The following is a 57455-nucleotide window of genomic DNA, read 5'->3' as shown; positions in this document are numbered from 1 at the left end:
CGGCTGGTGGTGGCCTGGGCTTAGCGCCCGCGAGCGCCACTTCGCACGGGTTAACGCCCTGTCAGGGCTGTGCCCCTTGACCGTAAGGCGCAACGGTGCCGTAATGAAATTGTCCGGGGTGCGGCTTTAGGCGCCGGGTTTCCAGCGACCGCGCCCTGGCAAAAGCATGGCGGAGGAATACCATGCAGGCGAGTGGAGGAGGACGAACGTGGACGTCTTGGAATCCGTGTCCAAGGGCATGAGGGTTGTTGATGTGTCGGGGGAAGATATCGGCACCGTTGAGCACATCGTTCCGCCCAACGCGAAGGCCGAGACGTTCGAAGAAGCCGCGACAGCCTCCCAACAGGATTTGCTCAACCTCGGACTCAGTGCCGTCTTCGGCAAGGAACCGAAAGTACCCGAGTTGATGGCGCGGCGGTTGTTCCATTCGGGCTACATCAAGATCGATGCCCGCCGCTTCTGGGCCGGCGACTCCTATGCGGCTGCAGATGCAATCAACCGGGTTGAAGGCGGCAAGGTGTATCTGAACCTGACACGGCACGAGCTTTCCGCCCAAGTGTGACCCACGGTCCCGGCGCAGGCAGCAGGCTGGTGGCGGCCTGGCTTAACGGCCCTTTTAATACCCTCACAGGCGCTTGTGTGAAATCACATTTGTGCCCGCTTTTTGCTGGGACTTCAGCCATTGAAGTGTGGTATGCGACACCGAATAGTTGATTGCATCCTCTTCGGGCATTCGCCCTTACCCCTCTGGAGAACCTGATGTCCCCAACGGTAGATACTGCCCCCGCATCAACAGCCAGGCTTGACCTCGCGAAAATGCGCAAAATTGCCCTCGCCAGCGTCATCGGCACCACCGTCGAGTGGTACGACCTCTTCGTTTTCGGCACGGCCTCGGCCCTCGTGTTCAACAAGATCTTCTTCCCCAGTTTCGATCCGATCGTTGGCACCATGCTCGCGTTCGGCACCTTCGCCTCCGCCTACATTGCCCGCATGGTGGGCGCCATCATCTTCGGCCACTTCGGCGACCGTCTGGGCCGCAAGTCCATGCTGCTGGTGTCCCTGCTGACCATGGGCGCCGCAACCTTCGCCATTGGCCTGTTGCCCGACTACAACAGCATCGGCATCATGGCCCCGCTGCTGCTCCTGTTGCTCCGCGTGATCCAGGGCCTGGCCCTGGGCGGCGAATGGGGCGGCGCCGTGCTCATGACCGTGGAGCACGCCCCTGCCAACCGCCGCGGCTTCTTTGGTTCACTGGTGCAGGTAGGCGTCCCTGCCGGCACGTTGATCGCCAACGTCGCCTTCCTGATCGTGGCCTCCACCGTCAGCACAGAGGCCCTGTACTCCTGGGGCTGGCGCATCCCGTTCCTGGCCTCCGTTCTCCTGGTCACGGTGGGCATCTACATCCGCCTGAACATCGAGGAAACCCCGTCCTTCCAGGCCGTCAAGACCGCCGGCGCCAAGGCAAAAATGCCCTTCGCCGCACTCATGGCCAAGTACTGGAAGCAGGTTGTCCTGGGCGGCATCGCCACCCTCTCCACGGGCAGCACTTTCACCCTGCTGGTGGCCTCCGGCGTCTCCTACGGCAAGAAGGAACTGGGCCACTCCGAGAGCCTCATGCTCTGGGTGGTGCTGGTCTCCTGCATCCTGGGACTGTTCCTCATCCCGTTCTTCGGCAGGCTCTCGGACAAGTTCGGCCGCAAGCCCATCATCTTCGCCGGCATTGCCGCCGAGGCGCTCCTGGCCTTCCCGATGTTCTGGCTCATGGACACCAAGTCCGTGGCACTGCTCTTCGTCGCCTACCTCGCCATGATGACGGCATTCTGCGCCAACTACGGCCCCATCGCGACCTTCCTGGCCGAGCTGTTCGGCTCCAAAGTCCGCTACTCGGGCCTGTCCGTGGCCTACATGCTCTCCGGCCTGCTGGGCAGCGCCGCCACCCCGTTCGTCACCACGTGGCTGCTGGGCATGACCCACCAGAGCTCCTCGATCGCCTGGTACATCATGGCCGCGGCAGGACTCTCGCTCGTAGCACTGTTCCTCCTGACCGAGACCCGATACGGCAACATCGACGCCGTCGACGTCGCCCCGGCGGCAGCGGCCGAAGCTGCCGAAGCGGCAGCCGGAAGCACCGCCCGGTGACGGCAACCGCCATTGAGCGCCTGGCCGGTATCCCCGGCCAGGCGCCCGCCGTCGGGCCCTTCTCCCCGGCGGTCATTGCCAACGGTTTCGTGTTCACTTCGGGACAGATCCCTGCGATCACCGGCCTGGACGACCAGCCGGACACGTTCGAAGGCCAGGTGCGCCAAACCATCGAGAACCTGCGCACCGTGCTGGAAGCGGCCGGGTCCAGCCTGCAGCACGTGGTCAAGGTCAACACCTACCTGACCAGCGAGGACCAGCTCGAGGAGTACAACCGCGTCTACGTGGAGTACTTCGGTGCGGCCAAACCAGCCCGCACCTCCGTGTGCGTGAGCCTGTGGGGCGTCTCGCTCGAGATCGAATGCGTGGCCGTGCTGGCCGGCGCGGCGGAGGACGCAGAGTGACTGCTGCCCTGCTTCCCGCGCTGCTCCCCCGCATGGCGGACGTCAGCTACCCCACCCTGGGGCACTTCCTGGAGGACGGCTTTGTTGACCCGGCCATCCAGTCGCTGCTGGGGGATGTCCCCGGCGGCGTGAAGGTGGCCGGCCCGGCCGTGACGGTCCGGATCGCGGACAACGACGCCATCGCCATGAACCACGCACTGCTGGCCCTCCGCCCCGGCGACGTGCTGGTGGTGGACATGTCCGGGGACCACCGGCATGCCCCGGTGGGGGCCGTCACGGCAGCCGCAGCGACGGCGCAGGGCGCGGCCGCCGTCGTAGTGGACGGCGTGGCCACGGACGTGCTGGAACTGCGTCAGACCGGCCTGCCCGTGTTTGCCCGCGGCACCTCCTGCCTCACCACCAAGCGCGTGCACGGCAACGGTTCCGCGGTCAACGTCCCCGTCCAGTGCGGCGGCGTGACCGTCAACCCGGGCGACCTGGTGCTGGGCGACGCCAACGGCCTGGTGGTGCTCTCCCCCGAGGCTGCGGAACAGGTTCTGGAGAAGGCGCTGGCCTCGGACGCCGCCGAACCGGCCCTGCTGGCACGGATCACGGCCGGCGAGCCCCTCGTTTCGATCCTCGCAATCTGACGTCACGGGCGTGGTTCGGCAAGGGATGGGGTAGAACTTAACCATGAGTGTTCGAACCCCCGACCCGTACCCCGGCTGGCTTTCCGACGAAGACCTCTTCGAAGCCCGCGGCCGCCTCCCCATGGTCTACGTGGAGGCGGTCCCCGTCCGACTGGATCCGCTGGGATTCGTCAACGAGGTGGGCACGCTGCTCCAGGGCGACGCCGACGGCAACATGGTGCGCTACCTGGTCTCCGGCCGCGTGCTCTACCGCGAGACCATCCGCGCCGCACTGCTGCGGCACATGGAAAAGGACCTCGGCCCCCTCGCGTTCCCGCTGCTTCCCGTCAGCCCGGTGCCGTTCACCGTGGCCGAATACTTCCCGGCACCCTCGCAGACCGGCTTCACGGACGACCGCCAGCACGCGGTGTCGCTGGTGTACGTCATCCCGGTGACCGGCGAATGCGAGCCCCGGCAGGACGCCCTGGAGCTGACGTGGATGACCCCCTCGGAGGTCCTCAGCGAGGATGTCCAGCAGGAGTTCGACGGCGGCCGGGGCAACCTCGTGCGGCAGGCGCTGGCGTATGCCGGCGTCGGCATGTAGCCGGGCCTCCAGCATTTAGGGCGTCCGGCTTTGTAGACTGAGGGGCGGACCGCAAGAGAACCAAAGGACTTCCGATGACTCACAGCCCAGCCGCCCAGCAGTACCGCGAAAAGCAGGCTGGGGACCTGCAGATCGGCGACCATGTGTTCCCGCCCGGTGACGGCCAGGCCGAGGAGGTCAGCCGCATCGAGACCATCCATGACGACTTCGGCGTGCCCGCGCTGCTGATGGTCACAACGGCCGACGGCGGCCTGCTGCGGATTGCTGTGGGGTCCAGTGTCCCGGTGGGCAGCGCCCCCGCCACCGACGCCCTCCCGCCTTTGGTTCCGTTTCCGGGCAGCGCTCCTGCAGATCCTGCCGACGGCTCCCCTGCGGGGTCCGCTGAGGGGTCCGCGGAGGGCTCCTCCGACGCCGAGACCCCCGACGGCGGGTCCCCGGACGGCGGTTCCCCGGCGGAAGCCGGCGGGGAAGCGGAAGCCGTTGCCGCCGTCGTCGTTCCTCCCCTGCCCGCGGGGCTGCCCGCGTTCCTTGCGCCCAGCGCCGCCGAGCTGGCGCTGATCCCGGAGCCGGCCGGCACCCCCGAATCCGTGGTGGCGGCTGCCGCGGCCGAGCACCTGGGCAACAACGGCGTGCAGGTCCTCAGTGAACGCCTGGTCAAGGGCATCAACACGAAGTCCGGTAGCTGCCTGCGGGATCTGAGCGATCTCGCCCACGATCTCTGCATCATCCTGCGCGATCCGGACCATGCCCTGGCAATCGCGGACCTGCTCAATGTGCTGCCCTTCGACGGCAACAACGATCGCTGGACGTCCATCGAGCGGGCGCTGGCGCTCTCCAGCTTCATCTGCCGGGAGGCCGGCCTGGACGAGCGGGCCGCGGTGTACGAGAAGCTGCTCCGCGCCCCGGAGTCCCAGGAAACGGATCCGTTCAAGGCCCGCATCAACGCCAAGGTCAGCCAGCGCAAGCTGAACGAACCCAATCTCTACGACAAAGAGATCTTCCGTTCCATCGACAACTCCAACCACGACGCCGAGCGTGAATGGCGCTACCTGCGCCTGGAATCCTTGCTGTTCCTGCGGGCACACGGCGGTTCGGAGACCATTGGCGTGGAGGAGCTCCAGCGGCGCATCGCCAACGAGCTTGAGGCCGTCCGGGCGTAGCGGCCTCCCTATGCCTTGCAACGGCTAAATTCAAGGCCTGTTGCGTCGGGCTGAACGGCGGTAGATTCGGGCACATGACGAACAATCTGAGCGTTGTGGTGAATGCCGACGCGCAGCAAGTTTGGACGATGCTGCGCGAACCGTCGCTGGTGGCCCAATGGCATGGCTGGGAAGCCGAGGACCTCCACGACGAAATCAACGAGATCTACTTCAACACCAACGTGGTTGAGGGGCCCGGGCATACCAGCCTGACGGTGAACGACGGTGACGTGTTCGATCTGAGCCCCGTCACCGGCGGAACCGAAGTCAAGGTGACCAGGGCCGCGCTGGACCACAATTCCGAGTGGGCCGCCTGGGACGAGGACATCACCCAGGGCTGGCTGACGTTCCTGCACCAGCTGCGTTTCGCGCTGGAACGGCACCCGCACGGCCACCGGCGCACACACTTCCTCTCGCTTCCGGGCACCGGGGAGTCTGCCATCCGGAAGCTGGGACTGGCGGACGTTCCCGCGCCCGGCGAGGAATACGCGCTTAAGCTTGCCACCGGCGAGGAGATCTCGGGCCGGGTCTGGTTCCGAAGCAACCACCAGGTAGGGCTCACGGTCCACAGCTACGCCGAGCACGGCGACGGGCTGTTGATCGTGGCGGAGCAGCTTCCCATCCCGGAAAAAAGGCCCGACGGCGGCGCCATGGTGATCGCTTCAACGTACGATTTGGGGGCGCACAGCCTGGATGCCATCCGCCAGCAGTGGGACGGCTGGCGGGCTGAGAACTACCCCACATCGGTGGCGGCGCACTGAGGATCCGCACCCCATAGCTGGCACACTGGAACCGTGCCAGCCGATTCCGCCATGCCCCAAGCCCAGCCCGACGCCCGCCCTGCGGGCTTTCCTGCCGTAGATGCCTCGCGCGCCGAGCTGGCCGGCCTTGCCGGGCGGCAGTCGGAGTTTTCCTTCCGGGTGGGGGCCCGGCTCAACGAGACGTGCGCGCCGTCGGGCCAACAGACAGACGCCAACGGCGGCGCTTTCCTGGGCCGCACCGGCACCATCACCACGCCGCACGGAACCGTCCAGACGCCCGCGTTCATCGCCGTCGGGACCAAGGCCACCGTCAAGGCCGTGCTGCCCGAATCCGTCGCCGAGCTGGGGGCGCAGGCAGTCTTGGCCAACGCCTACCACCTGTACCTGCAGCCCGGGCCGGAAATCCTCGACGCCGCCGGCGGGCTGGGTGCCTTCATGAACTGGAGCGGGCCCACCTTCACCGATTCCGGCGGATTCCAGGTGATGAGCCTGGGCTCGGGGTTCAAGAAGGTCATCGACATGAAGTCGGTGGACGCCTCCGGGCCGGACGACGCCGTGGCGCCGGGCAAGGAGCGGCTGGCGCATGTGGACGAGGACGGCGTCTGGTTCAAGAGCCATCTGAACGGGGACCGGCACCGCTTCTCGCCCGAGATCTCCATGCAGGTGCAGCACCAGATCGGCGCGGACATCATGTTCGCCTTCGACGAGCTGACCACCCTGCAGAACTCCCGCGCGTACCAGGAGGAATCGCTGGAACGCACGCGGCGGTGGGCCGAGCGGTGCATCGCGGAGCACGCGCTCTTGACTGAATCGCGGGTGGGAAAGCCTTATCAGGCGCTCTTTGGCGTGATCCAGGGCGCCCAGTACGAGGACCTGCGGCGCAAGGCGTGCAGCGACCTCGGTGCCATGCCGTTCGACGGATTCGGCATCGGCGGGGCGCTGGAGAAGGAGAACCTGGGCACCATCGTGCGCTGGTGCAACGAGGAGCTGCCCGAGGACAAGCCACGGCACCTGCTGGGCATCTCGGAGCCGGACGACATCTTCACGGCGATCGAAAACGGCGCCGACACCTTCGACTGTGTCTCCCCCACCCGGGTGGCCCGGAACTCCGCGTTCTACACGCCTTTTGGCAGGTTTAACCTGTCCGGTGCCCGCTACAAGGCGGACTTCGGCCCCCTGCAGGACGGCTGCGACTGCTACGCCTGCACCAACTATTCGCGGGCGTACATCCACCACCTGTACAAGGCTCATGAAATGGTCTCGGCTACGCTCATCTCCATCCACAACGAGCGCTTCGTGGTGAAGATGGTGGACGACGCCCGCCTGGCCATCGAGTCCGGCGACTTCTTCGAGTTCAAGGCCGAGACCCTGGGTCGGTACTACTCCTAGGCCCCTACGGCGTGACGGCCCCGTAGCTCGGTTCGCGCTTCTTGATCCAACCCACCACCAGCACGGTGACCGGAACGAACAGGAACTCGACGGCGGTCTTGTAGACGAAGCCCACCAGGACGTAGTTGGCGAACATGCCGAAGTCTGTGATGCCAATGACCGAGGCCGCGATGCTGCAGAAGATCAGGGTGTCCACGAATTCGCCCACCACGGATGAGCTCATCAGGCGTGCCCAGAGTGTCTTCTCGCCGGTGCGGGCCTTCATCTTCACAAGGATCCACGAGTTGATGGTCTGCCCGGCCAGGAACGCCAGCAGCGAGGCCAGGACGATCAGCGGAACCGGTCCCAGTGCCCCCTCAATGGCGGCCTGCTTGGTGGTGCCGTACTCGTCGTTGAAGCCGGGCAGCATGATGATGATCCAGTAGCAGAGCGAGGCGAACACCGAGAGCGCGAACGAGGTGATGATGGCCTTGCGTGCCACCTTGAAGCCGTACACCTCGCTCAGGACGTCGCCCAGGATGTAGGCCAGCGGGAAGAGGAAGAATCCGCCGTCGGTGATGATGGGCCCCAGCACAACACCCTTTGAGGCGCCGATGTTGGAGAGGATCAGCACCACGGCCATCACGGCCAGCATGATCCCGAAGTACGGCGAACCGATCGAGGCAAAGCGGGGAGCGGGCTTGCTCAGGGTACTGGAGCCGGTGGGCGAGGGCATGGGAATTCCGTCCTTAGTGGTTCGCGCAGGCGTCCGGAATTTGTCGCGTCGCCCCGCTGTATTAGCACTGGTTTGCGGTCCGGCCGGAGTGCGCCCGGAACCACCACCATTGTCCCATCCCCTGCTCCCGTTCACGGGGAAATGCCCCGCCCCCAAATATTTTGAACATGTTCAGAAAGCGTGTCATACTCGTTCTTGAACACGTTCAAAAAATCGAAGCAAGCAATCGAAACAAGGGAACCCATGGCTGCCAAGAGTGAACAGACCCGCCGGCTCGTGGCCGACGTCGCGCTCAAGATGTTCCGCGAGATCGGCTTCGAGAAGACCACCATGCGCGCCATCGCCCAGGAAGCCGGCGTCTCCGTGGGCAACGCCTACTACTACTTTGCGTCCAAGGACGAGCTCGTACAGGAGCTGTACCTGCAGGTCCAGGCAGAACACGCAGCCGCGGCGTCTGAGTCCCTGGCCGGCGCCAAGGACCTCTCCGCACGCCTCAAGGCCGTGCTGCACTCGGGCTTCGACGTCATGGCGGCGTACCACCAGTTCGGCGCCGACTTCATCGCCACGGCCATCCGCCCCACGTCGCCAGTCAACCCCTTCGGCGAGGACTCCACCGCCGCCCGGGAGGCATCGCTCGCGATCTTCCGCGACGCCGTCGAGGGCTCGGTGCCCGCCGCCCCCAAGAAGCTCCGCGGCGAACTCCCGGAACTGCTGTGGCTGGCGTACATGGGTATCGCGCTGTTCTGGGTCTACGACAAATCCGAGAGCCAGCGCCGCACGCGCAGCCTGATCGACGGCGTGGTGCCGCTCATCGCCCGCGGCCTGTCGCTGGCGAAGATGCCGGGCGTCGGCAGGGTGTTCGACGACATCCTGGCCCTGGTCCGGAGCGTCAGGGGCTGACGGTGGAGCCGCGGGAAGGGGGACGCATGGCAACCGTGGTGCTCGCCGGGGCGTCCGGGTTCATCGGCAGGTATTTTCAACACCGCTTTGCGGCAGAAGGCTGGGTGGTGAGGAGCGTCGGGCGGGCGGCCGGCAACGACGCTGTGTGGGACGACGACGGCGGCATCACCCGGGCGCTGGACGGCGCCGAACTGCTGGTGAACCTCGCCGGACGGTCCGTCGGCTGCCGCTACAACGCCCGGAACCGGGCCGAAATCCTGAGTTCCAGGGTGGAAAGCACGGCCGCCCTGGGCCGCGCGATCGCCCGCTGCGCCGCTCCCCCGCGGACGTGGATCAACGCCAGTACCGGCACCATCTACCGGCACGCCGAGGACCGGCCCCAGTCAGAGCTCGACGGCGAGATCGGCACCGGCTTCTCGGTGGGCGTCGCGCGCTCCTGGGAGGAGACGCTCAGGGCCGCGCATACGCCGGAAACCCGCAAGATCCCGCTTCGGATCGCCATCGTGCTGGGACCGGGAGGCGGCGTCATGCGGCCGTTCCGGAACCTGGCGCGGCTCGGCCTCGGCGGGCCGATGGGCCCGGGCACGCAGAAGTTCAGCTGGATCCACGTGGAAGACCTGTTCCGCACGGTCCTGTTCCTGCACGCCCGTGCGGACATTACCGGGCCTGTGAACGCCGCGGCGCCCTTCGCCGTGGACAACCGCGAGCTGATGGACCTCGTCCGCCGCAGCCAGGGCGTCCCGCTCGGATTGCCGTTGCCGCGGTGGCTCCTCGAAGTCGGCGCCGTCCTCATCCGGACCGAAACGGAACTCGTCCTGAAGAGCCGCTGGGTGGAGCCCCGCAAGCTCCTCGATGCCGGCTTCGCCTTCAAGCACCCGGCACTGGAGGGGGCACTCAACAACATCAGCAAGGGGGAAGAATGAGCAGCAACGTGGTGCCGGATGACGAAGAAGCAGGATGGGAAGACCTCCCCAAGCCCGCAGGGAAGAAGGAATGGCGCTATGGACCCAAGGACCGGGTCGTCCTGAGCGCACGCGCGCTCCTGCTCGGAGCAGCCGTGGCACATGTCGTTTTCGTCATCGCACTGTCCGCCACCACCGGCATGGCAGGGCAGTGGTTCCTGATCTTACTGGTCTATTCCGCTTTGCCAGTCTGGATCGTCGCCATCGCGGCGGCGATGGCGTTGGGGGCCGCGCTGCGCCGAGTTCGGAACCAGTGGATCCACGTTGCCGCGTTCTTCCTGGCCGCGGCGTTCATGTGCGTACCCTTCGGCGGATTCACGACTCCCTACGGAATCGCTTTTTCGTTGTCGGTAGCCCTTGCCGCCGGAATTGCCCGCCTCGCCGTCTGGAGGCTCGTACGCATCAACGACCCTCTCCCACCTTTGGCCTCCTGACCGCCAACACTCTCTCACTTTTGGCCCAAAATCCGGCAACGCTCCTGCACGTGGTGAGAGAGCGCTGCGCCAAAACGCTCCAAAAGTGAGAGAGCGTCGGGGACGACGACGGCGGGTGCCCGGCTCGCGTGAGCCGGGCACCCGCCGTCGTACATCGCCTGGAAGCGTTAGGCGCTGACGAGGTCCTTCTTGTCGTCGTCGCTGTCCCGGACGTCGCTGCCGCGGACGTTGGCGGGGCCGAAGGCGTTGCCCTGCTCGGCGTCCAGGTGCGTGGACTTCTTGTTCTTCAGGGCGAAGATGTAGACCAGCAGCGAGATGGCGATGCCCACCGTGATGTACGTGAACAGGACCTCCACCTGCCCGGCCTTCTGGAGCGCGGCACCCACCAGCGGCGTGGTGCCGCCGAAGAGCGAGTTGGCGATGGCGTAGCCCAGTCCGACGCCGAGGGCGCGGATGGAGGCGGGGAACAATTCGGCCTTCACCAAGGCGTTGATAGAGGTGTACCCGCCCACAATCAGCAGCCCGCCCATCATGAGCAGGAAGGCCATGAACGGGTCCTTGGTGCCGGCAAGGGTGGACAGCAGCGGCCAGGTGCACAGCACTCCGGTGATGCCGAACCAGAGCAGGAGCGGCTTGCGGCCCACGCGGTCCGAGATCATCCCGTAGACAGGCTGCAGCAGCATGAAGATGAACAGCGCCCAGAAGCTGATGACCGAGGTCTGCTCCTTGGGGATTCCGCTGGTGTTCTGCATGAAGGACAGCGTGAAGTTGGTGTACGTGTAGAAGGCCATGGTGCCGCCCAGGGTGACGCCGATGCAGATCAGCAGCGCCTTCCAGTGCTTGGTGAAGAGGAGCTTCAGGGTGCCCGGCTGGGCTTCGCCCGCCACGCGGACGTGGGCAGCCGCGGTCTGCTCTGCGGAGATGGTCTCCTCCATGGAGCGCCGGAGCCACAGGACCACAAGGGCTGCCACGCCGCCGATGGCGAACGGAATACGCCAGCCCCATTCACCCAGGGCTTCCTTGCCCAGCAGGTTTTCGAGGATCACCAGGGTCAGCAGTGCCAGCATCTGTCCGCCGATCAGCGTGACGTACTGGAAGCTGGAGAAGAAGCCGCGGCGCTTGGCTGTGGCCGCCTCGGACATGTAGGTGGCACTGGTGCCGTATTCGCCGCCCACCGAGAAGCCCTGGAGCAGCCGGATCAGCACCAGCAGGATCAGCGCCCAGGTCCCGATGACGTCCTTGGTGGGGAGCAAGGCAATGGCGAAGGAGCCGGCGGACATCATGGTCACGCTGAGGGTCAGTGCCGCCCTCCGGCCGTTCCGGTCCGCGTAGCGGCCGAAGAACCAGCTGCCGATGGGGCGCATCAGGAACGTCACGGCGAACACAGCCATGGCTTCCAGGTTGCTCTGCAGGGGGTCCGCGGAACTGAAAAAATGGGACGCGAAATACGCCGAAAACGCGGTGTAAATGTAGACGTCAAACCACTCCACGAGGTTGCCCGCGGAGCCCTTGAGGATGTTGCCCACGGCTTTGCGGGTCTGGGCCGCCTCGCTTTGGGGCGCAGCTTGCTGGGTGCTCATCTATGAACCTTCCTGGACGGCGCCTGCACCGGCAGCCGTGTCTTGCATGAGTTTGTTCTGTCCATGAAGCTGTTGCTCATGGCGTCCTTGCGCATGGCTCTTCTCGACAATGAAAGGTCCTCCTGAAGAAGAGGACGTATTCCAAGCTAGGCGTGATTCAGGGCACAACCACCATGAAAAGCGGATTCCTAACACTTCCTTAGGAATCCGGATTCACGCCGATCAGTCCTTCCCTGCACCGCCCGCCGCGCCCACTGCGGCACCCGGCAGAAAGCAAAAGCACGGCGAAAGGGGTAATCTCCAAGACGGGCCACGGGTGCCCATCCAGCGGAAAAGGGACCAGGCAATGCAAGTGCTCATCGTCGAGGACGACGACGCCATGGCGTCGGCCCTTGGCGCGGCCGTGGCTTCCGCGGGGCACAAGGCAACGCGCGTGTCGCGCGGCGAAGATGCGCTCCTGGCCCACCGGAAAGCCGAAGTCATCCTGCTCGATCTGGGCCTTCCCGATCTCGATGGCCTGGAGGTCCTGCGGAAGCTGCGCCAGGTCACCCAGGTTCCCATCCTGATCCTGACCGCCCGCGACGACGAACGCAGTGTGGTCCTGGGCCTGCGCTCGGGCGCCGATGACTACCTCGTCAAACCGGTCAAGCTCGTTGAACTGCTGGCCCGGATCGAGGCCGTGACCAGGCGCGCCGGCCGTCCCGGAGTCGGCAAACCCCAGAACATCGTCCTGGGAGAGCTCGACGTCGACCTCGACCGCCGGGTGGCGACCGTCGGTTCCCGGGTGCTGCCGTTGACAGCCACGGAGTTCGATTTGCTCGCCTTGCTTGCCCGGAATGCCGGTTCAGTGGTTACCCGGGAACAGATCCTGGACGCCCTGTGGGGAGACGCTTTCCTCGCGAGTTCAAGATCCCTGGACGTGCACCTGACCGGGCTGCGGTCCAAGCTCCAGCTGCCCGGTTTCATCATCAATGTCCGTGGAGTGGGCTACCGCGTGGAGGCGGATCCGGCGTGAAAGTCCGGGTCCTGGCCGTCCTGAGCCTGCTGTCGGTGGTCATCGTGATCGCCGTCTCCAGCATCATCCTGACGTCCGCCGGGCGCGAGCTCACGCAGGAGATCCAGATCAACCGGGCAGCGGCGCTCAACCGCTTTGCGCAGATGGCCTACGACGTAGCCCTGGACAACGACTCCACGCAGCTGCAGCGGGAAATGGATGCCTATTCGGGGCTCTACGGCGAGGGAATCCTGGTCCGCCTGCAGCAAGGAACGCTGCGCTCCGGCGGCCTCAGCGAAGACCGCGCCGATGTCCGCGAGGCGCTGTCCCGGGCGGGCCTGAACCTCAGCGACACCACCATCCCGGCCCTGCAGCCCTTGGGGACCGGCACCGAGGTGATCTCCCGGCCGTTCGGAACCGCCAACCAGGTGCTGGGCGAGGCCGTCCTTGAGGTCGATCCGGAGGCCGCCCGGCAGAAACTGCGTGAACGCTGGCTCGGGGTCATAGTCGCCGCACTCGCGCTCGGAACGCTGCTTCTTCTCGCTGCCGCACGCGTCACTGCCTGGGTGTTGCGCCCTGTCCACCGGCTGAACGCGGCCGTCACGGAGCTCGAAACCACCGGCAGGACCAGCCGGCTTCCGGAGGACGGCCCGCCCGAATTGCGGCAACTGAGCCGCTCCTTCACTGCCATGGCGCAGACCGTCAGCGAGAGCATCGACTCTCAGCGGCGGCTGATCGCGGACACCTCGCACCAATTGCGCAACCCCGTGGGCGCCCTGAGGCTGAGGATCGACCTGCTGCAGCTGGAACTGCAAACGGGCAGCCAAAAGGCAGCCGCGGCGGGCGTCGTCGCCGAGCTGGAGCGCGTGGAGGAGATGCTCGACGGCGTGCTGAAGCTGGCGACGGCGGAACACCGCGCCTTTGAGGGCTCGGCGCGAGCCCACCGTTGGGAGGGCAAGGACGGGGCAGACGGCACTGGCGGGCCGGAGAGCGACGAAGGCAAGCGCCCGGCCATCATCGATCCGTTCCCGGTGCTCCAGGAGGAAGTGGACCGGGCGGCTCCTGCCGCCCGCACCGCAGGGGCGGAACTCGTGCTGGAGACGCCCACCTCGCCGCTGCAGCTGGCCTGCAACGCCGAGGAACTGGCCCACATGGTGGGCGAACTGCTCACCAACGCGATCAAGTACGCCCCCGCCGCCCGCATCACGGTTGCCGGCCGCCCCCGCCCGGGAGGGGTTGCGATCGAAGTGTCCGACGACGGCCCCGGGCTTTCGCCCGAACAGCGGGCCGCGTCCACCACCAGATTCTGGCGGGCACCGCAGCACAGCACAATCCGCGGCAACGGCCTGGGCATGACCATCGTGGACCGCCTGGCCGAGGCCAACGGAGCCCGGCTGGTCCTGTCGGAACGCCCTCCCCACGGGCTGGCCGCCCGACTCGAGTTCCCGGCCCCGCCGGCCCAACATCATCCAGCCGAACCGCCGCCGGGCATGCCGCCGTCGGGAGCCTCGGATGCCTGAGCGAAACGCCCTGCCGCCCCGCCGCGCGGCCGTCAAGGCCGGGCTGTCCATGGGCTTGGCAGCCCTCCTCCTGCCTGCCGCAGCGGCCTGCACGTCGAACGAACGGCCCTCGCGTCTGACGGTGGCCGGCGGCGAGCCCGGCGGTTTCTACCTGGAGTTTGCCACGCTGCTGGCGGAGCTGCTGCAGCGTCAGGGCGTGGCCGATGCCGCGGTGCCGCTGAGCACTGGCGGGAGTCTCGATAACATCGGACGGGTGTTGTCCGGCGAGGCGACGTTCGCCGTCGCGCTGGCCGATGCGGCGGCACAACTGGCAACAACTCAGCTCACCGGCACCGGCAGCTTGACGGCTCTCGGCAAGGTGTATCAGAACTATGTCCACTGCATCGTCCGGGAGGACAGCGGCATCCGGAGCTTCGCGGACCTGGCGGGCAAGACCGCCGCCGTCGGCGAGCTTGGCTCGGGAACATCGCTCACTGCTCCACGGATTATCGTGGCATCCGGCTTGTCCTCCACAGAGCCGGGCACGGGCGCAAGCAAAGGGATCAAGCAGGTGAACCTCGGGCTGAACCAGGGGCTCGGGGCCCTCCGGGACCGGTCCGTGGATGCCCTGTTCTGGTCCGGCGGCGTGCCCACAGCCGCCATCGCGTCCACGGCCGAGGAAGTTGGCCTCCGGCTCATCGACCTCGCCGAGCACATCCACACCATGCGCGAACAACACGGCGTGTTCTACGATCGCGTGTTGATTCCGGCGAACAGCTATGGAAATGCCCCGGCCGTGTGGACGGTGGGTGTGGCCAACCTGCTCCTCTGCCGCGGCGACCTGGCCGAGCACATCGTCAGACGGACCGTGGAGCTCATGGTCGAAAAGGCCGAGGAACTGGTCCCGAAGTCCAGCACCGGCGTGCAGTTCCTGAGCCCGGAAACTCTCATCAACACGGCCGGCGTGCCCCTACACCCCGCCGCCGCAGCCGCGTACCGGGCACTCCACGGCTGAGAAGGGGTACCGCCGGGGCAAGTGGCAAGATGGAAGCCATGACTTCAGCCGTTGCTCCTGCCATTGCCCTGACCATCGCCGGATCCGAAGCGACCGGCGGTGCCGGCGCCCAGGCCGACCTCAAAACCTTCCAGGAGCTCGGTGTCTTCGGCATCGCGAACCTGACGTGCATCGTGTCCTTCGACCCCAAGGACAGCTGGAACCACCGTTTTGTGCCGGTGGACCAGCAGGTCATCGCGGACCAGCTGGAGGCGACGACGGCGGCCTACGGTGCCGCTTCCGGCGCACCGTCCGTGCTGGACCGGCCTGTTCTGGACACGGTGAAAATCGGCATGCTGGGCAGCCCGGCGACCATCAGCACGGTGGAGGCCGCGCTGGCCGGCGGCTCGTTCGCGAACGTGGTGTTGGATCCGGTGCTGATCTGCAAGGGCCAGGAACCGGGGCACGCCCTGGACACGGACCAGGCTTTGAAGGCCCGGATCCTGCCGCTGGCCACCTTCGTCACGCCGAACCACTTCGAGGCGGAATCGCTCTCCGGCCTCGAGATCACGGATGAGGAAAGCCTGACGGCCGCGGCCATCCGCATCCACCAGATCAGCGGTGCCGCCGTCCTCGCGAAAGGCGGGGTGCGGCTGGAAGGCCCGGACGCCGTCGACGTCTACTACGACGGCGAGACCCTCGAGGTCCTGCGCGCCCCGAAGGTGGGCGAGGTGGCGGTGTCCGGTGCGGGCTGCTCGCTGGCGGCTGCCGTGACGGCCGAGCTCGCGAAGGGTGCCACGCCGCTGGAGGCGGCCCGCTCCGCGAAGGCCTTTGTCACTGCGGGCATCAAGAACCGCGTGGCCTCGGGCGCACCGTTCGATGCCCTCTGGCAGGGCGGAGCACGCTCCTAAGCTGCACGCAAAACAGCCGCCCCGGAAAGCTCCGGGGCGGCTGTCTTTCGTTTGGCGGCGCCTAGCGGGACACCTTGCCCATGAGGGACGCGATGGGGCGCAGGAAGAGCGGGCGGGCGAGGAACCAGGCCGCGACGATCACAAGGATCGCGGCGGCGAAGAAGCCGAAGCCGAGCCAGCTGTCGCCGTCGTTCGCGGCAAACATGTGGTTGAGGTTGCGCAGGGCCCCGGTGGTCAGGACCAGCGTCACGTGGACGATGATGAACAGCACGAAGAAGATCATCACGGGGTAGTGGATCTTGCGGGCCAGCTCCATCGGGAAGAACTTGTTCAGCGTGGGCGCCTTCTTGGGCCAGGCCGGGGACGTGCGCAGGCCGGTAAGCAGCGAGAGCGGGGCGGCGATGAACACCACGGCGAAGTACGTCAGCAGCTGAAGGCTGTTGTAGTTGATCCAGCCATTCTCCGTGGGCCAGTTGAGCGAGGCGTACTGGAGCGCGGCGGACAGCGCGTTGGGGAAGACGTCCCAGCTTGTGGGCACGATCCGCAGCCACTGGCCGGTCGCGAACAGCAGGACGATGAAGACGATCCCGTTCAGGACCCAGAGCGCGTCAAGCGTCAGGTGGAACCACAGCTCCAGGCTGATCTTGGTGGGCGGGTTCTTGGTCTTGATGAAGCCCTTGTTGTTCCGGGTCCAGCTGGCGGCGGAACGCGTGGTTGTCCGCACCTGCCAGCCCGATCGGATGATCAACACCAGGAAGAACATGTTGAGGAAGTGCTGCCAGCCCAGCCAGGCGGGCAGGCCCGTGGGCGTTGCTGCGGGCAGCTCGGAGTGCCCTGGGTAGCTGGTGACGAAGTCCTGCACCCCGGTCATGGACCGGAGCCACTTGGCCAGGAGCACCACCAGCAGCATTGCCACGAGTGCCGCGACCGCGATGGCGACGGGCTTGAACCACTTGCTCGACGTGATCCCGGAAGTCTTGCTTGAAACGGACATCAGGCCGCGTTCCTCTCTGGCTGGTTCGGCGTGCGGTCAATCAGCGCGCTCTCTTAGCGATTCAATCAGCTACGGCACCGTCGTGAAAACGCTCCCCGGCTTTCGGGGCATCCGGCGTCAAAAATCGCAGCATTCGGAGACATGCCGTAGCAATCTTTTCTAGAACAGACTTCTAGGATTATTTCCCGTGTTCACGGGGCGGTCAAGGTTGCTGTGCTGGAAACTTGGGATCCTGGGCCTGTAGGATTCCAAAAATCCGGCCGGCCGACACTCCGGCACCTCTGGCCAGCTGCGAAAGGAGCCGTCCATGGTCCGCAAGACGGGCGATGCCGCCAGGAGCGAAAGCTCCTGGCATTGGAACCGGACGGCCGAAACGCAGCGGAACCTCCTGGAGGCAGCCACTGCCGTGTTTTGCGAACGCGGCTTCACCGACGCCAGCATCGCCGACGTCGTTGCGCGCGCGGGATCCAGTGTGGGCAGCCTCTACCACCACTTCGGCGGCAAGACCGAGCTGTTCCTGGCCCTCTGGGACGACTACCAGAACGAACACGAGCGCGTGGTGGCAGCCGCCGTCGCCAAGGCCCGGAAGTCCGGCGAGCACGATCCGCTGGCGCTGTTCACCATCGGCAGCCAAAGCTACTTCGACTACACCTGGAAGCACCGGAAGCTGGAACGCGTCTTCATAGAAGGCGACACTCCCCCGGGCTTCGAGGTGGTGCGGCGCGAGCGCGGCCGCGAGTGGGTCCGCCAGAATAGCGTGCTGCTGCGCGCCAGCGGCGACACCCTCGGCCGGCTCACGGTGGCCGTGGTCACCGACATCATCACCGTGGCAGGCCACGAGGTCGCCATGAGCTCCAACAAGCGGCAGGCCACCGAGGTGATGGAAGCCGCCGTCATCCTGCTGGGCAGGCTGACGCCCCACGCCAAGGGCGAAGCGACGGTGGGCTAGCTCCACCCGTCGCGCGCCCGTCGAACCCCACGCACCCGTCGGACCCGTCGGACCCCACAGGATGATCTTCCGCAGCCTCGTGTATGGGAGTACCATGCACCCATGAAGGGTGTCGATGTGGATCGCCTTGCACGGGAGGCCAGGGAGCTGGGCCGCCTCAGCGAGGATCTTCGCCGGCAACAGCTGGCCGCCGCGCGCAAGCGGCAGGAGGCCATTCTCTCGCTCCACGCTGTCGGACTATCCGTCCGTGACATCGCCAAGCGGCTGGGCTCCAGCCCCGCCGTAGTCCAAACTGCCTTGAAGGTCGCGCGGGCCAGGCGGCCACACATCCCGCGCCGCGAAGAGCGGATCCCCTATGAGCTTCATGTGCAACTCGCGCTCAAGCTTCGTGAAAACGAGGAGTCTGTCCGCGAATTGGGAAGGGCGGGCATCGAAAGAATGCGCAGGAAACCCCGCAACCCCATCGCGGAACAATGGATCGATCGCTGGGAAAGCCTGCTGGACGCTTCCGTGGAGGACATGGAACGGGCAATGCTCGCCGCCGATCCCCTGGCAAGCGAAATGAGGCAGATGAGTCCCTTCGCGGGCTCTCTGAGCGATGAAGAGCGGATCATTGCGATCAGGAAGGCGGCCGCAAATGCGCCGTGACGAATTGGAACACGCCATCCGTGCAGCTGCGGAAGTCACCCATGAAGACCGGGTCATCGTCTTTGGCAGCCAATCCATCCTTGGCTCGTTCACTGACGAGCAACTGCCCGCAGCCGCAACAATGTCCGACGGAGTCAACATCGCCCCCATGTCCGACGACGATTCGGGGGCCCTTGCGGACAGCCTGGACGCAGCCATTGGGGAGTGGTCCCCCTTCCACACCGAGTTCGGCGTTTATGTGCAGGGCGCCAGTAGAAAAACCGCTGTGCTCCCCCGCGACTGGGAGTACCGGCTGGTCAGCGTCAGGAATGAGAACACCCGGAACAGCACCGGCCTGTGCCTGGACCCCTATGACTTATGCGCCGCGAAGCTCATCGCCGGGCGTCCAAAGGACCACGCCTTCGTGCTGGCACTGCTCGAATCACACTTGATCGACCCGGGCAAGCTGGCCGACAGAATCGACCTGGTCGACCCCGCCGAGCCCCGCCGCGAAGGCGCCATGAGATGGGCCAGAGCCGCGCATCCGGCACCTCACCTGGACGGGCGTCCAAAGCTGCCGCACTAGCACGGGGCGTCGCCTATCGCGGGTCCGCCACCTTCCCCATGAACAGCGGCAGGCCCGTTTCGAGGTGCACGATCTGGTAGTGGAAGGGGCGGTCGAAGCTGATGGTGCGCTCCGGCTGCGGGGGAATGCTCGTGGCGCGCCCGTTGAACTGGGTCACCGCCGCCGCGATGGTTCCCTTCTCGGCCACCGTGATGTTGGCCGCCTGGGCGGCCCCGGTGATCGTCAGCCCGCCCTGGATGGCGTCGAAGTCCATGACGGTGGACAGCGTCCGCTCCAGCCCCAGCTCGCCCAGGATCTTGAGAAGGTCGAAGGAGCTCTTGTGGTCCCACTTGGGCAGCTGGATTTCCACCATCTGCGGTTCCGCCTCCTCAAGGGCAGCGGCCACGCCAAGCAAAGTTCCGGCGTCGGGCATTCCCTCCGGCGAGCCGGCCGCGGGCAGCACCAGCCGCATCGCGAACCCCTCGCCGTAGGGCAGGTCCACGGCCTTCCAGCCGGGGCCCTCCGCGTAGCCCATCACCTTGTCGCCGAGCATGGTGGGGACCGCGATGGTCTCGCCGCCGGCCTTGGTGAAGGGCCGGTCCTGCGTGGCTTCCAGGGCGAACGGCTCGCGCCAGGCAGCAGCGAAATAGACGGCATTGAGCAGGCTGAAAGTGTTGTCCGGATCGTATTTTGCCGGCGCCTTCTTGATCCGGCCGCCGGTGTTCTTGTCCACCCAGGCGTCGATGGCGGGCTCCGTTGTGGCCTGGTCCAGGAAATCCACGGGGTACACACCGGTGCCGTAGTGCCTGGCGAGCGTGGCCAGATAGTCGGCTCCCGTGGGCTCGTTCTTATCGATGAACAGGCCATTGGCTGCGTGCACCAGTGGCTTGCGCGGCGGGTTCTTCTCGTCAACGGAGGCGGGGTCGCCGTCGTACTTCTCGAGGGCCGCGAGCAGCGCGTTCATGGCTTCGTCCCTGCCGGTGACCGGGAGCCCCAGCACCGAGTCCATTTCCGCGGCCGTCTCCCCCGATGCCCCGGCACGGAGCATCGCCAGCGCAATCAGCAGGCTTCCCGGCGAGGAGATGGTGTTGCCGTTGCCGCCCTCGCCTCCGTCCTCCAGCAGCGCAGTTCCGAGTTTCAGCGCCGAGGCGTTGAACGCCTCCAGTTCGGCAGCATAGGCGTCGCGGGCAACGGAAACCCGTTCAACGCCGTCGGCCTTCAAGAGCCCGACGTCGGCTGGCCGGGGAGCGCAGGCGCTGATCATTGCCGAACAGCTCACCAACGCGGCTGCCGCGGTCATGGCGGCCGCTTTCCGGACACGATTCATGGCACATCCCCTTTGGCCGTGTGTTGTCTTCACATGGTGCCTCGGGTGCGCTCAGATTTCACGCGATCTGCGCGAGCGTTGCGGGAAAGCCGCCCAAACGTGATCGGGCGCCGGCCGAAGCCGCCCAAACGTGATCGGGCGCCGGCCGAAGCCGCCCAATCGTGATCCGACGTTACCGTTCCGAGTGCGCAGCCAGGAACAAGTAGACCTCGGTCTCGTCCACGCCGGGGAAGGCGCCAGGGGGCATCGCGGCCAGCAGGTGCGAGTGGGCGCGGGCCGATGGCCAGGCGTTGCCGGCCCACTCGGAGGCCAGCGCGGCCGGCGGACGCTTGCAGCAGTTCGGGTCCGGGCACGTGGATTTTTCGCGGGCCGTGGTTTCCCGTCCGCGGAACCACTTCACATGCTGGTACGGCACGCCGATGCTCAACGAGAACTCGCCGCTGGCCGAGCGCTCCGTCCGGGCCGTGCACCAATACGTGCCGGACGGGGTGTCCGTGTACTGGCTGTAGGCGCTGAACTTGTCCGGCACATCGAACACGGCCCGCGATGTCCAGGCCTTGCACGACGGCTGACCCTCGATGGCGCCGGTGTGGTCCATGGGGAACGTCACGCCGTCGTTCTCGTAGGCCTTGTAGATGATGCCGCTCTTATGGGTCTTCTGGAAGTGGGTGGTGATGTCCAGGTGCTTGGTGGCCAGGTTGGTGAAACGGTGCGCGGCGGTTTCGTAGGACACGGCGAAGGCATCCCGGATGTCCTCCACGGCGATTTCCTTGGCCGCCTTGGCTTTCCGCAGGAAGTCGACGGTGGCCTGTTCGGGCAGGAGGAGGGCGGCCGCAAAGTAGTTGGTGGCCACCCGCTGGGCGAGGAAGTCGCCGTAGTTCTTCGGCGTCTCGTGGCCCAGGACGTAGTGCCCCAGCGCCTGCAGCAGCACGGAACGGGGGTCGTGATCCTGCCTCTGGCTCTGGGTCAGATAAATTCGGTGGTTCTTCAAATCCGTCACCGAACGCGTGGAATGCGGCAAATCACCCACGTGATGGAGGGTGAATCCGAGCTTCTCGGCAATGTCCGCAATGACGTGCTGGCTCAGCGGCCCGGACGTGTAGCCCACCAGTCCGAGCACCTTCTGGGCCTCTGCCTCGTACTCGGGAAAGTAGTTGCCGCGCTCGCGCATCATGGCACGCAGTTCACCGTTCGCGCGGCGGGCTTCTTCCGGCGTGGCCACCTGCTCATTGAGCTTGCGTTCGAGCTCATGCAGCAGCCCCACCTGGGCCTCCAGCACATCGAGCGGAAGCCGCGAGCTGATGCGGATTTTCGGCAGGTTGAGGGACTCGTACAGGGGCCCGCGCTGGTAGCGTTCCAGCTCGATTTCCAGGGCCGCTCGGCGGTTGGGCGGCTCGGCGCCGAGCAGCTGGTCGATGCCCACATTCAGGGCCGCGGCCAGCCCCTGCAGCAGCGACAGCTTGGGCTCCCGCTTGCCGTTTTCGATCAGGCTCAGCTGGCTCGGGGCCGTCCCGACGGCGGCGCTCAGGTCATCGAGCGTGAGCCCGGCCTGCTTGCGCAGGTGCCGCACGCGGCGGCCCAGGCTGATGACGTCCAGTTCCGGGGCGGCGGCGGACGAGGACGGGGGCGCGACTTCGCGATTCCAGCTTGCAGGCGACATTTCTTGAGAATACGCGAAGAAGTGCATTTCTTTCCAGAGATTTCCTCTAGAAACCCCCTTGAAAGTGCTGAAAAGTATGAACCACGGAAAGAAACACGACTCCGGGCCAGCCGGCCGGAACTGCAACGACGCAGCAACGGCCGGCCCCCGGGCACCACCAAGGAGACAGACAATGACCGCATCATTTGAACCAGCAGAGCAGCCCACCGCAGAGCAGCAGGCCGCAGCGCTGGAGCTTGAATGGTCCGCCAACCCGCGTTGGGAAGGCGTCACCCGCGACTACTCGGCCGCCGACGTCGTCAAGCTCCGCGGCCGTGTCTCCGAAGAGCACACCCTGGCCCGCCGCGGCTCGGAGAAGCTGTGGAAGCAGCTCACGGAAGAGCACAGCACCGGCAAGTACACCAACGCCCTGGGCGCCCTCACCGGCAACCAGGCAGTGCAGCAGGTCAAGGCCGGCCTGCGCGCCATCTACCTCTCCGGCTGGCAGGTTGCCGCGGACGCCAACAACTCCGGCCACACCTACCCGGACCAGTCCCTGTACCCGGCCAACTCCGTTCCCACGGTGGTCCGCCGCATCAACAACGCCCTGCTCCGCGCAGACCAGATCGAATACTCCGAGGGCATCAAGTCCGTTGAGGACTGGCTGGTCCCGATCGTTGCAGACGCCGAGGCCGGTTTCGGCGGCCCGCTGAACGCGTACGAGCTCATGAAGTCCATGATCCAGGCCGGCGCGGCAGGCGTGCACTGGGAAGACCAGCTCGCTTCGGAGAAGAAGTGCGGCCACCTCGGCGGCAAGGTCCTCATTCCCACCCAGCAGCACGTCCGCACGCTGAACGCCGCCCGACTGGCCGCCGACGTCGCCGGCACCCCCACGGTGGTCATCGCCCGCACCGACGCCGAGGCAGCAACGCTGATCACCTCCGACGTCGATCCCCGCGACCAGGAATTCGTCACCGGCGAGCGCACCCCGGAAGGCTTCTACAAGGTCCGCAACGGCATCGAGCCCTGCATCGCCCGCGCCAAGGCCTATGCACCGTACTCCGACCTCATCTGGATGGAGACGGGCACCCCGGATCTCGAGCTTGCCAAGAAGTTCGCCGAGGCCGTCAAGTCTGAGTTCCCGGACCAGATGCTCTCCTACAACTGCTCCCCGTCCTTCAACTGGCGCAAGCACCTGGACGACGCCACCATCGCCAAGTTCCAGCGCGAACTCGGCGCCATGGGCTTCACGTTCCAGTTCATCACCCTGGCCGGCTTCCACGCCCTGAACTACTCGATGTTCGATCTGGCCCACGGCTACGCCCGTGAAGGCATGACCGCCTACGTCGAGCTGCAGGAAAAGGAATTCGCCTCCGAGTCCCGCGGCTACACCGCAACCAAGCACCAGCGCGAAGTCGGCACCGGCTACTTCGACGACATTGCCACTGCGCTCAACCCGAACGCATCCACCCTCGCCTTGGTCGGATCGACCGAAGAGGGCCAATTCCACTAAACACTTCCCCAACTAGATAGCAGTAGGTGTCGTTTTGAACGCTCAAAACGACACCTACTGCGACTCAGTTGGCCCCCGCAAGGAGAGATTGACATGAACAGCTTCACTGACAACTTCACTATCAACGGCATCACGTTGACCGCGCAGCCCATTTGCCGGCAGAACGAAGTGCTCACTCCGGACGCCTTGGACTTTGTGGCCCAGCTGCACCGGGCTACGGCTGATCGTCGTCAGGAGCTGATGCAGGCCCGACACAGCCGGCGCGGCCAGATCGCCTCCGGCCAGGACCCCCGCTTCCTGCCCGAAACCGAAGGCATCCGCAACGACCCCAACTGGCGCGTCGCTCCCCCGGCCCCGGGTCTGGAAGACCGCCGAGTGGAGATCACCGGCCCCGTTGACCACAAAATGACCATCAACGCGCTCAACTCCGGCGCCAAGGTGTGGCTGGCCGACATGGAAGATTCCTCCACCCCCACGTGGCGCAACGTCATCCAGGGCCAGCTCAACCTGACCGACGCCCTGGAGCGGCGCATCGACTTCACCTCCCCCGAGGGCAAGGAATACAAGCTCCGCGCCGCCGAGGACCTGCCCACCATCGTGGTCCGCCCCCGCGGCTGGCACCTCCCCGAGAAGCACATGCTGATCGACGGCAAGCCCGTTGCCGGCGGAATCGTTGACTTTGGACTGTACTTCTTCCACAACGCCAAGCGCCTGCTGGCCCAGGGCAAGGGCCCGTACTTCTACCTGCCGAAAATCGAAAACCACCTCGAGGCCCGCCTCTGGAACGACATCTTCATCCTGGCCCAGAACCTGCTGGGCATCCCGCAGGGCACCATCCGCGCCACGGTGCTGATCGAGACCATCACGGCAGCCTTCGAGATGGAAGAGATCCTGTACGAACTGCGCGATCACGCTTCCGGGCTGAACGCCGGCCGCTGGGACTACATCTTCTCGCTGATCAAGAACTTCCGCACCCGCGGCCCCCGCTTCGTCCTGCCGGACCGCGGCCAGGTCACCATGACCCAGCCGTTCATGCGGGCCTACACCGAGCAGCTGGTCCGGGCCTGCCACCGCCGCGGCGCCATGGCCATCGGCGGCATGGCTGCCGCTGTCCCCAACCGCAAGGACGAGGCAGCCAACACGGCCTCCTTCGAGAAAGTGCGCGCCGACAAGACCCGCGAGGCCAACGACGGCTTCGACGGTTCCTGGGTTGCCCACCCGGACCTGGTGCCGGTGTGCCGCGAGGTGTTCGACGCCGTTCTGGGCGAGCGTCCCAACCAGCTGGACCGCTCCCGTGAGGACGTCACGCCGGATGACCGCGCGCTGATCGACGTTGCCAGCACCGAGGGCACCATCACCGAGACCGGCATCCGCCTCAACATCGAGGTGGGCATCCGCTACATCGAGTCGTGGCTGCGCGGCAACGGTGCCGTGGCCATCCACAACCTGATGGAGGACGCTGCAACGGCCGAGATCTCCCGCTCGCAGATCTGGCAGTGGATCTACTCCCACGCCATCACCGAGGAGGGCGACGTCATCACCCGCGAATGGGTGGAGGACATGCTGGACGAGGAATTCGCCCGGCTGGAGCGCTTCGACGGCGACCGCTTCGCCGATGCCAAGAGCATCTTCGAAGAGGTCACACTGGCCGAGGACTTCCCCACCTTCCTCACCATCCCGGCCTACGCCCGGTTCCTGACGGAGGCCCGTGAAGAGGCCACCCAGGAGGAACTCGTAGCCGCCTAGGACCCGTCCGCTGGGCTGCCTGCACTCTTCGCAACAAGTGACCCCGATGGCCGGGGAGGCAGCCCAGCAACGGAAAACCCCATAGCGCGAACCACTTAAGCGCGAACGAACACTTGAGGCCCCTAATCCGCGGATTTTGGGGCCTCAAGTGTTCGTTCGCGCCGGTGTTTGGCCGGTTCTTGAGGGCCCGACGGCGGGAGGCAGCTACGCCGGGCGCGGCACCTTACGCACCGATAGGACCGTGCCCAGGAAGAAGGCCAGCACCGATCCCGTGATCACCAAGAGCGGCACCGTCCACGAGCCGGATGTGTCATAGACGAAGCCGACTGCGGCGGGGGCCACAGCCGCCACGCTGTAGCCCACGCCCTGCACCACGGCCGACATCCGCCCCGCGGCGGCAAGGTCCTTGGCCAGCTGGATGACCGCGATGAAGATGATGGTGATGCCGCCACCCTGGGCGATTCCGCCGCAGACGGACCACAGCCACCACAATTCCGGCACCAGCAACAGGCCCAGGGGCACAGTCAGCCACAGCACGCCCAGCGTGACCGCCACCGCCGTCGTACTCATGCGCTTGGCCACCAGCGGCACGCCGAGGCCACCCACGATGGCGAGGATCTGGAAGATCGAGGAGCCGGCACCGGCCGCGGAGGCGGACATTCCCAGTTCGTCGCCGAGGTAACTGGGCAACCAGGCTGTGACTGCATAGTACGAGAATGCCTGCCCCGCGAAGCCGATTGTCAGGCCTGCCGTGAGCCAGCCGGAAGGGCGGATTCCGGCCTGGCGCGGGGTGTCCGCAAGCACCGGGGCGGTCGGCAGCAGGGCTTCGCGCGGCCCGGCGGCGAGGGCCCAGAAAACCACGCCCACCAAAGCCAGGATGCCCGTGGACAGCAGGGACACGCGCCAGCCTGCCACTTCGGCCCAGGGAGCCGTGGCCACGGACGTCAGGAAGGCGCCCACGTTCAGCGCGGCCGTGTAAACGCCCATGGCGGTGCCCTGCCGGCGCGGCGGGAAGTCGCGCCTGATGATGAGGGGCACGGCGATGTTGCCCACGGTGATGGCCAGGCCGATCACCACGGTGCCCGCCATGGCCAGTACCGTGCCTCCCGCGGAACGGACGCATACCCCGGCCAGGACGCCGAGCAGGGTCAATGTGATGGCGAATTCCGCCCCGGACCTGCGCGCCGCCAAGGAAGCCACGGGTGAGAAGAGCGAGAAACAGAGCACAGGGATGCTGGTGAGCAGGCCCAGTTCGATCGGGGACAGCCCCAGATCACTTTGCATGGCGCCGGCCACGGGGGCAACACCGACGAAGGGCCCGCGCATGTTCAGGGCGATCAGGATGATGCAGGCGAGCAACAACCAGCCGCGGGGAACCCTGGCGAGGAATTGCCCGCTCATGCGGCGGACAGCGGCTTGGTGCTGGGGCAGGAAAGCGGTTTCGTAGTCATCACTTTCATTCGTATCACGCGCTCACCGCCGGCGGACGCGAAAGCACGGTGGGCCGGAACACACAGCCGCGTGTTCCGGCCCACCGGGTCCGCGCACTGCGTCGGGGAACGGTCAGCCCAGGTACCAGTTCAGCGGCGCGTTGGCCACGGCCGGGGGGTCCCGGAACAGGTCCGGCTGGGCCGCCCAGCCAACGCCGTTGGCGATGACCTGTTGGATCTGCGGCTGGTGGTAGACCGGGTATTCCTGGTCGCCGGGGCTGAAATAGAAGATCCGGCCCTTGCCCCGGGTGAAGGTCACACCGGAGCGGAACACCTCGCCGCCGGCGAAGGAGCTGATGAAGATCAGGTCGTCCGGCTCCGGGATGTCGAAGAGCTCCCCGTACATTTCCTGCTTGGGGATCAGGATGGGGCTTTCGACGCCGGCCGCGATCGGGTGGGAGGGCTTGACCGTCCACACGAGTTCGCGTTCGCCCTCGTTGCGCCACTTGAGTGAGCAGGTTGTGCCGAGCAGGCGGGTGAAGATCTTGGCGAAGTGGCCCGAGTGGAGCACCACCAGGCCCATGCCGCCGAGCACGTGGCGCTGCACGCGCTCCACCACGTCGTCGCTGACTTCCTGGTGGGCGATGTGCCCCCACCACAGCAGCACGTCGGTCTGCTCCAGGACTTCCTCGGAGAGCCCGTGCTCCGGGTCGGCCAGAGTGGCCGTGGAAATCTCCGCCTCCGGGTGGAAGCCGCGCAGGCCTTCGGCGATGGCGCCGTGCATGCCGTCCGGGTACATCTCCGCCATGGTGGCGGGCTCGTTGCGGGCCTCGTGCACCCCTTCGTTCCAGACGACGATCTTCAATTTCTTGTCATTCATGCTCAGAGCACCACTTCACGTTGTTCGAGGGCGGACTGGTAGCAGGCGTCCAGGACCAGGGCCCGGCTCAGGGCAAGCGAACCGTCGTGCCGGCCCCACACGGTTTCCCCGCCGCGCACGGCGGCGACGAAATCGTCCACAACGGCCTGGTGGTTTCCGTCCTCCAACGGTTCCGCCTGGTAGTCGGCGTTTTCCCCGTCCTTGTCGGTGAACACGCGCAGGCCGGACTCGGAAACCTTGTTGGATTGGGCGGCCCGCAGCTCGGCGCCGCCGTCCGTGCCGTAGACACGGAAGTCCATCAGGTCCGCGGGGTCGCGGTAGCTGGCCCAGCCGGCCTCGACCAGCAGGGTGACGCCGCCTTCGAGGCGGATGAACGCGGAGGCGAAGTCCTCGACCTCGAACTTGTGGCTCGCGTTTCCGGCGATGTAGTTCGTGTCGCCGCCGCGGCCCTGGGGGCCGAGCTCCGCGTATGTCGACGCCGAGACCGAGAGGACCTTCGGCTCGCCCAGCAGGTGGAGGGCGTAGTCCAGGACGTGCACGCCGAGGTCTGCCATGGGGCCGCCGCCGGCCAGCTCCGGGTTGGTGAACCAGCTGCCCAAGGTGGGGATGCCCTTGCGGCGCAGCCAGGAAGCCTTCGCGTAGTACGGACGGCCGAGTTCGCCGTCGTCGATGATGCTTTTGAGCTTCTGGACGTCGCCGCGGCGGCGGTGATTGAACACGATGTCCAGCACGCGGCCGGCGGCGCGGGCCGCCTCCACCATGGCCAAGCCTTCCTCGCCGTTGCGGGCCAACGGCTTTTCGCTGAGCACGTGCAGCCCGCGTTCCAAGGCCGCGATGGAGATCGGGGCGTGGAGGAAAGTAGGCACGGCGACGCTGATGGCGTCGAGGCCCTCGAGCTCGATCATGTCCTCCCAGCGGGCGAAGGCATGAGGAATGCCGTACTCCTCCGTCATCTGGGCGAGGAGTTCCGCCTCCATGCCCGCGATGGCGACAATCTCGACGCCGTCGATGGTGCTGTAGGCCTTGAGGTGCTGCTGGCCGGCCCAACCGATGCCCACAACCCCCACCTTGAGTGGTACGGCCGTAGCCTGCTGCTGAATGCTCACGATGTTCCTGTTCTTCCGTGCGTGTGTGGTGCTGGCTGTGCCTGAGTCCGAAACGTCCAGAGTCCTACTTTTGTTTCTTGTAATGCAAAAGTATGCAAATGAGCAGCCATAAGTACGCTTTCACGGCTTGTTCCCGGCTGTCAATCAGCTAAGCGCATTGATTTTGGGATCGCCTCCACGGCTTTTCACCAGAGGCGTGCTATATTCACGGGTCTTTGCATATTTCGCGGCAAAAGTAAGTGGCAGACGCGGCGGTTTGGGGCGCGACAGAAGCCGGCGGCCCGGCGCAAGGTGCGGGGCCGTCGTCGGGCGTTTCTGAAAGGAGGCGTTGCTGACGGAGCGCCGAAGGGGCGGCTAGGCGCGCAAGGCCGCGGCGACGGCGGATTCCACCACGGCCGGGGAGAGCACATGTTCAATGACCATGCGGCTGGCGCCCAGGATGGCGGCGTCGGTGGTGGCGCGGGACTGCTCGATGCGCAGCTTGGCGGTGGCCAGCGGGAGGGACCGCCCATAGACCGCTTCGCGGATGCCGGCCAGCAGCTGGTCGCCGGCCCTGGACAGGGATCCGCCCACCACGATCACGGAGGGGTTGAGCATGTTGACGCAGATGGCAAGGACCTCTCCGACGTCGCGCCCGGCCTGCCGGAGTGCATGGATGGCGTTGACGTTGCCCTGCGCGGCCAGGTCCACCACGTCCGAACCCGAGCTCGCCTCGATGCCCTGGGCGGCAAGCTTGGCAGCCAGCGCCTGGCCGGATGCAAGGGCCTCAAGGCAGCCCGTGTTTCCGCAGCGGCACAGCACGCCTTCGCCGCCGGGGACGCGCACATGGCCGAGGTCTCCCGAGGTGCCGTCCGCGCCGCGCTGCAGTTCGCCGCTGCTGATGATGCCCGCACCCACGCCCGTGGCGAGCTTGATGAAAAGGACGTCCTGGTATTCGCTCCAGTGAGCGTGGCGTTCGCCGAGCGCCATGATGTTGACGTCGTTGTCCACCAGGACCTCGGCGTCGATGTCCCTGCGGATGTAGCCAACCACGTCGAAGCCGTCCCAGCCGGGCATGATGGGCGGCTTTACGGGCTTGCCGGTGCCGTGCTCTACCGGGCCCGGCAAACCGATGCCGATGCCGGCGATGTCCGCAGCGGAGCGCCCGATCTCGGCGAGGAGTTTGTGCCCGTTTTCCAGCACCCAGTCCAGCACGGCCTCGGGGCCGTCGGCCACGTCCAGGGCTTCCTTATGGCGGGCCAGGACCATGCCGTTAAGGTCGGTGACGGCCACGGCCGCGTGGCTTGCGCCGACGTCGGCGGCCAGTACCAGCCGCACGGTGGCGTTGAAGACAAACTTCGACGGCGGCCTGCCGCCGGATGAGGCCGCCTCCCCGGCCGGACCCACCAGGCCCAGGGAGGTGAGCGCATCGATGCGAGCCGCAACGGTGGTGCGTGCCAGCCCCGTCAGTTCGGCGAGTTCAGCTCGGGTACGGGCTTTGCCGTCGCGGAGCAGTTGGAACAAGTCGCCTGCGCGGGCCAGGACTCCCGCTTCGCTCGCGAGCTGGTCCTGCCGTCGGATAGAGGTCACCATGCTTAAGGAATAGCACAGTGGCCGGGCAATCGCCGCGCTTTGACATCAAACTTCCAGAACTTTTGATTGACTCTAGGCAAAAGTGGCCGTAACTTCGATTAAAACACCAGCCACCCCTGAGGACCAGCCACCATGACCCTTCCGGAATCCCTGCCGCAGCCGCCGGGCGCCGCCCAACTCCCGGCAAATCCCCCACAGTCCGCGGGCCGGCGCCCCCTGGGCGTAGCCATGATCGGCTACGCCTTCATGGGCAAGGCCCACTCCAACGCCTGGCGGAATGTTGCCAGTTTCTTCGACGTCCCGGCCTTCGAGCAGAAAGTCCTCGTGGGGCGCGACGCCGGGCAGGTGGCAGCGTCCGCGGCCAGGTACGGCTGGGCGGAGTACGCCACCGACTGGCGTTCCGTCCTGGAGCGCGACGACATCCACATCGTGGACATCTGCGCCCCGGGCTGGATGCACGCCGAGATCGCCGTCGCCGCATTGGCCGCCGGCAAGCACGTCCTCGTCGAAAAGCCCCTGGCCAACACGCTCGCCGAAGCCGAGGCAATGACCGCGGCCGCCCGCTCCGCACGGAAGTACGGCGTGCAGTCCATGATCGGCTTCAACTACCGCCGCGTCCCGGCCCTGGCGCTGGCCCGGGAGCTCATCGCCGAAGGCCGCCTCGGCACCGTCAGGCACATCCGCGCCGCCTACCTGCAGGACTGGCTCTCCGACGAGGAAAGCCCCATGACCTGGCGGCTGAACAAGGAAACCGCCGGTTCCGGGGCCCTGGGAGACATCGCTTCCCACGCCATCGACCAGGTCCTGTTCCTCCTCGGCGACGCCGTCACCGAGGTCTCCGGCCGCCTGCACACCTTCGTGAACAGCCGCCCCGGGGCGGACGGCACGGAAGAAGTAACGGTCGACGACGCCGCCTGGGCCACGCTGACCCTCGCCGGCGGCGCCATCGCCTCCGTGGAAGTCTCCCGGATGGCGACCGGACGGAAGAACGCACTCACCTTGGAGATCTACGGCGACAAAGGCTCCCTCCTCTTCGATCTGGAAGCCATCAACGAGCTCGGCTTCCTCGATGCCACCCTCCCCGTCCGGGAGCAGGGCTTCCGCCGCATCCTGGTCAACGAACCGGAGCACCCGTACGTGGCCGCCTGGTGGCCGCAGGGCCACGTGCTCGGCTGGGAACACACCTTCACGCACGAAATCCGCGACTTCCTCACCGCGATCGACGGCGGGACCCCGCCGTCGCCGTCGTTCGAGGACGGCCTGGCCGTGCAGCGGGTCCTGGCCGCCGTCGAGGAATCCGCCAACGCCAAATCCGCCCTGATCCAGGTCACCCACCCCCTCACCGAAGGAGCCTGACATGCCCCGCCCGTACACCCTGTTCACCGGCCAGTGGGCCGACCTCCCCTTCGAGGAAGTCGCCCGCCTCGCCTCCGGCTGGGGCTACGACGGCCTGGAAATCGCCGTCTCCGGCGACCACCTGGACGCCTGGCGCTGGGACGAACCCGGCTACGTCGAATCCAAACTCGCCATCCTGGAGAAGTACAACCTCAAGGTCTGGGCCATTTCCAACCACCTCAAGGGCCAGGCAGTCTGCGATGACCCCATCGACTTCCGCCACGAGGCAATCGTCGGCTCACGCGTCTGGGGCGACGGCGAGCCTGAAGGCGTCCGCCACCGTGCCGCCGAGGAAATGAAGCACACCGCCCGGCTCGCCAAGGCCCTGGGCGTGGACACCGTGGTCGGCTTCACCGGATCCTCCATCTGGCAGTACGTGGCCATGTTCCCGCCCGTGCCGGAGAAGGTCATCGAGGCCGGCTACCAGGACTTCGCTGACCGCTGGAACCCCATCCTGGACGTCTTCGATGAATGCGGTGTCCGCTTCGCCCACGAAGTCCACCCGAGCGAGATCGCCTACGACTACTGGACCACTGTCCGCACCCTCGAGGCGATCGGCCACCGCGAGGCCTTCGGACTGAACTGGGACCCCTCCCACATGATGTGGCAGGGCATGGACCCGGTCTCGTTCATCTGGGACTTCAAGGACCGGATCTACCACGTGGACTGCAAGGACACCAAGCTCCGCCCCACCGGCCGCAACACCGTCCTGGGCTCGCACCTGCCCTGGGGCGATCCGCGCCGCGGCTGGGACTTTGTCTCCGCCGGACGCGGCGACGTCCCCTGGGAAGCGTCCTTCCGCGCGCTCACCGCCATCGGCTACACCGGCCCCATCAGCATCGAATGGGAAGACGCCGGCATGGACCGCCTCCACGGCGCCCCCGAAGCCCTGGCCGCGCTGAAGAAGTTCGACTTCCCGCCGTCGCAGACGTCCTTCGACGCCGCCTTCAGCAGCCAGGACTGATGCCTTCCAGAGGAATATCCGTAAGGAAACCGTCCGTAGGGAACCCCACGCAACCGTTCGTGAAATGCTAGGCGCATAGGGTTTTCAACGGAAAGGACCTCGCGTGGCCAAGCGCCCCACTGTGTACGACGTGGCCGAGCGCGCGGGTGTCTCGATCGCCACGGTGTCCTTCACGTTCAGCCAGCCGCACCGGGTCAAGGAATCCACCCGGCACAGCGTGGAACAGGCGGCCCGCGAACTGGGCTACCTGCCGAGCGCCAGTGCCCGGGGGCTGGCACGTGGCCGGACCGGCGCCATCGGCCTGTTCTCCTTCGCCTACTTCGACAGGAGCGCGGGGCTGCGGCCCAACGCCCAGACGCCGTTCAGCGACGAGACGAACGCGGACTTCCGCATGTTCCCGCTCTACCATGACGAGGTGCAGCGGGGCGTCGAGATGGAATGCTGGCGCCGCGGCTACGTGCTGATGGTGGGCGATGCCAAGGCTGCCGGCGGCGAGACCGACCTGGCCGACATCGCCGGCCGCGTGGACGGCCTGGCCGTCTTCCCCCACACCCTGCCGGAGGACGTCCTGCTCCGGATCTCAAAGCGCATCCCCGTGGTGGAACTGTCCATCCCCGTGAAGGACAACGGCCTGCACGGTGTCTCCGTGGACAACGCCGGCGGCATGGCGGCCATGACGGAGCACCTGATCACCGGGCATGGCTACAAGGACATCGTGTTTGTGGGGCCAGAAGGATTCCCCGATAAGGAGCAGCGCTTCCTGGGCTACAGCCACGCCATGGCGGCCGCCGGGCTTGCCCGCCGCACCCTGCCCACGGCGCCGCGCGGATCGCTTGCGTCCTTTGCAGCGGAGACCGTGGGCGCACTGCTGTCGGAAGGCACCCTCCCGGAGGCTCTGCTCTGTTCAACGGACGAGGAAGCCCTGGCCTACATGGACGCCCTGGCGTCCGCCGGCGTCAACGTCCCGCAGCGCATCGCCGTGACGGGCTTCGACGGCCTGGTGGCCGGGCTGGTAAACCGCCCCGCCCTGACCACGGTCCGCCAGCCGATGGTGATGCTCGGCCAGACCGGCGCGTCGCTCCTCATCGACGAAGTGACCAAGCCCAGCCCCGACCCGGTCACCAAGCAGCTCCCGGTCAAACTCCTGATCCGCGAAAGCTGCGGCTGCACCGCCGGCTAAGGCCTCCCCCACCTCTGCGGCTCACCGCACGGCGCCTCCGCGCGTCCGCGCCACCGCACCACCGCGCCACCGCACGCCCCAAGGCATGCCTCCAGGCATGACGAAACACCTTAATGCCGGAAATCATCAGACTTTTGCCACTTTGTTGGTTAAAGGTGTTGCCAACATCACATCTATGCGCTTTGATTGATATCAGTCAGCGGATCAAAGCGCATAGATTTCCGCTCCAGGCCACCCCGGCCGCACTCACCGACAAGCACAAGCAGGGGCCGGAACACCAGGCCACGCAAACTTCAAAGGAGAACACCTTGTCTTATTCCGTTCAGCTGTACTCGGTCCGGAAGCCCTTGGAAGAGGACCTGCCCGGCACCATCGCGAAGCTCGCAGAGATCGGCTTCACCCAGGTGGAGCCCTACAACTTCGTCGCCACCGCCACGCAGCTGGGCGAGGCACTGCGTACGAACCAGCTGACGGCCCCGTCCGGCCACGCCCCGCTGCTCAGCCAGGACCAGGACGCGATCTTCGCCGCCGCCAAGGCCCTGGGCATCGGCACCGTGATTGATCCCTACGTCCCCGCCGAGCAGTGGCAGAACGCCGAGGACGTCCAGGCCATTGCCGCCAAGCTCAACCAGGCCGCCAAGAAGGGCGCCGAATACGGCATCCGAGTCGGTTACCACAACCACGCCTGGGAGCTGGAGTCCCGCATCGACGGCCAGACCGCGCTGGAGTACTTCGCCGGCCTCCTCGACCCGGAGCTCGTCCTGGAAGTGGACACCTACTGGGTCTCCGTGGGCGGCCAGGACCCCGTGGAACTGCTGGCGCGGCTCGGCGACCGCGTGAAGCTCATCCACATCAAGGACGGCCCCCTCACAACCGACACCAAAGCCCAGCTCCCGGCCGGCCAGGGCAAAGTAGCCGTCCGGGAAGTCATCGGCGCAGCGGCGTCCCTGGAAATCGGCGTCGTCGAATTCGACGACTACGCCGGCGACATCTTCGACGGCCTCGCCCAGAGCCTGGCCTTCCTGACGGGCGCCGAAGCGGAGGCAAAGGCATGAGCAAGACCGGGCCCGTCGGCGTCGGGATCATCGGCGCCGGCGTCATCAGCAAGCAGTACCTGGACAACCTGACCACCTTCCCGGATGTGAAGGTCCACGTCATCGCGGACCTCTTCGAAGAGGCCGCCGCGGCCCGCGCTGCCGAGTACGGCATCGCCGCCTGGGGCGGTGTGGACGCCGCCCTGGACCACCCCGACGTCGAGATCATCGTCAACCTGACCATCCCGGCGGCCCACGTGGAGGTCGCCACCCGCGCGGTCCGCGCCGGCAAGCACGTCTGGAGCGAGAAGCCCTTTGCCCTGGACCGCAGCAGCGGCACGCAGCTGCTCAAGGAGGCCGAAGCCGCCGGGATGCGGCTCGGCTGCGCCCCGGACACCTTCCTCGGCGCCGGGCTGCAGACCGCCCGGCGCCTGATCGAGGCCGGACGGATCGGCCGCCCGCTCACCGGCCTGACGCTCTTCCAGGTTCCCGGCCCCGAATCCTGGCACCCCAACCCTGCCTTCCTGTTCCAGAACGGCGCAGGCCCGCTGTTCGACATGGGCCCCTACTACCTCACCGCCCTGATCCAGACGTTCGGCTCCATCCGCCGGGTCGCCGCCCTCGGCTCGAAGTCGCGCGAAACCCGGGTCATCGGTTCCGGCCCCAAGGCCGGCGAGGAGTTCGACGTCGAGGTCCCCACCCATGTGGGCGCGCTCATCGAATTCGAAAGCGGCCAGCAGGCACAGAGCATCTTCAGCTTCGAATCCCCCCTGCCGCGGGCCGGGTTCGTGGAAATCACCGGCACCGAGGCCACGATTTCCCTGCCGGACCCCAACATGTTCGACGGCGACATCCGCATCCGTGCCAGCGGCACCGAGGACTGGGAAACGGTCCCCTGCGCCGGCTCCACCGCCGGCCGCGGCCAGGGCGTGTTGGACATGGCCCGCGCCATCCGCGAGAACCGCCCCCACCGCGCACCCGGTGAGCTGGCCTTCCACGTTCTGGACGCCCTCGTGGCAATCGATGAATCACTGAAGACCGGCACCTTCTGCACCGTGGAAAGTTCCGTACCCACCACGCCCGCCCTGCCCGAGAGCTGGGATCCAGCCGCCTCCACCCTCAGCTAGTCCTTTCCCCAACCCGAAGGAGTTCAACAATGAAGATGATCCTCAAGGCTGCTGCGGCCATTGCCGCAACAACAGCGCTTGCATTCACCCTGGGCGGTTGCGGTTCGAGCAGCCAGGCTGCCGGTGGCGGCGACACCATCACCTACTGGGCCACCAACCAGGGTGAATCCGTGGAGAAGGACCGGCAGATCCTGGCCCCGGCGCTGGAGCGGTTCACGGCCGCCACCGGCACCAAGGTCAACCTGGAAGTCATTTCCTGGACCGACATGTACAACCGCATCCTCACCGCCGTCACCAGCGGCGACGGGCCGGACGTGTTGAACATCGGCAACACCTGGGCCGTGACCCTGCAGGAGACCGGCGCCTTCGAACCCGTGGAAGGCAAGCTCCTGGAGGCCATCGGTGGCAAGGACCGCTTCGTCCAGTCCGCCTGGGGAACGTCCGGCGCGCCGGGCAAGGCCCCTACTTCCATCCCGCTCTACAGCCAGGCCTACTCGCTGTACTACAACACCAAGCTGTTCAAGGAAGCCGGGATCACCGAGGCTCCCAAGACCTGGGATGAGTTCGTGGCCGACGCCAAGAAGCTCACCAAGGACACTAACGGCGACGGCAAGACCGACCAGTGGGGCATCACCGCAGCGGCCGGCGCCGTAACCAGCGGCGCCCACCAGGCGTTCATCCGCGGCCTGCAGAACGGCGGAGGCCTGTTCGACGACGCGGGGAAGCCGACGTTCAACAGCGCGGCACAGACCGCCGGCGTCAAGCAGTGGGTGGACCTCATGGCCACGGACAAGGTCATGGCTCCGGCCGACGCCGAAATCTCCCAGGGCTCCAACGCCGTGACCAACCTGATCGACGGCAAGGCAGCCATGCTCTTCGACCAGAACCCCGTGAAGAACTTCAAGTCCCGCGACTTCCAGGACTGGGCCGTGGCGCCCATGCCGGTGGTCAGCCTCAGTGACACCGGGGACAAGGCAACGCACAGCTTCGTGGCCGGTTCCAACGTCAGCATCTTCAAGAACAGCAAGAACAAGGACGCCGCCATCAAGCTGGCCGCCTTCCTGACCAGCGACGCCGAGCAGGTGTACCTGAACGACGCCTACACCTCGCTGCCCTCGGTGAAGGCCGCCTACAACGACCCCAAGTTCCAGAACGACGCAGCCAAGCAGAAGCAGAACACCCTGGCCGAACACGCCAAGCCCATGCCGCTGATCTCCAAGGAAGGCCAGATGGAAACGCTGGTGGGCAACGCGGTGAAGGCGCTCTTCGCCAAGGCCGCCACCGGCACAGTGTCCCAGCAGGACATCGAGAAGGCCCTGACCGACGCCAACAACCAGATGGCTGCTGCCCAGTAGCAGCAGGACAGCTGTGCGGGGGCGGGCCTGCCCACCCCCGCACAGCAGCCAAGGAGAAACCATGTCCCGCACCACTCTGGAACCCGGCGCCAAGGCCGCCCCTCCAAACCCAGCCGTTCCCGCCGTCGGGCAGCCCGCGCTGCGCAAGATCAAGAAGTCCAAGCTCGCCTACTGGCTCATCACGCCGGCCGGAATCCTCGAACTGCTCATCCACATCGGTCCCATGCTGCTCGGCATCTGGATCGCCTTCATTTCGCTCAACCAGCTCAACCTCACCAACTGGCTCAACGCCCCGTTCGTCGGCCTGCAGAACTTCGTCAACGGCCTGAACCCGGAAAGCACCATCGGCCAGGCCTTCTTCAGCACCCTCGGCAGGACCCTGCTGTACACCGTGGTGGTGGTGGGCTGCTCCTGGATCCTGGGCATGGCCGGCGCCGTGTTCCTGTCCTCGAACTTCCGCGGACGGACGGTGCTCCGCACCTTCTTCCTGATCCCCTACGCCCTGCCCGCCTATGTGGGCACCATCGCCTGGGCGTTCATGTTCAACCAGCGCGACGGCGCGGTGAACCAGATCCTGGTGGACGTCTTCGGCCTCTTCGGCGGCGAGCGCCCGTTCTGGCTCCTGGGCGAAAACTCCTTCACAGCCATGCTGATCGTCAACATCTGGCAGCTGTGGCCGTTCGCCTTCCTCATGCTCCTGGCCGCGCTGCAGAACGTTCCCGGCGACGTCTACGAGGCGGCCGCCCTGGACGGCGCATCCCTGTGGAAGCAGTTCCTGACCATCACGGTTCCCATGATCAAGCCCGCCAACGTGGTGCTGCTGCTGGTCATGTGCCTGTGGACCTTCAACCAGTTCAACATCCCCTTTGTGCTCTTCGGCGCCACCTCCCCCAAGGAAGCCACGCTGATTTCGCCCCTGATCTACCAGAACTCGTTTGGCAGCTGGAACTTCGGCCTGGGCGGGGCCATGAGCGTCCTGCTGCTGCTGGCCCTGCTCATCGCCTCGGCGTCCTACATCCGCCTGGTCATGCCGAAGGAGAAAGACAATGCTTGAAACCCGCGGTTTCCGCATCCTGCGCAACATCGTCCTGACCATCCTCACCCTGTGGGTGGCAATCCCGCTCTACGTGGTGGTGGCGACGTCCATCAAGCCCCTCTCGGATGTTTCCGGCGTCTTCCGCTGGATCCCCAAGGAAATCACCCTGGCCCCGTACTTCGACATCTGGACCACGGTGCCGCTGGGCAAATACTTCGTGAACAGCCTGATCGTGACCGTCTGCGCCACCATCTGCTCCGTGATCGTGGCCATCCTGGCCGCCTACGCCGTGTCCCGGCTGGAATTCAAGGGCAAGCGACTGTTCAGCCTCACCGTGCTGTCCACCCAGATGTTCCCGGGCATCCTGTTCCTGCTGCCGCTCTACCTGATCTTCACCCAGATCCGGAACCTCACCGGCATCCAGCTCCAGGGTTCCTACGGCGGGCTCATCGTCACCTACCTGACGTTCACCCTGCCCTTCGCCATCTGGATGCTGAGCGGCTACCTGGCCTCGATCCCCAAGGAGCTCGAGGAAGCGGCCATGATCGACGGCACCGGCCGGATGGGCGCCCTCATCCGGGTGATCCTGCCCGTGGCCAAGCCCGGCATCATCGCCGTGGCCGTGTACTCATTCATCGCGGCCTGGGGCGAGGTCCTCTTTGCCTCCGTCCTCACCAACGAATCCACCAAGACCCTGTCCCTGGGCCTGAAGGCCTATGCCAGCGAGACCGATGTGTTCTGGAACCAGCTCATGGCGGCCTCCGTGGTGGTCTCCCTGCCGGTGCTGATCGGCTTCATCCTGGTCCAGCGCCACCTGGTGGCGGGCCTCTCGGCGGGCTCGGTCAAGTAGCTGCCCGCGAGTGATCTGCGAGTGATCCTCGCCACATTGCTTGACGCGACAACCATTCTCCCTTCAAGATAGATGCAAACACATATATGCATTTGCATCTATCTTGAAGGAGTCCGCAATGACCAAGATCGCCATCATCACCGGCAGCACCCGTCCCGGCCGCGTCAACCACCAGGTCGCCAACTGGGTCCTGGCCCAGAGCGCGGCACGCACCGACGCCGAGTTCGAGATCGTGGACATCGCCGACTTCCAGCTCCCCGTCCTGGACGAGCCGTACCCGGCCGGCTACCAGAACTACCAGAACAGCCACACCAAGGCGTTCTCCGAGAAGATCAACGAATTCGACGGCTACGTGTTCGTGGTTGCCGAGTACAACCACTCCATCACGGGCGCTCTCAAGAACGCACTGGACTACCTGTCCGTCGAGTTCAACAACAAGGCTGCGGGCTTCGTTTCCTACGGTTCCATGGGCGGCGCCCGCGCCGTGGAGCACCTGCGCGGCATCGCCTCCGAGCTGCAGCTGGCCCACGTCCGCAACCAGGTGATGTTCTCGATCTTCACCGACTTCGAGAACTTCTCCACCTTCACCCCCAGCGAGACAGCAGCCTCCGGCCTGAACCCCATGCTGGACCAGCTGGTCCTGTGGACCCGCGCCATGGAATTCGCCCGCAACGAAGCCCTCGTCGCCGCCAACTAGCAACAACCCCCGCAGGGCGGCAGGCCGCCGTCGGGATCCTTCCGCAAATGCCCCTTAAGATCACTCTTGAGGGGCATTTCCTCGCCAGCCCGCCTGAGAGGACCGCATGAGCCAGACAATCCGTGAAGCAACAACGGACGACGCCGGGAAGCTGGCCGCGCTGGCCGCCGTCACCTTCCCGCTCGCGTGCCCGCCGTCGTCGTCGCCTGAGGATATCGCCGCGCACCTCGCGCGGACCCTGAGCGAGGCCAACTTTGCGGAGTACCTCGCCGATCCGGACATCACCATCCTGGCCATCGACGCCGGCGGCGAGCTGCGCGGCTACAGCCTCTTGGTGGACCGCCCGGCCCAGGACCCGGACGTGGCGGACGCCCTGACCTTGCTTCCCTCCGCGGAACTGAGCAAATGCTATGTGCACCCGGAACACCACGGCCTGGGCGCGGCGGCGGAACTCATGAAGGCCACCCTGGGCCGTGCCGCCGGATCCGGAGCAGCCGGCGTGTGGCTGGGCGTCAACAGCCAGAACGCCAAGGCCATCCGCTTCTACGAGAAGAGCGGCTTCCGGAAGGTCGGCACCAAGACGTTCAGGCTTGGCGCCAGTGTGGAGCACGACTTCGTCATGGAGCGGGCCCTTCCCTAGCGCGCCCACCGACCCGGCGCGAACGGGCAGTTAATGCCCCCAAATCCGCGTTCTAAGGGCATCAACTGCTCGTTCGCGCTGCTCTGTGCATGCGCGCAGTGACCAATCCAACAGCCCGTTCCGGGAATGACCGCGGCGCGGCCCGGGTTGTCGCCATCATGAAGATTGAGATCTGGTCAGACGTCGCGTGCCCGTGGTGCTACATCGGAAAGCGCCGCTTCGAAGCGGCCCTGGCCGACTTCCCGCACAAGGATTCCGTGGAGGTGCAGTGGCGCAGCTACCAGCTGGACCCCTCGATCCCCGGGCACTACGACGGCACCGAGCTCGACTACCTCAGCACCCGCAAGGGCATGGCCCCGGCCCAGGTCAGCAAGATGTTCGAGCACGTCGCCGAGCAGGGCAAGGGTGAGGGCCTCAACTACCGCTTCGACAACGTGGTGGTGGCCAACAGCTTCACGGCCCACCGCCTCATCCACCTCGCAGCGGCGCACGGCAAGCAGGACCAGGCCAAGGAACGCCTGCTCAGCGACCACTTCGAGCACGGCAAGGACATCGGCAGCCAGGAATACCTGACGTCCCTCGGCACCGAGCTGGGGCTGGACGCCGTCGAGCTCGCCGAACTGTTCACCACCGACAAATACGCCGACGCCGTCCGCAAAGACATCGCCGAGGCCCGCGCCATCGGCGTCACGGGTGTCCCGTTCTTCGTGATCGACCGCAAGTACGGCATCTCCGGCGCCCAGCCGGCCGAGCTGTTCGCTCAGGCCCTGGACCAGGCCTGGCAGGAAGCCAACCCCCTGGTGACCGTGGGCAGCTCCGACGCGGAGTCCTGTGGCCCGGACGGCTGCGCCGTCTAACGCCACGCCCGAGCGCACAGCCCGAACGAACAGTTGAGGCCCCGAATCCGCGGATTCCGGGGCCTCAACTGTTCGTTCGCGCGGCAAGCAGGCGCCCTAGGAACCGTGCAGGGCCAGCAGCGCCGCGGCGGCGTCCCGGGGCCTTTGCAGGTCCAGGCCCGTGTACTTTTCGAAGGCCGTCAGGCGGTTGACGATGGTGTTCCGGTGGCACTTCAGCCGGGCCGCCGTTTCGACCAGGCTTCCCGTGCCAAGGAAGTCGTTCACGGTTTCCAGGATCCGTTCCCGTTCCACCGGCGTGCAGCGGCGCAGATAGGGATGGACCAGCTGGCCGGGATCGCACCCCAGCTGGGTGAGCCGGTGGCGGGCGATGGATTCCCAACGGTCCCGCAGGAAAAATACCCCCACGCTGCCCATGGGCAGATCGCGCATGATCTCCAGGGCGGCACTCGCGGCCGGCCGGACCCTCGCGAAACCGTACGCAAACGGCGCGACGGCGGCCGCCACGCCGTCGAACAGTGCACTCTCGTCAAAGCTGAGGTCCTTGCGGTTGGCCTGGACGCGCTGCTGGATGATCAGCGTGTGGTGGCCCAGGTCGTAGCTGAAGGTCGACTGCTCCCGCCGGGTCTTGAGCGGGAGGCGCCGCTGGACCTTGAGGCTGTCATCCCGGCTGATGGCCGCCACGAGGAACTCCGCGCCCAGTCCGACGCGCAGCGCACCGGCGATGCGTTCAATGTCCGACGGCGATGGTTCCGCGGGTGCCAGCAGTTGGGTGAGGTACTGGTGCTGCAGGTCGGCATTGGCCCTCTCGATGTCCTCGAGTTCGGCCCGGTAGCATTCCTGGACTCGTGCGGCGAAAGCGTCCACGGTGCGCCACACCAGTTCGGTCCGCCGCACCAGGAGTCCCGGGTTGATGCCCAGCGAGGGCGCCGACAACGCCTCCCACAGAACAGAAAAGTCGGTCCTGATGGCCCGCACCAGGCTTTCCAGCGGCACTCCCTGCTTCGCGCGCCGGGCACCCAGATCGGCGGCAATGGCGTCGAGGCCAGCAGTCTCCGTGCCGCCCTTGCCCAGTGAGTCCAGCATCGCCTTGAACGTCTGCTGGCTGCTGCTGCGCAGATCCTCCATGGTCAGCACCGACGCCGAATAGGCCGGGTCCGCAAGAATCCGCCCCAGGAAGTTCTCCGAGAGTTCAGGCACCTGGCTGGTCAACGTTCCGATGATCCGCTGCCATTGCACGTCGTCGATCAAGGAATCCTCCGCTGATGTAGCACTACACAAGCGTGCACCCTGGCCGCCGCAAAGGCACTGTACCTTCGTACATTTATTGCCTGTTTTTGCCGTTTCCTCGTCATTGGCCCGGCGCCGTGCGCTTGGGAAGATCGTTGTCAGTCGCCCCATGGCGACCATCACACTTTCACTTGGCCAGGAGCTTCCATGACCACCACAGACCGAACCGAGGAGCGGACAACGGCCGTCCGCCCCGACGAGCAGTCCGGATACAAGAAGGGCCTGTCCAACCGGCAGGTCCAGATGATCGGCATGGGCGGCGCCATCGGCACCGGCCTGTTCCTTGGCGCGGGAGGAAGGCTGGCCTCCGCCGGCCCGGTGCTTCCCCTTGTCTACGCCGTCTGCGGCGTCTTTGCCTTCTTCGTCCTGCGGGCGCTGGGCGAACTCGTGCTGCACCGCCCGTCGTCAGGCTCCTTCGTTTCCTACGCCCGGGAGTTCTACGGTGAAAAGGCAGCCTACGTGTCCGGCTGGGTCTATGCGGTCTCGTGGGCCCTCACCGCGATCGTGGACATCACGGCGATCGCCGTCTACTTCCACTACTGGACCTCGTTCAGCAGCGTCCCCCAATGGGTCCTCGCTTTGGCCGCACTCGCCGTGGTGACTGGCGTGAACCTCATTTCGGTCAAGCTCTTCGGTGAACTCGAGTTCTGGTTCTCCGTCATCAAGGTGGGCGCGTTGGTGGCCTTCCTCATCGTGGGCGGGATCTTCTTCGCCGGAAACTTCCCGGTGGCGGGCCACAGCCCGGGTTTCTCCTTGATCGCCGAAAACGGCGGGCTGCTGCCGAACGGGCTCCTGCCCGCCGTCATCATCGTCCAGGGCATCGTGTTCGCCTACGCGGGCATCGACCTGATCGGTGTTGCTGCGGGCGAAACCAAGAACCCGGCCAAGGTCATGCCCAAGGCCGTCAACGCGGTGATCTTCCGCATCGCCATCTTCTACGTCGGGTCATCGGCCCTGCTTGCCATGTTGCTCCCCTTCACCGCTTACAAGGCCGGCGAGTCGCCGTTCGTCACGTTCTTCGCCGCCATCGGCGTCCCCGGCGCCGGCGACGTCATGAACTTCGTGGTCCTCACGGCGGCCCTTTCCAGCCTGAACGCAGGCCTGTACTCCACCGGCCGCATCTACCGCTCCATGGCCCAGACGGGCACGGCACCCAGGTTCATGGAGAAGATGAGCCGCGGCGGCGTACCGTACGGCGGGATCCTCTTCACGGCCGCCATCACCCTGCTGGGCGTGGGCCTGAATGCCGTGGTTCCGGCCATGGCCTTCGAGATCGCCCTCAACGCCACGGCCCTCGCCATCCTGTGCACCTGGGCCACCATCGTGCTGTGCCAGCTCAAGCTCTACAAACTGTCCAAGCAAGGGCTCATGCTGCGGCCCGCATTCCGGATGATCGGCGCGCCGTGGACCTCCTATCTGACCCTCGCATTCCTGGGCGCGGTCCTGGTCCTGATGGTCTTCGACTTCCCCGTGGGCAGCTACACGGTGGGTTCCCTCGTCATCATCATCCCGGCCCTGATCGCCGGCTGGTTCGCGGTCCGCAAGCGCGTGACTGAAATTGCGAGCGTCAATCCCGGAAGCCACGCCCTTCCGATCATCACGTCCACCCCCAAGAACTAGACGAAGGACTCCCCCATGAGCACCCCAACCATCGGAACCAACACCGGCGTCACCGCAGCCGAAGCCTTCCTCCGGGACTTCCGGAGCCTCTCCGCCATCGGCGAAACCCCGGGCCACGGCGTGGACCGGCAGGCGGCAACCACCGCCGACGCCCAGGCCCGCACCTGGTTCACGTCCCTGGCCGCCCAGTACGGTTTCCGCACCGAAACGGACCAGGTGGGCAACCTCTTCGCACTGCTGGAATGGACGCCCGGCGCGCCCTACGTGCTGGTCGGTTCGCACCTGGACAGCCAGCCGACTGCCGGCAAGTACGATGGCGCCTACGGCGTCGCGGCCGCCCTGCATGCCGGCCGCCGCCTGGCCGAGAGCACCCCCGCCGGCGAAACCCCGAAGTACAACCTGGCCGTGGTGGACTGGTTCAACGAGGAAGGCTGCCGCTTCGCCCCTTCCATGATGGGAAGTTCCGTCTACACCGGCAAGCTCCCCGCCGAGACCGCCCTCACCGTGACGGACGTGCACGGCGTCACCGTGCGCCAGGCACTGTCCGCCATCGGCCAGCTTGGCACGGGCGGCGGCCCGCGCGCGGCCGCCTATGCCGAGATCCACATCGAACAGGGCCGTTCGCTGGAGAATTCCGGCACCACCATCGGCCTGGTCCATTCCTGCTGGGCTGCTGTGAAATACACCGCCACGGTGCACGGCGAACAGGCACACACCGGTTCCGCCATCATCGCCGACCGGAAGGACGCCCTGCTGGGAGCTTCCCGCTTGGTGGTGCTGCTCCGCGAAATCGCCGACCACTTCGCGGGCGCCGTGCTGCACACCTCGGTGGGGCAGCTCACCGTGTACCCGAACTCCCCCGTGGTGGTGCCCTCCAAGGTGGAGCTCGTCATGGACATGCGCACCGCCGACGAAGAGGTGCTGGCGTCCGCCAAGGCGCTGCTCCGCGCCGGAATCGCCCGCATCGAGGCCGAAGCCAAGGTCTCCGTTGAGGTCGAGGAATCGCATGCCTGGGGCATCAACCCGTACCAGCCCGCCGGCGTCGAACTGGCACGCGAGTGCGCCGAGAAGCTCGAGCTGAGCAACACGCCCGTGTTCACCCTGGCAGGCCACGACTCCATCAACATGAAGGACATCGTCCCCACCGTGATGCTGTTTGTTCCCAGCGTCGACGGCATCTCCCACAACGAACGGGAGTTCACGCACGACGACGACGCCTGCGCCGGCGTGGACATGCTCACCGAAGTTGTGGCGCGGCTGTGCCGCGGGGACCTGGACGGGGCACAGTGACCTCCGGACACGACGTTCACCAGGCCGGCGTGCTCCGCGTCGGCGTCCTGCAGGCCACCGGCCTGGTGAACTCCCCGCCGCAGAACCTCCAGCGCGTCGCCAACCGCGCACGGGAAGCCGCCCAGCAGGGCGCCGGCCTGCTGGTCACCCCGGAACTGTTCAGCTGCGGCTACGCACCGAGCCTGGTCCACATGAGCGACGGCGCCGCGCAGCGCGAACAGCTGGCCGGCATCGCCGCGGCCAACGGCATCGGCCTGGTGGCCTCGACCGTCGAGCACGAGGAGGGCAGGCACTACATCAGTGCCTCGCTGTTCGCCCCTGACGGCACCGAGCTCACCCGCTACCGCAAGCAGAACCTCTTCGGCCCCGCCGAGCAGCAGGTCTTCACTCGCGGCCAGCTGCCGCCCGCCGTCGTCGACTTTGCCGGCGTCCGGCTCGCGCTCGGCATCTGCTTCGACGTCGAATTCCCGGAATTCGCCCGGGAAGCCGCCCTGGCGGGGGCGGAACTGCTGTGCGTCCCGACGGCGGTGCCGCTGCGCTCCGAGGAGTCGGGGGAAGCCAACCCCTTCGACACCCGGCTGATCCCGTCCACGGTGGTGCCCACCCGGGCCTTGGAGAACCAAATGTTCATCGCCTACGCCAACCACGCCGGGCCGAATTTCGCGGGGCTGAGCACCATCGCCGATCCCTACGGCCGGCGGCTCGCCACAGCCGGGGACGGCAGCGAACTGATCCTCGCCGACGTCGATCTGGCCGTCCTGGCCCAGGCCCGCAAAGACACGGACTACCTGGGCAGCCTCCTCTCCAACAACCCCACCGCAACAACCCGAAAAGGACTCCAGTGACCACCCCAGCAGCCACCAGCACCTCGACTGCACCCGCTCCCGCCGCCCACACCACGGCACGCCCCATCACCATGCTCAACCCGGACTTCCCGTTCCCCTACGACGACTACATCAGCCACCCGGCCGGCGTCGGGTCCGTCCCGGAGGACATGTACGGCACGGAAGTGGCCGTCGTCGGGGCTGGCCTGTCCGGGCTGGTGGCCGCCTACGAGCTCATGAAGATGGGCCTCAAGCCGGTGGTCTACGAGTCCTCCCGCATCGGCGGCCGGCTGCGCGCCGGCACCCAGCCCGGCCAGGCAGGCCCCGTTGCCGACCTCGGCGGCATGCGCTTCCCGCGCTCGGGCAGGTCTTTCTTCCACTACGCCCACCTGGTGGGCATCGAAACGCAGCCGTTCCCGAACCCCCTCACTCCCGCGGCCGGCAGCACCGTCATCGAGCTCGGCGGCCAGGCGCACTACGCCGAGAAGCCCGAGGACCTGCCGCAGTTCTTCGGCGACGTCGCCAAGGCCTGGGACGACTGCCTCGAGGAACGCGCCCACTTCAGCGCCATGCAGGAAGCCATCCGCACCCGCGACCTGCCCACCATCAAGAAGCTCTGGAACGAGATCGTCCCCCTCTTCGACGACGTCTCCTTCTCCGGCTACCTCGCCACGTCCAAGGCCTTCTCCGCCCTGCCGTTCGAATACCGCGAGGCCTTCGGACAGGTGGGCTTCGGCACCGGCGGCTGGGACACCAACTTCCCTGACTCCATCCTGGAAATCCTGCGCGTGGTCTACGTGGACGCCGACGCCGAGCAGCACCGCATCATCGGCGGCGCCCAGCTCCTCCCCGAACGCCTGTGGAACCACGCCCCGGAGGGCCTTGCCCACTGGCCCGAGGGCACCAGCCTCGCCTCCCTGCACGGCGGCCACCCCCGCGGCGCCGTCGCCTCCATCAAGCGCCTGAACAACGACGACGGCACCCCCGGGGATCTTTCCGTCACCGACAAGTGGGGCAAGGAAGCCCGGTACCCGGCGGTCATCGCCACCTGCCAAAGCTGGCTGCTCTCGGCGAGGATCGACGTCGACGAATCGCTCTTCAGCCACAAGCTGTGGACCGCCATCGAGCGCAGCCACTACCTGCAGTCCTCCAAGACCTTCGTGGTGGTGGACCGGCCGTTCTGGAAGGACATCGACCCCGAAACCGGCCGCCAGGTCATGAGCACTACCCTCACGGACCGCCTCACCCGCGGCACCTACCTCCTGGACAACGGACCCGGCCAGCCGGCCCTCATCTGCCTGTCCTACACCTGGAACGACGACGCCCTCAAATGGCTGCCCCTGGACGCCGACGAACGCGTCCGGCTCATGCTGCACTCGCTCAAGCAGATCTACCCCACGGTGGACATCGCCTCGCACATCATCGGCGAGCCGATCACGGTCTCGTGGGAGGACGACCCCAACTTCATGGGCGCCTTCAGCGACAACCTGCCCGGCCACTACCGCTACCAGGAACGCCTCTACACGCACTTCATGCAGGCCGACCACGCTCCGGAGCACCGCGGCATCTACATCGCCGGCGACGACGTGTCCTGGACCGGCGGCTGGGCCGACGGCGCCGTCACCACCGGACTCAACGCCGTCTGGGCAGTCATGACCCAACTCGGCGGCAACACCCACCCGGACAACCCCGGCCCCGGCGACCGCTTCGAGGAACTCAAGCCCATCCGCCTGCCCTAGGACGAAAGCCCACCATGACCCGAGCAACCATCATCCGGACCAGCCATGCCCCCAGCCTTCCCGTGCTGTCCCAGGCAACGGCGACGGAGCACCTTCTCTTCACCTCCGGACAAGTCGGCCTGGATCCTGCCACAGGAGCCGTGCCGGAGACGTTCGCAGCAGAAGTCGAGCAGGCGCTGGACAATCTGGAAGCCGTCCTCGCCGCCGGTGATTGCGCTCCGGAGGACGTCGTCCGCACCTTCTGCGTGCTGACGGATGCCGCCGACCTTCCCGAATTCAACCGGCTCTACACACAGCGGTTCCCTGACGCCAAACCGGCACGGACCACCATCGTGGCAGGGCTGGTGGGCCCGTTCCGCTTCGAAATCGAGGCGACGGCGCTGAGGGCCGCGCCATGAACCAGCGCTCGTTGCCGTGCGTGGAACAGCCGGCAAGCCAGGACTGGAGCGGCCTCGCCACCGGTGATTCCGTCCGGGTGCACCATCCGGAGCTTGGCCGGTACTGGGCTGTGGTTGACGAGAAAACCCTGGATTCCCGCACGATCTGGATCGTGCGGGAAAGCCTTGGAACGCGCCAGGCCTTCGACTACAGAGAGGGCGTCGCCGTCCTCCCGCGCGATTCGTAGCAGCGAACGCCAGCTCAAATGGAGGGGCCAGCTTCGGCTGGCCCCTCCATTGTTGCCCGGTCTCCTCGGCGTCCAGGCCGCCTTCTAGACCCCGAGGACGCTGCCGTGTGGATGGACGCCGTCAGCGCCGGGTGGTGTGTGCAGCGTCTTGATTCCCATGTGCAGGGCAAGTACAGCTGCGGCAGCGTCCCTTGGTTTTTGGACGTCGAGTCCGGTGTATTTTTCAAAGGCGGTCAGCCGGTTCAGGATCGTGTTGCGGTGGCAGCCTAGCTTCGCCGCGGTCTCGATCAGACTGCCGCTTGCCAGGAAGACTGTGGCAGTTTCCAGCAGGCGCTCCCGTTCGAGCGGCGTGCAGCGGCGCAGGTGAGGGTAGACAAGTTGGCCGGGATCGCACCCTTGCTGGGCCAGCCGGTGGCGGGTGATGGAATCCCAGCGATCCCGAAGAGTGAAAATACCTTGGCTGCCCATTGGCAAATCCGTCATGATCTCAACAGCGGCCTTTGTCGCGGACCGGACGCTGGCGAATCCATCGGCAAAAGGAGCGACTGCTGCGGCCATGCCATCGAACAACGAAGTCTCGTCGTATGCAAGGTCCTTTCGGTTTTGTTGAACTCGCTGTCGGATGATCAAGGTGTGATGCCCTTGGTCATAGATGAATGTCAGATGCCTGCGTCGAGGCCCCAAGCTGAGTCGCCGCTGTACTTTGAGGCTGTCATCCCTGCTGATGGCCACGACAAGAAATTCGGCAGCTATCCTGATTTGGAGTGCACCGGCGATCCGTTCGAGGTCCGACGGAGTGGGTTCCGTAGGTGCCAGCAGCTGGGTTAGATACTGGTGCTGCAGATTCGCGTTTGCCCTCTCGATGTCTTCAAGTTCTGCCCGGTAGCATTCCTGGACCCGCGCGCCAAAGGCATCGACGGTCCGCCATATCATCGCGTTCCTTCGCACCAGAAGCCCAGGATTGACGCCAAGCGATGGTGCAGAAAGTGCATCCCACAGCACGGAAAAGTCCGTTCTGATGGCTCCACTGAGACTGTCCAGCGGGACTCCTTGTTGCGCGCGTCTGGCCCCCAGATCAGCGGCGATGCTTTCGAGGCGGGCTACCGGCGCTCCACCCTGGCCTAAAGACTCCAGCAGTGCCTCGAAGGTCAGCTGACTGCTTTCCCGAAGATCCTCCATGGTCAGCACTGAAGACGAGTACACCGGGTCCGAGAGAATCCTTCCCAGAAAGTTCTCCGAGAGTTGTGGCACCTGACTGACCAGGGTTTCGATAATCCGTTGCCATTGCACTTCTTCGTTCACAGAAACCTCCGTAATAATCCGCCTTCCATCAGAGTGCCTTTCGGGAATGCCAATGGCACTAGGCGTCCGCACATTTAGTCGGGTCTCTTTGTTGCGGTGCTGTCATAGGATCACCCGTTTTCTCTTGGGACGATCTTTTCCTGTCTCCCTATGGCGACAGTCACATTCTCATCGGCCAGGAGTTTTCCATGACAACCACAGACCCAGTCGAGGAACGGACAACGGCCGTCCGTTCCGATGAACAAGCAGGGTACAAGAAGGGCCTGTCCAACCGGCAGGTCCAGATGATCGGCATCGGCGGTGCAATCGGCACCGGCCTGTTCCTTGGCGCAGGAGGGAGGCTGGCTTCGGCCGGCCCGGTCCTACCCATCGTCTATGCCATCTGCGGCGTCTTCGCGTTCTTCGTCCTCCGGGCTCTGGGCGAGCTAGTCCTGCACCGCCCGTCCTCTGGTTCCTTTGTTTCCTACGCACGCGAGTTCTATGGAGAAAAAGCCGCCTACGTTTCCGGTTGGGTTTACGCCATCTCCTGGGCGCTCACAGCGATCGTGGATATCACCGCCATTGCTGTGTACTTCCACTACTGGACTGCGTTCAGCTCCGTCCCGCAGTGGGTGCTGGCACTCATTGCCCTGGCGGTCGTCACCGCCGTAAACCTGATCTCGGTGAAATTGTTCGGTGAGCTGGAGTTCTGGTTCTCCGTCATCAAGGTCGGCGCCCTGGTCGCCTTCCTGATCGTGGGAGGCATCTTCTTCGCTGGCAACTTCCCCGTCGCAGGCCACAGCCCAGGTTTCTCCCTGATCGCGGACCACGGAGGCCTTCTGCCGAACGGGCTGCTTCCCGCCGTCATCATCGTCCAGGGCATCGTCTTCGCCTACGCCGGCATCGACCTGATCGGCGTCGCCGCAGGCGAAACGAAAAACCCTGAGAAGGTCATGCCGAAGGCCGTCAACGCCGTCATCTTCCGCATCGCCATCTTCTACGTCGGCGCCTCCGCCTTGCTGGCGCTCCTCCTTCCGTTCAACGCCTACAAGGCTGGCGAGTCGCCGTTCGTCACCTTCTTTGCCGCTATCGGCGTTCCCGGCGCCGGCGATGTCATGAACTTCGTGGTGCTGACAGCTGCACTTTCCAGTCTCAATGCCGGCCTGTACTCCACGGGCAGGATCTACCGTTCCATGGCACAAACCGGTACGGCACCGAAATTCATGGACAGGATGAGCCGCGGTGGCGTTCCGTACGGCGGGATCCTCTTCACGGCCGCCATCACCCTGCTGGGTGTGGGACTGAATGCCGTGGTTCCCGCCATGGCCTTCGAGATCGCCCTCAACGCAACCGCCCTGGCAATCCTTTGCACGTGGGGAACGATCGTGCTGTGCCAGCTCAAGCTTTACAAGCTGTCCAAAAAGGGCGTGCTGCCGCGGCCTTCTTTCCGGATGCTGGGCGCCCCATGGACCTCCTACCTGACCTTGGCATTCCTAGGGGGAGTTCTGCTGCTCATGCTCTTCGATTTCCCGATTGGCACGTACACCGTGGCCGCCCTCGTCGTCTTCATTCCCGCCCTGATCGCCGGATGGTTCGCCGTCCGCAAACGCGTCATCGAACTGGCCATTCTTAACCCCGGAAGCCACAGCCTTCCTATCATCGCAGCCGCCACCCCGAACAAGACGGAGGACTCCGCATCATGAGCACGCCCACCATCGAATCCACCACCAAGATCTCCGCAGCCGAAGCCTTCCTTCGTGATTTCCGCAGCCTGTCCGCAATCGGGGAAACGCCCGGACACGGCGTGGACCGGCAGGCGGCGACGACTGCCGATGCGCAGGCCAGGATCTGGTTCACGTCATTGGCCACCCAGTATGGTTTCCGCACCGAGGTAGATCAGATCGGTAACATCTTCGCCCTTTTGGAATGGACCCCGGGCGCGCCTTACGTGCTGGTTGGTTCCCACCTGGACAGCCAGCCGACCGCGGGGAAGTTTGACGGTGCCTATGGCGTCGCGGCCGCCCTGCATGCCGGCCGGCGCCTGGCCGCCAGCAACAGTGACGATGCACCGAAGTACAACCTGGCGATCGTGGACTGGTTCAACGAGGAAGGCTGCCGGTTCGCCCCCTCCATGATGGGAAGCTCCGTTTACACCGGTAAGCTCCCCGTCGAGGAAGCCCGCGCGATTCAAGACAAACAAGGCACCACCGTGGCCCAGGCCCTGGAAGCGATCGGACACCTTGGCTCGGGTACCGGCCCGGTGGCCGCGGCCTACGCCGAAATCCATATCGAGCAGGGCCGGTCCTTGGAGGATTCCGGGACCACCATCGGCCTGGTCCATTCCTGCTGGGCTGCTGTGAAATACACCGCCACGGTGCACGGCGAACAGGCACACACCGGTTCCGCCATCATCGCCGACCGTAAGGACGCCTTGCTCGGCGCGTCGATGCTGGTGGTCCTGCTCCGGGAGATCGCCGATTCTTTCTCCGGCACCGTACTGCACACCTCCGTCGGCCAGCTGGATGTCTACCCGAATTCACCTGTGGTTGTTCCGTCCCGGGTGGACCTGGTCATGGACCTGCGCAGCGCCGACGAAACGGTCCTGGCTGCAGCCCAGAAGCTGCTCCAGGACGGTATCTCTCGAATCGAAAAGGACGCCAACGTCACCGTCGACGTCGAGCAGTCGCACGCTTGGGGGATCAACCCCTACCAGCCCGCTGGCGTCGAGCTGGCACGCGAGTGCGCCGAGAAGCTCGAGTTGAGCAACACGCCCGTGTTCACGCTGGCAGGCCACGACTCCATCAACATGAAGGACATCGTCCCCACCGTGATGCTGTTTGTTCCCAGCGTCGAGGGCATCTCCCACAACGAACGCGAGTACACCACCGACGGCGACATCAGCGCCGGTGTGGACATCCTCACCGAAGTTGTGGCGCGGCTGTGCCGCGGAGAACTGGACGGGGCCCAGTGACCCTAACGCGCACCCCGGATGTGCGGGTCGCCGTCCTGCAAGCCACTGGCTTGGTCAACTCCGGACCAGTGAATCTCAGACGCTTGGCTGTCCGTGCAGAGCAGGCCCGGCAACGCGGGGCAGACCTGCTCGTCACACCTGAACTGTTCATTCCCGGCTACGCCCCAACCCTGGTCCACGGCACCGACGGCGAGGCGCACAGGCAGCAACTCGCGGCTTTAGCCGCCGGCATGGGAATCGGGCTCGTAGCCTCCACCGTTGAGCACGAGGACGGCGACCACTACATCTCGGCCTCGTTGTTCAGTGCCGACGGCACGGAACTGACCCGCTACCGCAAGCAGAACCTGTTCGGCCGCGACGAGAACTCAGTGTTCACCCCCGGAACCATGCCACCCGTCGTCGTACCTTTCAACGGCGTCCGAGTTGCCCTGGGGATTTGTTTCGACGTCGAATTTCCCGAGTTCGTGCGATCGGCTGCTCTGGCTGGCGCTGAGCTGCTCTGCGTCCCTACAGCCGTACCGCTCCGGGAACCAGACGCCTCAGGGAGGCAGCCGCTCGATACGCGTCTTATTCCGGCCATGGTGGTACCGACGCGCGCGTTGGAAAGCCAGATTTTCATCGCCTACGCCAACCATGCCGGGCCTTCTTTCGCCGGGCTGAGCACCATCGCCGACCCCTACGGCCGCCACCTGTCAGCGGCGGCCGATGACGGCGAACTCATCGTCGCCGACATCGACCTTGAGAGCTTGGTCCAGGCCCGGGCCGACACCGGCTATCTTGCCCGGTTCGCCAACCACACGGCTTCCGTCTACACCCCCTAAGGAGACCATTGACCATCGCAGCCACCAGCACGCCAACTGCAGCCGCCGATGCCTCATCGGCTGCACCCATCACCATGCTCAACCCGGACTTCCCATTCCCCTACGACGACTACCTGACCCACCCAGCGGGCTTGGGAGCCGTTCCCACGAAGATGCACGGAACGGAAGTCGCCGTGATCGGTGCCGGATTGTCCGGCCTTGTGGCTGCACATGAGTTGATGAAGATGGGCCTCAAGCCGGTCATCTACGAGTCGTCCCGGATCGGCGGCCGTTTGCGGGCCGGCCGACCGGAAGGCCAGACCGGCCCGGTCGCCGACCTCGGCGGCATGCGGTTCCCGCGCTCGGGCAGGTCTTTCTTCCACTACGCCCACCTGGTGGGCATCGAAACGCAGCCGTTCCCGAACCCCCTCACTCCCGCGGCCGGCAGCACCGTCATCGAGCTCGGCGGCCAGGCGCACTACGCCGAGAAGCCCGAGGACCTGCCGCAGTTCTTCGGCGACGTCGCCAAGGCCTGGGACGACTGCCTCGAGGAACGCGCCCACTTCAGCGCCATGCAGGAAGCCATCCGCACCCGCGACCTGCCCACCATCAAGAAGCTCTGGAACGAGATCGTCCCCCTCTTCGACGACGTCTCCTTCTCCGGCTACCTCGCCACGTCCAAGGCCTTCTCCGCCCTGCCGTTCGAATACCGCGAGGCCTTCGGACAGGTGGGCTTCGGCACCGGCGGCTGGGACACCAACTTCCCTGACTCCATCCTGGAAATCCTGCGCGTGGTCTACGTGGACGCCGACGCCGAGCAGCACCGCATCATCGGCGGCGCCCAGCTCCTCCCCGAACGCCTGTGGAACCACGCCCCGGAGGGCCTTGCCCACTGGCCCGAGGGCACCAGCCTCGCCTCCCTGCACGGCGGCCACCCCCGCGGCGCCGTCGCCTCCATCAAGCGCCTGAACAACGACGACGGCACCCCCGGGGATCTTTCCGTCACCGACAAGTGGGGCAAGGAAGCCCGGTACCCGGCGGTCATCGCCACCTGCCAAAGCTGGCTGCTCTCGGCGAGGATCGACGTCGACGAATCGCTCTTCAGCCACAAGCTGTGGACCGCCATCGAGCGCAGCCACTACCTGCAGTCCTCCAAGACCTTCGTGGTGGTGGACCGGCCGTTCTGGAAGGACATCGACCCCGAAACCGGCCGCCAGGTCATGAGCACTACCCTCACGGACCGCCTCACCCGCGGCACCTACCTCCTGGACAACGGACCCGGCCAGCCGGCCCTCATCTGCCTGTCCTACACCTGGAACGACGACGCCCTCAAATGGCTGCCCCTGGACGCCGACGAACGCGTCCGGCTCATGCTGCACTCGCTCAAGCAGATCTACCCCACGGTGGACATCGCCTCGCACATCATCGGCGAGCCGATCACGGTCTCGTGGGAGGACGACCCCAACTTCATGGGCGCCTTCAGCGACAACCTTCCCGGCCACTACCGCTACCAGGAACGCCTCTACACGCACTTCATGCAGGCCGACCACGCTCCGGAGCACCGCGGCATCTACATCGCCGGCGACGACGTGTCCTGGACCGGCGGCTGGGCCGACGGCGCCGTCACCACCGGACTCAACGCCGTCTGGGCGGTCATGACCCAACTCGGCGGCAAGACCCACCCAGACAACCCCGGCCCCGGCGACCGCTTCGAAGAACTCAAGCCCATCCGACTCCCTTAGACACATGAAAGCAATGCCAAAAGCACGAACTGACCCCGCCGCCAAAGAAGTAATTCAGGATTGGACCAGGCTGGGCCCCGGGGGATCCCGTGGGTGTCCTCCACCTGGTACTCGGGGAATACTCGGCCACCGTCCATCAAAAGACGTCCGACTTTCACACAGACACACAGAAACTTCAATCACAACACCCCGGAGGTATAGCACCATGGTCCAGAATCGCCGCACGCCCACAGGCAAGCCCGCTGGGAACGGCCCGAAGCCGGCAAAGCCGAACCCCAAAACTCCCGTACTATCGCCGGTGGCATCGGAAGATGTTCCTGAGGTCAGTGTCGGCACCGATGCGGCGTTCGCTGATGCGCTGCCGAGGCCCGCCGGTGGGGGTGGTTTGCGGAACATTTCCGAGATACGGCACTTCTTCCGCACCAATGATGTTCCGGTGTTCTTCATCGGCGCCACACCGTTCAACCTGCTCGGCCTGGACAGGTGGGTGAGGAATTTCTCCTACGTCACGTACTACGACGCTTGGGACGGGGCGCACCCCAAGGTGTTCTCTCCGGCATACAAGCCTTACCAGGAGTTTGAAGATGGAGAGGCCATCAACAACTGGCTGCTCAACAACGCCGAGGTACGGGCTCACATGGCTCGTGGCCTCCACCCCGGCGTCCGTCCGAAAGTTGCGATGGTCTTCTTCAACGAGGAAACCGAAGCCATTTGCGCCGAGCTCGGCTATGACCTGATCCTTCCACCGGCCAGCCTTCGGGAGCGCCTCGATTCAAAAATCGTCACCACACAGATCGGCAACGAAGCGGGCGCCCCAAGCGTACCCAACGTCCTGACCACGGCCGACGACTGGGACGAACTGTTGGACGCTGCCAAGGCCGCTGGCCTGGGCGAAGACCTTGTGGTGCAGACACCCTACGGGGACTCGGGAAAGACGACCTTCTTTATCACTTCCGAATCCGACTGGGACAAGCACAAAGACGACATAGTGGGCCAAGACCTGAAGGTCATGCGCCGGATCAACAACCTTCCTGTCGCCGTCGAGGCAGTCATCACACGCTGCGGCACCATCGTCGGACCGTTCCTGACCGAACTAACCGGATACTCCGAGCTCACCCCATACAGGGGCGGCTGGTGCGGCAATGAAATGCACCCCGAAGTGTTGAGCGCGGCACAGCGCGGGAAGGCCACCGAATTGGTACGTCGTCTGGGCGATCGGCTCGGCCAGGAAGGCTACCGTGGCTTTTTCGAAGTCGACGTACTCATCGACACCGACGAAAACGAGGTGTACCTAGGGGAACTGAACCCGCGGATCAGCGGCGCCTCCGCGATCACCAACGTCACAGCCGGCGCCTACGCCGATGTTCCGCTCTTCCTCTTCCACCTGCTCGAATACATGGACGTCGAGTACGAACTGGATGTGGATGAAATCAACCAGCGCTGGGAGAACCTGGCTGGCGGCGACGTCTGGAGCCAGATGATCATCAAGGAAACCTCCCCCGTGGTCGAACAACTCGTGGAAACCCCCCACACTGGCCAGTACTACCTCGATGCAACCGGCGCCCTTGTGTTCCGACGTGCTGCGCTTGACTGGCACCAGCTGCAAAACGACACTGAAGCCTTCTTCCTGCGCATCTACGGGCCCGGAGACTACCGCTGGAAGGGCGCCGACCTGGGCGTTCTGGTCACCAAGGGTCGCC

At 65.9% G+C, this 57455-nt stretch carries 54 protein-coding genes (2 of these 54 only partly in view); 43 read left to right on the top strand and 11 right to left on the bottom strand.

Annotated elements, in window-relative coordinates; genetic code table 11:
* The 9 genes from NVV90_RS03080 to tgt form a co-directional block, all read left to right on the top strand.
* On the top strand, nt 1–24 hold the 3' end of the coding sequence (locus tag NVV90_RS03080; protein WP_258439731.1) for a helix-turn-helix domain-containing protein. The gene continues 1179 nt to the left of window position 1, outside the view; 24 of the gene's 1203 nt are visible here — the last part of the coding sequence; its start codon lies off the left edge, out of view; the stop codon is at nt 22–24.
* Between the two features lie 184 nt (nt 25–208).
* A complete protein-coding gene (locus tag NVV90_RS03075) occupies nt 209–562 on the top strand; it encodes a hypothetical protein (protein ID WP_258439730.1) in 354 nt (117 codons plus the stop codon).
* Between the two features lie 197 nt (nt 563–759).
* The gene (locus tag NVV90_RS03070) at nt 760–2139 is read left to right on the top strand and encodes an MFS transporter (RefSeq protein ID WP_258439729.1); all 1380 of its coding nucleotides are present in this window, start codon (nt 760–762) and stop codon (nt 2137–2139) included.
* Nucleotides 2136–2543: a RidA family protein gene (locus NVV90_RS03065; RefSeq protein ID WP_258439728.1), complete on the top strand. Its 408-nt coding sequence runs from the start codon at nt 2136–2138 to the stop codon at nt 2541–2543. The genes NVV90_RS03070 and NVV90_RS03065 overlap by 4 nt, the downstream gene beginning before the upstream one ends.
* Complete coding sequence (locus tag NVV90_RS03060; RefSeq protein WP_258439727.1) at nt 2540–3172, top strand: RraA family protein; 633 nt, start codon at nt 2540–2542, stop codon at nt 3170–3172. The genes NVV90_RS03065 and NVV90_RS03060 overlap by 4 nt, the downstream gene beginning before the upstream one ends.
* 43 nt (nt 3173–3215) lie before the next feature.
* Nucleotides 3216–3755: an NUDIX hydrolase family protein gene (locus NVV90_RS03055; RefSeq protein WP_258439726.1), complete on the top strand. Its 540-nt coding sequence runs from the start codon at nt 3216–3218 to the stop codon at nt 3753–3755.
* A gap of 74 nt (nt 3756–3829) precedes the next feature.
* The gene (locus NVV90_RS03050; protein WP_258439725.1) at nt 3830–4915 is read left to right on the top strand and encodes a DUF6707 family protein; all 1086 of its coding nucleotides are present in this window, start codon (nt 3830–3832) and stop codon (nt 4913–4915) included.
* Nucleotides 4916–4989: 74 nt separating this feature from the next.
* Nucleotides 4990–5715, top strand: coding sequence for an SRPBCC domain-containing protein (locus tag NVV90_RS03045; protein WP_258439724.1), 726 nt, complete (start codon nt 4990–4992; stop codon nt 5713–5715).
* A gap of 51 nt (nt 5716–5766) precedes the next feature.
* Complete coding sequence (gene tgt, locus NVV90_RS03040; protein WP_396125384.1) at nt 5767–7104, top strand: tRNA guanosine(34) transglycosylase Tgt; 1338 nt, start codon at nt 5767–5769, stop codon at nt 7102–7104.
* Between the two features lie 4 nt (nt 7105–7108).
* On the opposite strand, the gene NVV90_RS03035 is transcribed toward tgt, so the two are convergent.
* A complete protein-coding gene (locus NVV90_RS03035) occupies nt 7109–7819 on the bottom strand; it encodes a queuosine precursor transporter (RefSeq protein ID WP_258439723.1) in 711 nt (236 codons plus the stop codon).
* A gap of 243 nt (nt 7820–8062) precedes the next feature.
* On the opposite strand from NVV90_RS03035, the gene NVV90_RS03030 reads away from it, so the two are divergent.
* From NVV90_RS03030 to NVV90_RS03020, 3 genes are read left to right on the top strand one after another with little or no spacing between them, the layout of a single operon-like run.
* The gene (locus tag NVV90_RS03030) at nt 8063–8719 is read left to right on the top strand and encodes a TetR/AcrR family transcriptional regulator (protein ID WP_258439722.1); all 657 of its coding nucleotides are present in this window, start codon (nt 8063–8065) and stop codon (nt 8717–8719) included.
* Between the two features lie 26 nt (nt 8720–8745).
* Nucleotides 8746–9642 carry a TIGR01777 family oxidoreductase gene (locus tag NVV90_RS03025; protein WP_258439721.1) on the top strand — a complete coding sequence of 299 codons (897 nt, stop codon included), beginning with the start codon at nt 8746–8748 and terminating at the stop codon, nt 9640–9642.
* Nucleotides 9639–10115 (top strand): hypothetical protein, encoded by a 477-nt coding sequence (locus NVV90_RS03020; RefSeq protein ID WP_258439720.1) that lies wholly within the window; start codon nt 9639–9641, stop codon nt 10113–10115. Before NVV90_RS03025 ends, NVV90_RS03020 begins: the two co-directional genes overlap by 4 nt.
* 167 nt (nt 10116–10282) lie before the next feature.
* On the opposite strand, the gene NVV90_RS03015 is transcribed toward NVV90_RS03020, so the two are convergent.
* On the bottom strand, nt 10283–11695 hold the full coding sequence (locus NVV90_RS03015; RefSeq protein ID WP_258439719.1) for an MFS transporter: 1413 nt from the start codon (nt 11693–11695) through the stop codon (nt 10283–10285).
* A gap of 346 nt (nt 11696–12041) precedes the next feature.
* Here NVV90_RS03015 and NVV90_RS03010 point away from each other — a divergent pair, with 346 nt between their 5' ends.
* Genes NVV90_RS03010 through NVV90_RS02995 form a run of 4 tightly spaced genes read left to right on the top strand, consistent with a single transcriptional unit; the run spans nt 12042 to nt 16093 of the window.
* The gene (locus NVV90_RS03010) at nt 12042–12710 is read left to right on the top strand and encodes a response regulator transcription factor (protein WP_258439718.1); all 669 of its coding nucleotides are present in this window, start codon (nt 12042–12044) and stop codon (nt 12708–12710) included.
* Nucleotides 12707–14209 carry a HAMP domain-containing sensor histidine kinase gene (locus NVV90_RS03005; RefSeq protein ID WP_258439717.1) on the top strand — a complete coding sequence of 501 codons (1503 nt, stop codon included), beginning with the start codon at nt 12707–12709 and terminating at the stop codon, nt 14207–14209. Before NVV90_RS03010 ends, NVV90_RS03005 begins: the two co-directional genes overlap by 4 nt.
* On the top strand, nt 14202–15203 hold the full coding sequence (locus NVV90_RS03000; RefSeq protein ID WP_258439716.1) for a TAXI family TRAP transporter solute-binding subunit: 1002 nt from the start codon (nt 14202–14204) through the stop codon (nt 15201–15203). Before NVV90_RS03005 ends, NVV90_RS03000 begins: the two co-directional genes overlap by 8 nt.
* 29 nt (nt 15204–15232) lie before the next feature.
* Nucleotides 15233–16093: a hydroxymethylpyrimidine/phosphomethylpyrimidine kinase gene (locus NVV90_RS02995; protein ID WP_258439715.1), complete on the top strand. Its 861-nt coding sequence runs from the start codon at nt 15233–15235 to the stop codon at nt 16091–16093.
* A 61-nt stretch (nt 16094–16154) separates the two neighbouring features.
* Here NVV90_RS02995 and NVV90_RS02990 read toward each other — a convergent pair whose 3' ends face one another.
* Nucleotides 16155–17087, bottom strand: a complete 933-nt coding sequence (locus NVV90_RS02990) for a cytochrome b/b6 domain-containing protein (protein ID WP_258439714.1) — start codon at nt 17085–17087, stop codon at nt 16155–16157.
* Nucleotides 17088–17394: 307 nt separating this feature from the next.
* Between NVV90_RS02990 and NVV90_RS02985 the strand changes: the two genes are divergently transcribed.
* The 3 genes from NVV90_RS02985 (at nt 17395) to NVV90_RS02975 (ending at nt 19249) form a co-directional block, all read left to right on the top strand.
* A complete protein-coding gene (locus NVV90_RS02985; protein ID WP_258439713.1) occupies nt 17395–18036 on the top strand; it encodes a TetR/AcrR family transcriptional regulator in 642 nt (213 codons plus the stop codon).
* Between the two features lie 102 nt (nt 18037–18138).
* Nucleotides 18139–18684, top strand: a complete 546-nt coding sequence (locus NVV90_RS02980) for a helix-turn-helix domain-containing protein (protein WP_258439712.1) — start codon at nt 18139–18141, stop codon at nt 18682–18684.
* On the top strand, nt 18674–19249 hold the full coding sequence (locus NVV90_RS02975) for a DUF6036 family nucleotidyltransferase (protein ID WP_258439711.1): 576 nt from the start codon (nt 18674–18676) through the stop codon (nt 19247–19249). Before NVV90_RS02980 ends, NVV90_RS02975 begins: the two co-directional genes overlap by 11 nt.
* 13 nt (nt 19250–19262) lie before the next feature.
* Here the strand turns inward: NVV90_RS02975 and NVV90_RS02970 are convergent, their stop codons facing one another.
* Both NVV90_RS02970 and NVV90_RS02965 read right to left on the bottom strand, forming a co-directional pair.
* Nucleotides 19263–20555, bottom strand: coding sequence for a serpin family protein (locus tag NVV90_RS02970; RefSeq protein WP_258439710.1), 1293 nt, complete (start codon nt 20553–20555; stop codon nt 19263–19265).
* 172 nt (nt 20556–20727) lie between these two features.
* Nucleotides 20728–22242 carry an XRE family transcriptional regulator gene (locus NVV90_RS02965; RefSeq protein ID WP_258439708.1) on the bottom strand — a complete coding sequence of 505 codons (1515 nt, stop codon included), beginning with the start codon at nt 22240–22242 and terminating at the stop codon, nt 20728–20730.
* Between the two features lie 145 nt (nt 22243–22387).
* On the opposite strand from NVV90_RS02965, the gene aceA reads away from it, so the two are divergent.
* Nucleotides 22388–23707 carry an isocitrate lyase gene (gene aceA / locus NVV90_RS02960; RefSeq protein WP_258439707.1) on the top strand — a complete coding sequence of 440 codons (1320 nt, stop codon included), beginning with the start codon at nt 22388–22390 and terminating at the stop codon, nt 23705–23707.
* 93 nt (nt 23708–23800) lie between these two features.
* Complete coding sequence (aceB, locus tag NVV90_RS02955) at nt 23801–25453, top strand: malate synthase A (RefSeq protein ID WP_258439706.1); 1653 nt, start codon at nt 23801–23803, stop codon at nt 25451–25453.
* Between the two features lie 204 nt (nt 25454–25657).
* Here aceB and NVV90_RS02950 read toward each other — a convergent pair whose 3' ends face one another.
* The 4 genes from NVV90_RS02950 to NVV90_RS02935 form a co-directional block, all read right to left on the bottom strand.
* Entirely contained in the window at nt 25658–26854 is a 1197-nt protein-coding gene (locus tag NVV90_RS02950; protein WP_258439705.1) for a CynX/NimT family MFS transporter, read from the bottom strand.
* 162 nt (nt 26855–27016) lie between these two features.
* The gene (locus tag NVV90_RS02945) at nt 27017–27763 is read right to left on the bottom strand and encodes a ThuA domain-containing protein (RefSeq protein WP_258439704.1); all 747 of its coding nucleotides are present in this window, start codon (nt 27761–27763) and stop codon (nt 27017–27019) included.
* Between the two features lie 2 nt (nt 27764–27765).
* On the bottom strand, nt 27766–28869 hold the full coding sequence (locus NVV90_RS02940) for a Gfo/Idh/MocA family protein (protein ID WP_258439703.1): 1104 nt from the start codon (nt 28867–28869) through the stop codon (nt 27766–27768).
* 354 nt (nt 28870–29223) lie between these two features.
* Complete coding sequence (locus tag NVV90_RS02935) at nt 29224–30441, bottom strand: ROK family transcriptional regulator (RefSeq protein ID WP_258439702.1); 1218 nt, start codon at nt 30439–30441, stop codon at nt 29224–29226.
* A 228-nt stretch (nt 30442–30669) separates the two neighbouring features.
* On the opposite strand from NVV90_RS02935, the gene NVV90_RS02930 reads away from it, so the two are divergent.
* From NVV90_RS02930 to NVV90_RS02880, 11 genes are all read left to right on the top strand, one after another.
* Entirely contained in the window at nt 30670–31797 is a 1128-nt protein-coding gene (locus NVV90_RS02930) for a Gfo/Idh/MocA family protein (protein WP_258441052.1), read from the top strand.
* A 1-nt stretch (nt 31798) separates the two neighbouring features.
* A complete protein-coding gene (locus tag NVV90_RS02925; RefSeq protein WP_258439701.1) occupies nt 31799–32800 on the top strand; it encodes a sugar phosphate isomerase/epimerase in 1002 nt (333 codons plus the stop codon).
* A 103-nt stretch (nt 32801–32903) separates the two neighbouring features.
* Entirely contained in the window at nt 32904–33980 is a 1077-nt protein-coding gene (locus NVV90_RS02920) for a LacI family DNA-binding transcriptional regulator (RefSeq protein ID WP_258439700.1), read from the top strand.
* A gap of 308 nt (nt 33981–34288) precedes the next feature.
* Entirely contained in the window at nt 34289–35035 is a 747-nt protein-coding gene (locus NVV90_RS02915; RefSeq protein ID WP_258439699.1) for a sugar phosphate isomerase/epimerase, read from the top strand.
* On the top strand, nt 35032–36141 hold the full coding sequence (locus NVV90_RS02910) for a Gfo/Idh/MocA family protein (RefSeq protein ID WP_258439698.1): 1110 nt from the start codon (nt 35032–35034) through the stop codon (nt 36139–36141). Before NVV90_RS02915 ends, NVV90_RS02910 begins: the two co-directional genes overlap by 4 nt.
* Before the next feature lie 29 nt (nt 36142–36170).
* Nucleotides 36171–37496 (top strand): extracellular solute-binding protein, encoded by a 1326-nt coding sequence (locus tag NVV90_RS02905; protein ID WP_258439697.1) that lies wholly within the window; start codon nt 36171–36173, stop codon nt 37494–37496.
* A 61-nt stretch (nt 37497–37557) separates the two neighbouring features.
* Nucleotides 37558–38550, top strand: a complete 993-nt coding sequence (locus NVV90_RS02900; protein WP_258439696.1) for a carbohydrate ABC transporter permease — start codon at nt 37558–37560, stop codon at nt 38548–38550.
* Entirely contained in the window at nt 38543–39382 is an 840-nt protein-coding gene (locus NVV90_RS02895; RefSeq protein WP_258439695.1) for a carbohydrate ABC transporter permease, read from the top strand. The genes NVV90_RS02900 and NVV90_RS02895 overlap by 8 nt, the downstream gene beginning before the upstream one ends.
* A gap of 118 nt (nt 39383–39500) precedes the next feature.
* Nucleotides 39501–40079: an NADPH-dependent FMN reductase gene (locus tag NVV90_RS02890; protein WP_258439694.1), complete on the top strand. Its 579-nt coding sequence runs from the start codon at nt 39501–39503 to the stop codon at nt 40077–40079.
* Nucleotides 40080–40185: 106 nt separating this feature from the next.
* Nucleotides 40186–40719: a GNAT family N-acetyltransferase gene (locus NVV90_RS02885; protein WP_258439693.1), complete on the top strand. Its 534-nt coding sequence runs from the start codon at nt 40186–40188 to the stop codon at nt 40717–40719.
* Nucleotides 40720–40877: 158 nt separating this feature from the next.
* Complete coding sequence (locus tag NVV90_RS02880; RefSeq protein WP_258441051.1) at nt 40878–41576, top strand: DsbA family oxidoreductase; 699 nt, start codon at nt 40878–40880, stop codon at nt 41574–41576.
* A gap of 96 nt (nt 41577–41672) precedes the next feature.
* Here NVV90_RS02880 and NVV90_RS02875 read toward each other — a convergent pair whose 3' ends face one another.
* Complete coding sequence (locus tag NVV90_RS02875) at nt 41673–42824, bottom strand: helix-turn-helix domain-containing protein (RefSeq protein WP_258439692.1); 1152 nt, start codon at nt 42822–42824, stop codon at nt 41673–41675.
* A gap of 186 nt (nt 42825–43010) precedes the next feature.
* Here NVV90_RS02875 and NVV90_RS02870 point away from each other — a divergent pair, with 186 nt between their 5' ends.
* The 6 genes from NVV90_RS02870 to NVV90_RS02845 all read left to right on the top strand — a co-directional run bounded on the left by NVV90_RS02870 (nt 43011) and on the right by NVV90_RS02845 (nt 48961).
* On the top strand, nt 43011–44483 hold the full coding sequence (locus NVV90_RS02870; RefSeq protein ID WP_258439691.1) for an amino acid permease: 1473 nt from the start codon (nt 43011–43013) through the stop codon (nt 44481–44483).
* A 15-nt stretch (nt 44484–44498) separates the two neighbouring features.
* Nucleotides 44499–45773, top strand: a complete 1275-nt coding sequence (locus NVV90_RS02865) for a M20 family metallo-hydrolase (protein WP_258439690.1) — start codon at nt 44499–44501, stop codon at nt 45771–45773.
* Nucleotides 45770–46618, top strand: coding sequence for a nitrilase-related carbon-nitrogen hydrolase (locus NVV90_RS02860; RefSeq protein WP_258439689.1), 849 nt, complete (start codon nt 45770–45772; stop codon nt 46616–46618). Before NVV90_RS02865 ends, NVV90_RS02860 begins: the two co-directional genes overlap by 4 nt.
* A gap of 71 nt (nt 46619–46689) precedes the next feature.
* The gene (locus tag NVV90_RS02855; protein WP_258441050.1) at nt 46690–48336 is read left to right on the top strand and encodes an NAD(P)/FAD-dependent oxidoreductase; all 1647 of its coding nucleotides are present in this window, start codon (nt 46690–46692) and stop codon (nt 48334–48336) included.
* Between the two features lie 14 nt (nt 48337–48350).
* On the top strand, nt 48351–48734 hold the full coding sequence (locus NVV90_RS02850) for a RidA family protein (protein WP_258439688.1): 384 nt from the start codon (nt 48351–48353) through the stop codon (nt 48732–48734).
* Nucleotides 48731–48961 (top strand): hypothetical protein, encoded by a 231-nt coding sequence (locus tag NVV90_RS02845; RefSeq protein WP_258439687.1) that lies wholly within the window; start codon nt 48731–48733, stop codon nt 48959–48961. Before NVV90_RS02850 ends, NVV90_RS02845 begins: the two co-directional genes overlap by 4 nt.
* Nucleotides 48962–49045: 84 nt before the next feature.
* Here NVV90_RS02845 and NVV90_RS02840 read toward each other — a convergent pair whose 3' ends face one another.
* Nucleotides 49046–50263, bottom strand: a complete 1218-nt coding sequence (locus NVV90_RS02840) for a helix-turn-helix domain-containing protein (RefSeq protein WP_258439686.1) — start codon at nt 50261–50263, stop codon at nt 49046–49048.
* A 188-nt stretch (nt 50264–50451) separates the two neighbouring features.
* Between NVV90_RS02840 and NVV90_RS02835 the strand changes: the two genes are divergently transcribed.
* The 5 genes from NVV90_RS02835 to NVV90_RS02815 all read left to right on the top strand — a co-directional run.
* Nucleotides 50452–51945, top strand: coding sequence for an amino acid permease (locus NVV90_RS02835; RefSeq protein WP_258439685.1), 1494 nt, complete (start codon nt 50452–50454; stop codon nt 51943–51945).
* Nucleotides 51942–53213, top strand: coding sequence for a M20 family metallo-hydrolase (locus tag NVV90_RS02830; RefSeq protein WP_258439684.1), 1272 nt, complete (start codon nt 51942–51944; stop codon nt 53211–53213). Before NVV90_RS02835 ends, NVV90_RS02830 begins: the two co-directional genes overlap by 4 nt.
* An 83-nt stretch (nt 53214–53296) precedes the next feature.
* Entirely contained in the window at nt 53297–54034 is a 738-nt protein-coding gene (locus NVV90_RS02825) for a nitrilase-related carbon-nitrogen hydrolase (RefSeq protein ID WP_258439682.1), read from the top strand.
* Nucleotides 54035–54108: 74 nt separating this feature from the next.
* Entirely contained in the window at nt 54109–55755 is a 1647-nt protein-coding gene (locus NVV90_RS02820) for an NAD(P)/FAD-dependent oxidoreductase (RefSeq protein ID WP_258441049.1), read from the top strand.
* Between the two features lie 298 nt (nt 55756–56053).
* Nucleotides 56054–57455, top strand: the 5' portion of a protein-coding gene (locus tag NVV90_RS02815) for a biotin carboxylase (RefSeq protein ID WP_258439681.1). It continues 140 nt past the right edge of the window; the window shows 1402 of its 1542 coding nt (coding positions 1–1402); it begins with the start codon at nt 56054–56056; its stop codon lies off the right edge, out of view.

It is taken from the genome of Arthrobacter sp. CJ23, from assembly GCF_024741795.1.
In the GTDB taxonomy this organism is placed as follows: Bacteria; Actinomycetota; Actinomycetes; order Actinomycetales; family Micrococcaceae; genus Arthrobacter.
Note: the sequence above shows the minus strand (reverse complement) of the source record. Positions and strands in the feature narration are given on the sequence as shown.

Coding starts and splice junctions, on each gene's coding strand:
- NVV90_RS03070 (WP_258439729.1), top strand. CDS start 760: ATGTCCCCAACGGTAGATACTGCCCCCGCATCAACAGCCAGGCTTGAC.
- NVV90_RS03055 (WP_258439726.1), top strand. CDS start 3,216: ATGAGTGTTCGAACCCCCGACCCGTACCCCGGCTGGCTTTCCGACGAA.
- NVV90_RS03050 (WP_258439725.1), top strand. CDS start 3,830: ATGACTCACAGCCCAGCCGCCCAGCAGTACCGCGAAAAGCAGGCTGGG.
- NVV90_RS03045 (WP_258439724.1), top strand. CDS start 4,990: ATGACGAACAATCTGAGCGTTGTGGTGAATGCCGACGCGCAGCAAGTT.
- tgt (WP_396125384.1), top strand. CDS start 5,767: ATGCCCCAAGCCCAGCCCGACGCCCGCCCTGCGGGCTTTCCTGCCGTA.
- NVV90_RS03035 (WP_258439723.1), bottom strand. CDS start 7,819: ATGCCCTCGCCCACCGGCTCCAGTACCCTGAGCAAGCCCGCTCCCCGC.
- NVV90_RS03030 (WP_258439722.1), top strand. CDS start 8,063: ATGGCTGCCAAGAGTGAACAGACCCGCCGGCTCGTGGCCGACGTCGCG.
- NVV90_RS03025 (WP_258439721.1), top strand. CDS start 8,746: ATGGCAACCGTGGTGCTCGCCGGGGCGTCCGGGTTCATCGGCAGGTAT.
- NVV90_RS03020 (WP_258439720.1), top strand. CDS start 9,639: ATGAGCAGCAACGTGGTGCCGGATGACGAAGAAGCAGGATGGGAAGAC.
- NVV90_RS03015 (WP_258439719.1), bottom strand. CDS start 11,695: ATGAGCACCCAGCAAGCTGCGCCCCAAAGCGAGGCGGCCCAGACCCGC.
- NVV90_RS03010 (WP_258439718.1), top strand. CDS start 12,042: ATGCAAGTGCTCATCGTCGAGGACGACGACGCCATGGCGTCGGCCCTT.
- NVV90_RS03000 (WP_258439716.1), top strand. CDS start 14,202: ATGCCTGAGCGAAACGCCCTGCCGCCCCGCCGCGCGGCCGTCAAGGCC.
- NVV90_RS02995 (WP_258439715.1), top strand. CDS start 15,233: ATGGAAGCCATGACTTCAGCCGTTGCTCCTGCCATTGCCCTGACCATC.
- NVV90_RS02990 (WP_258439714.1), bottom strand. CDS start 17,087: ATGTCCGTTTCAAGCAAGACTTCCGGGATCACGTCGAGCAAGTGGTTC.
- NVV90_RS02985 (WP_258439713.1), top strand. CDS start 17,395: ATGGTCCGCAAGACGGGCGATGCCGCCAGGAGCGAAAGCTCCTGGCAT.
- NVV90_RS02980 (WP_258439712.1), top strand. CDS start 18,139: ATGAAGGGTGTCGATGTGGATCGCCTTGCACGGGAGGCCAGGGAGCTG.
- NVV90_RS02975 (WP_258439711.1), top strand. CDS start 18,674: ATGCGCCGTGACGAATTGGAACACGCCATCCGTGCAGCTGCGGAAGTC.
- NVV90_RS02970 (WP_258439710.1), bottom strand. CDS start 20,555: ATGAATCGTGTCCGGAAAGCGGCCGCCATGACCGCGGCAGCCGCGTTG.
- NVV90_RS02965 (WP_258439708.1), bottom strand. CDS start 22,242: ATGCACTTCTTCGCGTATTCTCAAGAAATGTCGCCTGCAAGCTGGAAT.
- aceA (WP_258439707.1), top strand. CDS start 22,388: ATGACCGCATCATTTGAACCAGCAGAGCAGCCCACCGCAGAGCAGCAG.
- aceB (WP_258439706.1), top strand. CDS start 23,801: ATGAACAGCTTCACTGACAACTTCACTATCAACGGCATCACGTTGACC.
- NVV90_RS02950 (WP_258439705.1), bottom strand. CDS start 26,854: ATGAGCGGGCAATTCCTCGCCAGGGTTCCCCGCGGCTGGTTGTTGCTC.
- NVV90_RS02945 (WP_258439704.1), bottom strand. CDS start 27,763: ATGAATGACAAGAAATTGAAGATCGTCGTCTGGAACGAAGGGGTGCAC.
- NVV90_RS02935 (WP_258439702.1), bottom strand. CDS start 30,441: ATGGTGACCTCTATCCGACGGCAGGACCAGCTCGCGAGCGAAGCGGGA.
- NVV90_RS02930 (WP_258441052.1), top strand. CDS start 30,670: ATGATCGGCTACGCCTTCATGGGCAAGGCCCACTCCAACGCCTGGCGG.
- NVV90_RS02925 (WP_258439701.1), top strand. CDS start 31,799: ATGCCCCGCCCGTACACCCTGTTCACCGGCCAGTGGGCCGACCTCCCC.
- NVV90_RS02910 (WP_258439698.1), top strand. CDS start 35,032: ATGAGCAAGACCGGGCCCGTCGGCGTCGGGATCATCGGCGCCGGCGTC.
- NVV90_RS02905 (WP_258439697.1), top strand. CDS start 36,171: ATGAAGATGATCCTCAAGGCTGCTGCGGCCATTGCCGCAACAACAGCG.
- NVV90_RS02900 (WP_258439696.1), top strand. CDS start 37,558: ATGTCCCGCACCACTCTGGAACCCGGCGCCAAGGCCGCCCCTCCAAAC.
- NVV90_RS02895 (WP_258439695.1), top strand. CDS start 38,543: ATGCTTGAAACCCGCGGTTTCCGCATCCTGCGCAACATCGTCCTGACC.
- NVV90_RS02890 (WP_258439694.1), top strand. CDS start 39,501: ATGACCAAGATCGCCATCATCACCGGCAGCACCCGTCCCGGCCGCGTC.
- NVV90_RS02885 (WP_258439693.1), top strand. CDS start 40,186: ATGAGCCAGACAATCCGTGAAGCAACAACGGACGACGCCGGGAAGCTG.
- NVV90_RS02880 (WP_258441051.1), top strand. CDS start 40,878: ATGAAGATTGAGATCTGGTCAGACGTCGCGTGCCCGTGGTGCTACATC.
- NVV90_RS02870 (WP_258439691.1), top strand. CDS start 43,011: ATGACCACCACAGACCGAACCGAGGAGCGGACAACGGCCGTCCGCCCC.
- NVV90_RS02865 (WP_258439690.1), top strand. CDS start 44,499: ATGAGCACCCCAACCATCGGAACCAACACCGGCGTCACCGCAGCCGAA.
- NVV90_RS02855 (WP_258441050.1), top strand. CDS start 46,690: ATGCTCAACCCGGACTTCCCGTTCCCCTACGACGACTACATCAGCCAC.
- NVV90_RS02850 (WP_258439688.1), top strand. CDS start 48,351: ATGACCCGAGCAACCATCATCCGGACCAGCCATGCCCCCAGCCTTCCC.
- NVV90_RS02845 (WP_258439687.1), top strand. CDS start 48,731: ATGAACCAGCGCTCGTTGCCGTGCGTGGAACAGCCGGCAAGCCAGGAC.
- NVV90_RS02835 (WP_258439685.1), top strand. CDS start 50,452: ATGACAACCACAGACCCAGTCGAGGAACGGACAACGGCCGTCCGTTCC.
- NVV90_RS02830 (WP_258439684.1), top strand. CDS start 51,942: ATGAGCACGCCCACCATCGAATCCACCACCAAGATCTCCGCAGCCGAA.
- NVV90_RS02820 (WP_258441049.1), top strand. CDS start 54,109: ATGCTCAACCCGGACTTCCCATTCCCCTACGACGACTACCTGACCCAC.